Source organism: Shewanella aestuarii (genome assembly GCF_014647215.1).
Classification (GTDB): domain Bacteria; phylum Pseudomonadota; class Gammaproteobacteria; order Enterobacterales; family Shewanellaceae; genus Shewanella; species Shewanella aestuarii.
The window spans coordinates 115,343-173,013 of sequence record NZ_BMOT01000008.1; the positions used below are offsets into that span (position 1 = coordinate 115,343).

Sequence of the window (57,671 nt, forward strand, 5' to 3'; positions counted from 1 at the left end):
GCATTTGGATCGGGTTCACGCATGCGTTGCCACCAAGTTGCATCGGCAGCTATTTGCCCTTGTTCATCAATGCTAGGGTATGGAATATTTTTACGTCGACAGGCTTTGGCATAAATAGGGTGACCTTGTTCAAATAACATTTTTTGGCAATAAGCTTCATCTAACTGACGCGAGCCATACATGCCGGCTTGCTCACGTTGACGTTGAGCTTCATACATAATCAATGCCGACGCCACGGATACATTTAACGATTGCACCATTCCGAGCATTGGAATAATGATATGTTGACTGGCAATGGCAAGGCCTGCATCACTGACACCATCGCGCTCGTTACCCATGATAACTACCGTGGGCTTGGTGTAATCAATGTCTCTAAAGTCGATAGCTTTAGCGGAAAAATTGGTAGCCAGTACTTGCATACCTTGAGAATTAAACGCTTTAGCCGCTTCGCTCATGCAGTTGTATTGAATGGTTTTGACCCACTGTTGACTTCCTGATGCCGTATTACCTGAAACACGCATGTCGGCATCGGGCCAAACCGCATGAATTTGATGGATACCAACAGCATCAGCGGTACGAATTACAGCGGCAATATTTTGGGTTTTATGCACAGTATCTAAGCAGAGGGTTAGATCCGTTTGGCGGTTATCTAGCATTTGATTAATGCGGGCGTAGCGTTCTGGACTCATAATAAATGTTCATGTTGAGAAAACAAAAAGGGCGCTTAAGCGCCCTCTATTTTGGGATATGGACTCGCTTGAGTATCAAGCTTATAGTTCCATTATTCCATCCATTTCAACCAACGACCCCTTTGGCAGTTCTTTTACGCCAATGGCCGCACGTGCTGGATAAGGTTGTTGGAAGTAACGGCTCATAATGTCGTTCACTGTAGCAAAATGCGATAAGTCGGTTAAGAAGATATTTAACTTAACTATGTCACTCATGTTGCCGCCAGCCGCTGCACAAACGGCAGTTAAATTTTCAAACACCTGCACAACTTGAGCAGAAAACTCATCGCTTACCATTGTCATTGTAACTGGATCTAATGGGATTTGACCTGAAAGATAAACGGTACTGCCGACCTTAACGGCCTGTGAATATGTGCCAATCGCCTGTGGCGCTTTATCGGTCGCGATGATGATTTTTTCTGCCATGATAATGTCTCTTGTTGATTATTATGATTGTAAAAGGTTATCGGTTACGCGATGTGCGTAGAACTTCAGGAAGCACACGAATACGACGCATCACATTGGCTAAATGTACCCTGTCTTTTACCGATATACGTAAATTAATCTGGTAGACGCGGCCATCACGCTCTTCGGTGCTTAAATTATGAATATTTGAACCCGCAGAGGCAATAATTGAGGTGATTTTGGCTAATGCACCTTGATGGTTAACAATTTCAACCCGCAGGTTTGCATGGTACTCAACCCCTTCAGCATTATCCCAATGCACAGGAATATACTTGTCAGGCTCACCCTGATAACCACGAATATTGGCGCAGCTTTCCATGTGAACCACTAAGCCTTTTCCTGGGCTGACATGGGCTACTACTGCGTCTCCAGGGATAGGTCGGCAACAATTAGCATAGGTTACTAGCATGCCCTCAGCGCCACGAATTGGCATGGCGTTGCCATCTTTGGATGCAGATTCTAATTTTTGCCCCATCAAACGCTGCGCAATGACAATACTCATGGCATTACCCAAACCAATATCTGCCAATAATGAATCTAAATTTTTATGTTTAGTTTCTTTAATGACTTTATCGATCAGATCAACAGGGATCTGTTCAATTTTAGTTTCACCCAACGCATGGTTAAGTAAGCGGCGACCTAACGCAATGGCGTTATCGCCTTTTAAGCTTTTCAGTACCTGTCTAATTTTGCCGCGCGCTTTACCTGTTACCACAAAGTTGAGCCAAGCAGCATTGGGTCGAGCGCCTTTGGCGGTAATAATCTCGACCGTTTGACCAGAAATTAATGGCTGACTTAACGGATAAGCTTGGCGATTAACGCGAGCGCCAACACAGGTATTGCCTACATCTGTGTGTACTTCATAAGCGAAATCAACAGCGGTGGCATTGACGGGTAATTCTAAAATACGCCCTTCAGGGGTAAAGACATAAATCTCGTCAGGGAAAAGTTCTGTTTTGACGTTTTCGACGAATTCAAATGAGCTTGACGCACTTTGCTGTAGTTCCAGCAAACTTTGCATCCATTTTCGAGCTCTGACTTGAGTGGTACTCTGCTGTGAGGCATCGGTGTTGTTTTTATACATCCAATGTGCAGCAACCCCTTTGTCAGCCATTTGGTCCATTTCTTCAGTGCGAATTTGCACTTCAACAGGCACAGCGTGAGGGCCAAATAGTGATGTGTGTAATGATTGATAACCATTAGCTTTAGGAATTGCAATATAATCTTTAAAACGACCCGGATGAGGCTTATATAATCCGTGCATCCCCCCTAAAACGCGGTAACAGGTGTCGATCGTATCAACAATGACCCTAAAAGCGTATATATCCATTACTTCTTCAAATTGCAGCTCTTTGTTGTGCATTTTGCGGTAAATGGAGTAGAGGTTTTTTTCTCGACCTTTTACTTTTGCTGGAATACCAGCATCTTCTAGGCGAGTTTCAATAGCAGCTTCGATGCTATTGATTAATTCTTTGCGATTGCCACGAGCGGATTTTACCACTTCTTTAATCACCCGATATCGCATCGGGTAATAAGCTTGAAAGCCCAAATCTTCCAATTCAATTTTGATATTGTGAATACCAAGTCGATTGGCGATTGGTGCGTAGATTTCCAGCGTTTCGCGGGCAATACGGCGACGCTTGTCAGGGCGGAGTGCCCCCAAGGTGCGCATGTTGTGGGTACGGTCAGCCAGTTTGATAAGAATAACGCGGATATCTTGCGTCATTGCCATCATCATTTTGCGAAAGTTTTCAGCTTGTGCTTCTTTCTTATCACGAAATTTGATTTTATCTAGCTTAGAAACACCCTCGACTAATTCTGCCACATCAGCGCCAAACAACTCTGCGAGTTCTTCTTTTGTGACCGGAGTATCTTCGATGGTGTCATGAAGTAAAGCAGCCATTAACGTCTCATAATCAAGACGCATGTCTGCAAGGATGCGAGCAACCGCAACCGGATGGGTGATGTAAGGCTCGCCACTTGTGCGCATTTGCCCTTCATGGGCATCTCGCGCAACCAAATAGGCCTGCTTGAGTAATTCTACTTGCTCCGCCTCTAAATAAGCGGAAGCCGACTCCTTGAGACCTTCAAACAGATACAAGTGGCGCTACTCCTTAAATTACACGACCTTCTGCAATGGCAGCTACAGCAGCTATTTCAGCAGCTTCGCGCTCACGGACAGTTTGACGCTCATCAGCGTCTAAAGTATTAGAGGTGACTAAACCTAATTCGATTTCGCGTAAAGCGATAACCGTTGGTTTATCATTCATCTCTTCAACCATAGGGTCTTTACCCTGCACGGCGATTTGGCGTGCACGACGCGCCGCAACCAAAATCATATCAAAACGGTTGCCGATTTTATTTACAGCGTCTTCTACAGTTACGCGAGCCATGTGTTGAAACTCCAGTGTTATCTATGGGGAAAAAATGACGCAAAATTGTACACTAAGACAATTAGTTTGCCAATAGATCGACAAGCATACCATTGTGTGTATAGCTCTGACTAGCACAGGTTAATCGTTGGCTACGAATGATCGCTTGTAAATCAACTAATGCAGTATCGAAATCGTCATTCACAATGACAAAATCGTATTGGGTGTAATGAGACATTTCTGAGACCGCTTGGGCCATACGGCTATCAATGACTTCTTGACTATCTTGTCCGCGGCCAGTTAAACGGCGCGCTAATTCTGATTTTGATGGTGGTAAAATAAATATCCCAACGGCTTCAGGCATCAGTTTTTTAACTTGCTCTCCACCTTGCCAATCTATATCTAAAAAAACATCTATGCCTTTGGCTAAGGTTTGTTCGATAACAGTACGTGATGTGCCGTAATAATTACCAAATACTTCAGCCCATTCAAAAAAAGCATTAGCGGCAATTAATGCTTTGAACTCTTCAACGCTGACAAAATGATAATGTTGACCGTTAACTTCACCCGGGCGCGGTTGACGTGTGGTATGAGAGACAGAAACTTGCATATCACAGGGTTTATCTTTTAACAGTGCTGATATCAAAGAAGACTTTCCTGCGCCACTGGGGGCTGACACGATAAAAAGATTGCCACGAATACTCATAGTGCTGCTGTGCTCATAATAGGGTTAACAAAGCTTAACATTATAACTCAACAGAAACGGGCAACATAGCCATAAAATGCCCACGAACAGAGATTGTAATCAGCACTCTCTTTTTTGAGTGATTCATATTAAAATGCGTGCAGTGGCTCAAAAGAGTCGCCTGGCTCACGATTCAAGGATTTTTTAATGCAGTTAAACACGCTTTGGTGCTATCAGGGTCGCGACAATGCTTTCCGTTTTATGGCAATTACATTAGCAAGTTTTGGCATTTTGCCATTAGTCAGTCTGATTTTTCCGCAAAGTGTGCTGATTCTATTTGTCACATTGCTAAGCTGTGTTGTGATGGGGTTGTCGACGGCTCGACGTTTAATTGATGCGGCTAAACCATTGTACTGGGTTTTAGTGCCACTATTGCCTCATTTACTGTTTGGACTGAGCTGCTATTGGTTTTGGCCATTGGGCGTGATCAGTGGCATCGGTTTGCTCGGTTTGGCTTGCAGCGTATTTATTAGTTTTTTTCCTGCCAAAGATCCACAGGCTAAGTATGTTGAAGGGTATTTTGGCGTAAAATCTCAGCCACAGGCGATATTAGGCCGTGCAAGAAAACGTTATGAACCACAAGTGTTCGGCCAATCGGTACATGATAGTGCTAGATCAGCAAGTGATGCGCCTAAAAGTAGCCTTGAAAATGTACGTTCCGAGATAAAGATGCCTGTGTTTGGTGGAGCAGATGAAAATGAGCCGAATGTAAGTCGTGATCCTTTGCTGACCGACCCTAATAACACAGCTGCACCAAGGTTTGGCAAGTCGTGGCAAGCATCGCATCGTTTTGATGTCGACCATGATGCGCTAGATACAGGTTCAGTAACCGAACTGCTTAAGTCTTGGCTTAATCGAGCCAAAGAACATCATGTGCCACTACTTTGGGCGGCAAAGATTACTGCTGTGCTATTGATATCTGGGCTTATTGTTTGGGGTTTGGTAAGCCTAACCAGTGGTGGCAGTGATACCCATGATGATGTTGCAATCTCTGAGTCGCCAAAAGAGCTTCATGTTGATCGTGTCTCAGCAAAATTGCCTGATGGTTTTTGGATTGTGATGCAAAATGACATTTTTATTCTTCGCTGGTTGGGTGATACAGGCTCGGCGCAAAATATATGGCGACTTGATACCGCTAAGGGGGATAAAGCTTGTAGTGAATTAATCTTTAACGATGGCAGCCAATATCGCCCTATTACTGTAGATTTATTGAGCGATGACGCCACTGAAGCGCGTTTTTCACCTTTAGATAACAAATCTATTATTAATCACATTGCAATGCGTGGTAGTTTTAAACTTTGCGGCTATGACTTCAGCCTAAAAGGCAGTCAAGCGACCTTGATGCAGCATCAAGTATTTGCAGATTATTTACCGACTAATTAAAGCAACATCGTTAAAAAGATTTAGCGACAATATGAAATGGAGTGTGTGAGTGAGTGATTTTATTAGGCAGCAAGTGTTGCCTCATTATGGTATTGGTTTAGATAAAGTCACTATCTCAGCGCTTGGAAATGGACATATCAATCAAACATATTTAGTGCGTTGGCCTGCCGGTGAATTTGTATTGCAAAAAATCAATACAGAAGTATTTACCCAGCCTCAAGAGTTGATTCAAAATGCCCTTTATATTAGTGAGCACCTTCAGCAACAGCAAGATGCACACCGTTATACATTGCAGGTTGTTAAACCGGTAAATACTCAAGACAATCGTTACGGGGTAGATTTGAAGTCGCTTGGTTTTTGGCGAGCTATTACCTATTTACCTAATAGTCATACCATAGAGGTGGTCAATAATACTGAGCAAGCAAAAATGGCAGCGGGCGCTTTTGGGCATTTTGCCGCAGCATTGAGCTCACTCAGCCCAAATTGTATTAAAGATGTGATCAGTGACTTTTTAAATTTGCCCTTTAGGTTAAGTCAATTAAAACAAGCTGTGGCCGATGATAAATGTCAGCGAGTTGCAGGATGCCAACAATGGGTTGATTTAGTTTTTAGCCAAACCAGCTTGTTTGAAGAGCTAAAACGTATTGAGTCATTATTGCCACTTAGGGTTTGTCATAACGATACCAAAATAAACAATATGCTGTTTGATAAGCGCGACATGTCTAGTATGGCTATCATTGATTTGGATACCTGTATGAAAGGTTATTTAATGTATGATTTTGGCGATATGGTGCGCGCTTTTTGTTCTCCTGAAGAAGAAGACTCCACAGCTTTAGAGAAAGTCATTGCTAGACCGGAAATTATTGCCGCGGCCAGTGAAAGCTATATTCATGCCCTTGAAGGTATTATCACCCCAATAGAAAAACGCAGTTTATGGTTAGGCATTAAAGTGATGGCATTAATGTTGGGGAGCCGTTTTTTAGCTGATCATATCAATGGCGATGTGTATTTTACTATTCATAAACCACATCATAATCTTGATAGAGCTGCCAACCAACTGACGATTTTTAAAAGCTTGTTAGCGCAAGAATCACAATTAAAGCCACTGTTTGAATAGTGCGAGTTAAAAATCAAAATCACCTATTCTGAGTCGATAAATTAATCGACTCAACCAGCTTGAGAACAAATAATGCATATTTCCAAATACCAGTGGATTTTATTCGATGCTGATGAAACCTTGTTTCATTTTGATGCATTTGCTGGACTCAAGTTATTATTTTCAAAATATAACATTGCATTCAACCAGTCTGATTTTGACCATTATCAAAAAGTGAATAAACCTCTTTGGGTTGAGTACCAAAATGGAACGATTAATGCGCACACATTACAAACTCAAAGGTTTGTAGAGTGGGGAGGCAAGTTAGCGGTAAAGCCAGAACAACTTAACCATGATTTTTTAATGGCAATGGCGGATATTTGTGAGCCATTACCTGGGGCGAAAGTGTTAATTGACGCCTTAGTGGGGAAAGTTAATCTGGGTATTATTACCAATGGTTTTACGCAATTGCAGCAGGCTCGCTTACAAAAAACGGGTATGGATAGTGCTTTTTCTCAGGTCATTATTTCTGAGCAAGTAGGTAAAGCCAAACCTGATAAAGCCATATTTGAGCATGCATTTGAAAGAATGGGGCAGCCGAAAAAAAACCAAGTATTAATGGTAGGTGATACTCTGCAATCGGATATTTTAGGTGGTATCAATGCTGGAGTTGATACCTGCTGGTTAAATGCAAATGGCCTAGAAAATGATGGGGATATTCAACCTCATTACCAAGTGTCTTCGCTAACTGAATTACATCAGCGCTTATTTTTATAGGTTTAGCTAACATAAAAAGGCCGCCTTACGTTTTCAGTTAAGGCGGCCTTTTTAGTCAATTGACACTATATTTTATCGACATTATTGGAACAGATCTTCCGCAACATTATCAATAAATATCTCACCGGATTCCTGTGCTTCGGCGGCATATTCTTTAGGTTCAGTTCCCTCAACGAAATACTCGAAAGCAGTAGTATGGTCGGTTTTACGGGTGAGCTTACCGGTTTCGAGATCAATACGAACAGACACAATGCCCTTTGGTGGCTCAGCAGAGAGTTCCGGTGTGCCTTTTAACGCTTTATTCATAAAGTCATTCCACCCAGGCCCGGCGGTTTTCGCACCCGCCTCAGCACCTGAAATTTGATCCGGAGCACCGTTTGCCATCCAGCTCGCACGGCCAAGTTGACGACCGTGATCATCAAAACCAACCCAGAAAGTGGCAGTTAATGTTGGGTTGAAGCCACTAAACCAAGTATCGCGAGATTCGTTAGTTGTCCCCGTTTTACCAGCTATATCGTGGCGTTTTATCAATTTTGATGCGCGCCAAGCCGTACCATTCCAGCCCGTTCCTTTGCTCCAATCCCCACCACCCCAAATAACACTTTTTAGTGACTCAGTGATTAAAAATGCGGTTTGCTCGGATATGATTTGATTAGCATAACGACCATTTTCACGCTGACACACTAACTCATTATCGCTATTTTCAGCGATTAATTCATTGTTCATCGCCGCAAATGGATCGTTTTCAGCCTCATCAACGGGTTGTAGATTCAATGAGTTGACAGTGGCGCTAGGCGGTGGTGAACAGGCTAAGGTTGGTGAAGCTTGCTCAATGATATTGTCATAAGCATCCGTTACGTGATCAACGAAATAAGGCTCGACTAAATAACCACCATTGGCAAAAACGTTAAACGCAGTGGCGACTTGTAAGGGTGTCACGGAAGGTGAGCCGAGTGCTAATGATTCGTTGCGTGGTAAGTCTTTGGCATCAAAACCAAATTTTACTAACTCATCGATAGTATTTTGCAGCCCAGCATGACGCATTGCCCTTACAGACATGACGTTAATTGATTGCGCTAAACCGACACGTAAACGAGTTGGACCGCCATAAATATCAGGTGAGTTTTTTGGGCGCCAAGCCGTTCCTTGACGAGTATCCGGTTTATTAATCGGCGCATTGTTGATCAAGGTGGCCAGTGTCCAATCTTGTTCTAATGTCGTAGCGTATATAAACGGTTTGATATTTGAACCCAATTGACGTTTAGCTTGAGTCACTCGGTTAAATTGGCTTTGGCTAAAACTAAATCCACCGACGAGAGTGCGAATCGCGCCATCGAATGGGTCAAGACTAACGGTGGCACTGGATACTTCAGGTATTTGCGATAATTGCCAGAACTCACCATTATTGCGCACGTAGACTTGTTGGCCCACTTGCAAAATATCGCTAGCGTTTTTTGGTGGAACGCTTTGGCGTTTATCACTGATAAACTTACGCGCCCATTTCAGCCCTGCCCAATCGATAGCTATTTCTTGGCCATTGGCAAGTAGAACAGTTGCTTGTTTTTCTGTGATATTCATTACTGCTGCAGGCACAATACCTTGCATAGGTTCAGTTTTTTTCAGTAACTCAATAATTGTTTCATGGGCTAAAGGCGTTTCTGTCCACAACTGAGAAATCGGACCGCGATAACCATGGCGTTGATCATAAGCAAATACGTTATCACGCAAAGCGTCTTGTGCCATTAATTGCAATTCAGACGAAATGGTCGTGTATACGTTATATCCATTAGTATAAGCCGCTTCTTCTCCATACTTCTGGATCATATAGTCGCGCGCCATTTCAGAAATATACGGCGCATATAAATCAATTTCCGCACCGTGGTATTTTGCTGAAACAGGAGTATCAATCGCTTCTTGGTACTGGGCTTGGGTAATGTTATTTTTTTCCAGCATACGACTTAACACCCAATTGCGACGTGCCATTGCTCTTGCTGGATTACGAATTGGGTTGGCCGCAGAAGGTGCTTGCGGTAAGCCTGCAATCATTGCCATTTCAGGCAATGTCAGCTCGTTTAAGTTTTTACCATAGTAAACTTGTGCCGCAGCGCCAACCCCATAAGCACGGTTCCCTAAAAATGATCGGTTTAAATAAAGAGTGAGAATCTCTTGTTTGTTTAGCGCCTTTTCAATTTTTAATGCCAAAAATATTTCTTTAATTTTCCGAATATAAGTTTTTTCATTTGATAAAAAGAATCCTCGGGCAACCTGCTGGGTAATGGTACTCGCACCTTGGCTTTTTTTACCTGTTGTAATTAAAATTGTTGCGGCACGTATAATACCAATCGGATCGATACCTTTATGCTCAAAAAAACGCGCATCTTCAGTATCAAGTACAGCATTAATTAATTGTTGAGGCACATCATGATATTCAACAGGGATACGGCGTTTCTCGCCAAATTGCGAAATTAGTTTGCCATCACTACTGTATATTCGTAGTGGGGTTTGTAATTGGACAGTTTTAAGTGAGTTAACATCGGGTAAGTCGGGTAATACATAAAAATAAGCCGCAGCAATGGCACCCACACCGAGTAAAGCTAAACTAAAGAAGGCAATTAGTAATCTTTTAAACCACTTCACACATGTATTCCAAAATCTTAAATTAGGGCCAATAGTATATAAGCCACAAGCATTTTGGTGAAGTAAAAACGTGTAAACTGAAAATAGTATTTGTAAAATTTAGAAACATTTTATACAAATAAGTGTAACGAGATGATTTTGTGCTACTATCTTTTTAAAACAATAATAGAATTGATGACGGAATATGCTTTCTAAATTATGGAAGCGTCAAGCTCCGCAAATGGTGGGTGTCGATATTGGTTCCCATGAAGTCAAAGCCATATTGCTCAGTAAGACTGCTGATGGATATAAAATTCAAAATTACGCGACAGTGCCTATTAAGAAGGGCGCTGTTACTGATCATGATATTCGAGATTCTGAAGCCGTATTAGAATCCTTGAAACAACTTAAGCGTTCTTTGCCCAAAGGGGTGAAGTTTGCGGCTGTTGCTGTTTCTGGTTCCGCGGTGATGACGAAAGTCATTTACATGGACGCTTCATTAAATGAAGAAGAAATGGAAGCTCAAATCGAAATCGAAGCCGACAACCTTATTCCTTATTCCCTTGATGAAGTGAGTATTGACTTTGAGACGTTAAGTCCCAATGTGACTGACCCTTCAAAAGTGGATGTATTGTTAAGTGCCTGCCGTACTGAGAATATTGACGCCCGAGTTGATGCACTAGATGCTGTAGAGCTTGATGTTAAAGTGGTTGATGTTGAAGGCTATGCACTTGGGCGATCTGCAGATCTAATTTATGGCCAATTACCCGATGGTGCCAAAGATAAAATTATTGCCATGGTAGACATTGGTGCCAATATCACCACGTTTGCTGTTGTTGAAAAAGGTGAAACTACCTTTATTCGAGAGCAGGCATTCGGTGGTGAGTTATTTACCCAATCTATACTGTCTTTTTATGGCATGCCATACGCAGAAGCAGAATTAGCCAAGGTGACAAATAATTTACCCAGAAATTATATGTTTGAAGTCTTGTCACCATTCCAAACCCAATTGTTGCAGCAAATTAAACGAACTTTACAAATTTATTGTACCGCCAGTGGTCGTGAAAAAGTCGATTACGTTGTGCTATGTGGTGGTACGGGTAAGTTAGAAGGCATGACCAAAGTATTAACCAATGAGCTTGGTGTACATGCAATCGTTGCCGACCCGTTTCAAGGTTGTTTGCATGCAGATGAAGCAATTAAATCCCAACTACAACCGTCAATTAACAAGTTCATGGTAGCAAGTGGCTTGGCGCTGAGGAGTTACGCTCAATGGCGAACATAAACTTACTTCCGTGGCGTGAAGAGGCACGGGAAAAACAAAAGCGTGATTTTATAGGTATTCTTGCCTTAGTATTTTTGGTGACGTCACTATTGGTATACCTGTTTATCAGTTATCTTGAACTAGTGACCGATGATCAACGTCAACGTAATCGTTATTTGCAATCTGAAATCAGTCTATTAGATGCGCAAATTGCCGAAATCAAAAAAATAACTGAGCGTAAAAAAGATATTGAACGTCGTACTGAAATTATTTTAGGACTTCAGCAATCAAGGAACTTGCCGACACATGTTTTAGACGAGTTGGTAAGAATTGTTCCTCCAGGGATTTATTTATCTAATATTGAGAAAAAAGGCAGTATTCTTTGGATTGAGGGGCGCAGCGAATCAAACAATAACGTTGCCAATATGATGAGGAAAGTTAAAACTTCAATGTATTTAACAGATCCAAGTATGCAATCAATCATTTCTCAAAATGAAGATTTACGTCAGCTACAACGCTTTAAATTAAGAGTATCAATTACTGATGAATTTGGTAATACAGCCCTTGATATGCAGCAAGGAGCGAAAAAATGAATCTTGATTTAGACCAATTTAATGATATTGATTTTGAGAACATTGGCGGCTGGCCTAAATTAGTCAAGCTAGTGTTTGCTGGATTCTTATCTTTATGTGTTATCGGTGCCAGTTATTATTTATTTATTGCCGATACTATAGTTGTAATGGAATCTGAACAGAAAAAAGAAATCGAATTAAAAGCGGATTTTGAAACTAAATATCAATTAGCTGCTAATCTAAAGTTATACCGTGAACAATTAGTTATCATGGAAGCACAATTTGCAGAGTTGCTTAAAATGCTTCCCTCAGAAAATGAGATGCCTGGTTTATTAGATGATATTACCTTTGTTGCCACGGATTCAGGTTTAAGAATAAATAGCTTAGATTGGGAAGATGAAATTGAGCGCGACTTTTATATTGAATTTCCAATTCGATTAAATGTTGAAGGTGATTATCATCAAATAGGTAATATGGTCAGTGGCGTTGCAAAACTCCCACGTATTGTGAGTTTGCATGATTTTACTATCACCCACAAAGAAGGCGGTGGTTTGTCGATGGCGATATTAGCCAAGACTTATCGCTTTAAAGAAGGTGCTGAGTTACCAAAAGATATTGCTAAGGGGAAGAAATAAATGAAATTCTTACCCGCATTGATTGGTGTTAGTGTTAGTTTGATATTAACAGGCTGTATCGGCGACCATAGTGATTTAGAGCTGTTTGTTACAACAACTAAAGCACAGCATGTTGCCCGCATACCGCCGCTAAAAGAAACACCAAAATTTGAGCACTTTATTTACCAAGCTGAGTTGATGCGCAGCCCATTTATTCCGCCATCAAGAGAGTTAACTGAAGAAGTAATCGATACGTCAAAAGACTGTTTACAGCCTGATTTAAAAAGACGTAAAGGGCGCTTAGAGACTTATGCGTTAGATAATCTAAGGATGCGTGGGACATTAAGTGAAGACGATGAAATTTGGGCATTAATCGAATCAGCAGATACTAATGTTTATCGTATGGGTGTAGGTGAGTATTTAGGGCTTTATCATGGTCGCATTTCAAATGTAACGCCCCAATACATCGAAATTATAGAATTAATTCCTGACGGTTCAGGTTGTTGGGCAGAACGCCCTAGCAACTTAGAATTATCAGGCAAGTAACCATGCGAAGGATGAGGGAATAATGAAATCTTCTGCCGCGATGAGAAAATCAATGACGAATACATCAACAATTAAAACCCTTTTAGGGGTTGTATTAATAATGTGCGCGATTCCAAGCGCAGTTGCTGCCAATCGTCTATTAGATGTGAAATATCATTCTGTTGTCGATCATCAATTAGAATTAGAACTCGTGTTTGAATCTGCTGTCATGTCTCCAACTGTAGACTTATCGGCTGATCCTGCTGAAATTATTTTAAATTTTGATGAAGCAACATCTAACCTGCCGAAGGATAACGTGCCAATTGATAGTGTTGGTGTAAAATCTCTTTCAGCTCAACAACAAGATAATAATTTATCAATCGTCGTGGCCTTGAACGATGTAAAGCCTTACCAAGGCAAAATTGAAGGCAACACCTATCGTTTAACTATTAATGATGCAATATCGAGTCCTTCAAGTGCGGATAATCCATTTGTTAATGCGGTTAATAGTATCGACTTTCGTCGCAATGCTAAAGGTGGTGGTGAGTTATTATTTAATTTAAATAATCGTTCAGTAGCTGCGAATGTGGAACAGGTTGGTGCAAAATTAGAAATCAAACTTTACAACACTAATATAGGTTCTGATTTACTGTATGTTATGGATGTACAGGATTTTGCTACGCCAGTAAGTAGTTTTGAAACATTCAAAGAAGATTTAACCTCAAGAATCCTAGTGGACGTAAATGGCAATTATGAATACAACTATCAACAAGATGGTAATGTATTTAAAGTAAATATTGATAAAATTGAACGCGTGTCAGTTGCCAAAGAAGATAAAAAGTACAACGGCCGTTCTTTATCGTTAAACTTTCAAAAAATTTCAGTTCGAACCGTATTACAGATTATTGCAGATTATAATAATTTTAATTTAGTCACTAGTGACACGGTTGAAGGCGATATTACGCTACGTTTAGATGACGTGCCTTGGGACCAAGCTTTAGATTTAATTCTACAAACCAAAGGTCTTGATAAGCGTATTGAAGGTAATATTTTAATGGTTGCCCCTAGTGAAGAATTGGCAATCCGTGAAAGTAATGATCTGAAAAATAAACAAGAAGTAAAAGAGTTGGCGCCTTTATATTCTGAGTTCTTGCAAATTAATTATGCTAAGGCATTAGACATAGCAGAATTATTAAAAGGAACAGATTCAAGTTTGCTATCAAGTCGCGGTACTGTTGCTGTTGATGAGCGTACTAATACTTTATTGGTTAAAGACACGGCTGAGATATTAGAAAGCATTCATCGACTCATCGAAGTGTTAGATATTCCAATCAAGCAGGTACTGATCGAATCACGTATGGTAACAGTGAAAGACGATGTATCTGAGGATCTAGGTATCCGTTGGGGTATTACCGATCAACAGGGCACTAAAGGAACTTCAGGCTCGCTTGAAGGCGCAGGAAGTATTGCCGGCGGTATTATTCCAGGCTTAGATGACCGTTTAAATGTAAATTTACCCGCAGCGGTTTCTAATCCAACCAGCATTGCTTTTCATGTTGCAAAATTAGCTGATGGTACAGTGTTAGATCTTGAATTAAGTGCGCTTGAGCAAGAGAATAAAGGCGAAATCATCGCGAGCCCACGCATCACTACGTCAAACCAAAAAGCAGCTTATATTGAGCAGGGTGTTGAAATTCCTTATGTGGAATCGGCATCAAGCGGAGCAACTTCAGTGAGCTTTAAAAAAGCAGTCTTATCACTTCGTGTGACACCGCAAATTACGCCTGACAATCGCGTGATACTCGACCTCGAAATCACCCAAGATTCTCAAGGTAAAACGGTGCAAACACCAACTGGTGAAGCGGTATCCATTGATACTCAGCGTATAGGCACTCAAGTGTTGGTTGATAATGGTGAAACCATAGTATTGGGTGGTATCTATCAGCAAAACTTAATAAGTCGAGTCAGTAAAGTGCCAGTTTTGGGTGATATTCCTCTGGTTGGTTTCTTATTTAGAAACACGACAGACAGAAATGAGCGTCAAGAGTTACTGATTTTCGTGACACCGAAGATTATTTCTGAAAAGTTATAATCAATAATAAATTAATAAAGGCCAGCTAAATCAAGCTGGCCTTTGTTTTTGGCCTTATTTATAACACTTTTATTTAATAAAATTGTTATAAATTGCCTGCATCACTTGCCAGCAATGGCCCTAAACTGAGATAATCCTCCGTCAAGTCTCAATAGAGCAAGGTAATATTTTAAGCGGTCGGCTGTCTCTTTAGTCGATCAGGCATTCTTTTATATAAGATTCAGACGTATACGAAATGGCTGAAAAACGTAATATTTTTCTAGTAGGCCCTATGGGCGCAGGTAAAAGCACAATTGGCCGTCATTTGGCTCAAATGCTGCATTTAGAATTCCACGATTCTGATCATGAGATCGAACAAAGAACAGGCGCTGATATCGCTTGGGTGTTTGATGTTGAAGGTGAAGAAGGTTTCCGTCGTCGTGAAGCACAGGTTATTGCCGATCTTTCAGAAAGGCAGGGCATTGTACTAGCAACAGGCGGCGGTTCAGTTCAGAGCAAAGATATTCGCAACTATCTTTCTGCTCGCGGCATCGTGGTGTATTTAGAGACGACTATCGACAAGCAAGTTGCCCGTACGCAACGTGATAAACGTCGTCCATTACTGCAAGTTGATGACCCACGCGAAGTTCTTGAGAACTTAGCAGAATCGCGTAATCCTTTGTACGAAGAGATTGCCGATGTCATCGTTAAAACAGACGAACAAAGTGCGAAAATTGTCGCAAATCAAATAATTGAGCAACTCGGTTTTTAGGTAAAACAATGCAACAAATTCAGGTTGATTTAGGTGATAGAAGTTACCCCATTTATATAGGCCAGAATTTGATGCATGAAAGCGAGATATTTAATCGCTACCTTGCAAACAAGAATGTACTCATCGTTAGCAATGACACTATTGCCCCTTTGTACTTAGCGACATTGGAAAAGGCAATGGTGTCTTGTGCGTCAATTAAAAAAGTAATTCTTCCAGATGGTGAAAAATATAAAACTCTTGAATATTTAGATGTTATTTTTTCAGCGTTATTGGAACACAATTTCGCCCGAGACTCAGTGTTAGTCGCGCTGGGTGGTGGTGTTATCGGTGATATGACCGGTTTTGCTGCTGCATGTTATCAGCGTGGTGTGGATTTTGTGCAGGTTCCAACCACTTTACTCTCTCAAGTAGATTCATCTGTAGGTGGCAAAACTGCTGTAAATCACCCATTGGGTAAAAACATGATTGGGGCATTTTATCAGCCTCAAAGTGTGATTATTGATACTGAATGCCTAAAGACATTACCTGCAAATGAATTTGCAGCAGGCATGGCGGAAGTTATCAAGTACGGTATTATTTGGGATAGCGATTTTTTTGTTTGGTTAGAGCAAAATGTTGAGTCGTTAAAAGCGCTCGATACGCAAGCTTTAGCTTATACAATTGCTAAATGTTGCCAGATTAAAGCTGATGTCGTTAATCAGGATGAAACAGAGCGCGGAGTGCGTGCGTTACTCAATCTAGGTCATACATTTGGCCATGCAATTGAAGCTGAAATGGGCTATGGTACATGGCTACATGGCGATGCCGTTGCAGCAGGCACAATTCTTGCTGCACAAACAGCACATAAATTAAATTTGATCGATGAGTCAATTGTTTGTCGAATTAGAGACTTGTTTTTAGCTTTTGATTTACCTATTGAAGCACCTAGCTCAATGGATTTTGATAGTTTTATTAAGCATATGCGGCGCGACAAGAAAGTATTGGCGGGTAAGATTAGATTGATTTTACCTACCGCTTTAGGTCAGGCAGACGTGTTCAGTGATGTTAGTGAAGATTTACTTGAACAGGTGATCAGCCGCGCATAAAGGACGTGTGGTGGATCTTTGACTTCAGCATTATTACTACTTCCAACTCAAGAAGAACTTGTACAGCGTTTACAGCACACTGCCAGTTACAGTGGTCAGCTGTTGTTGTTATGTGGCAGAAAGGGGTCTGGTAAATCCACTCTAAGTTTGGCTCTTGCGAGCGAGTTAGATGACCACAACTCTGCTTTAGTTTTGTGCCCTTTACACGCAGACTCTGCCGAAATACGCCGAAAAATTTTGGTTCAATTAATTTCATCGCCAATATTTGATGATGAAATGCCGCTTATGGATACCGTTATGCGTATCCAAACCACCCTTACTAAGCCGCTACATATTATTATTGATGATGCGCATCTATTGCCGAAATCTTTATGGGCTGAATGTATCCTGTTATCTCAAATGCGCTGTGCAGGTGCCAATATTGCCGTGACTATGGCGATCGATTCAGAATACTTAACTAAAGTCATGGCTGAATTATCTCAAGATATGCAGCAAATTCTATTACCCATCACCATTGACCCTTTACCTACAGCAGAAAGAGATGGTTTATATCAAAGCTTGTTATTAAGAAGTGGTGCTACTCCTTATATCGCTCGTAATATTATCCATCAGCAACTTGAAAAACAATCTGGTACGCCCGAAGAGGTTGTTGAGCTGTTGAATCTTGCGATTACAGAACCTGAAAAGGTGGTAAGGATCAGCTCTGGGACAATCAAAGCCAGTATTGCCACACTAATCTTGTTTTTACTTGGTATTACAGTCTATGCCGTTCTCAACAGTCCTTTATTTAAAGCCAATAATGATTTGCTACTTAATCAGCAACTCACGGCAACACAACAACTACAAAGAAACCAAGCTAATGGATTCTTGATTCATTACGCTAAATTGTTAATTGAGCCTTTGCCAATAAAGCAAAAGAGTTTCTTACTGGTCGAAGAGGTTGCAGACTCGGGTGCAATAACGGATCTCGAACCACAATCACAGTTTTTACTAGACAAAACTGATGATCAAGCGCAGCAAAACCCCAAAAAAACAGCTGTTTCTATCGAGGTTAAACCGCATACTAAGACCGCATTAGCATCAAAATCAGCGACCATAATCAATAACCCTGAACCCACTGATGTCACCGGTGATGTTGTGTCAAAAGCGGCGGAGGTCATCAGGCCCCAAGGTTATACTTTACAACTGGCGAGCGTGCTCGATAAGCAATCATTAGGTTCAATTTCCGTTAAATTGGTTAATGAAAAAGATGTCTTTCTTGCCAGTCACAAAAGTCGCTACGTTATTTTATTCGGCCAGTTTGCCTCAATAGCGGAAGCTCAAGAACAAGCAAATAGACTGCAAGCTGAATTTGGTTTAAGGGAGCCTTGGCTTAGAAATTGGAATGATCTGCGTGAATACAGGATTGAGCAGGAAAATCGATGATAAACATCTGTAAACAGAGTACAATCATCAGCTTTAATTTTGATAGCAAGCAGCTCACTTTATGACAAAAAAACATAGAGCCTTTCTAAAATGGGCGGGTGGTAAATTCAAACTCGTCGAAGAATTATCTAAACATTTACCTAAAGGGCAACGACTCGTTGAACCTTTTGTAGGTGCTGGCTCAGTTTTTTTAAATACAGATTATGACGAATATTTGTTGTGCGATATTAATCAGGATTTAATCAATCTCTATCAAATAGTTCAGCAGCGACCTGATGACTATATTAAAGCTGCGAAAGCCTTGTTTGTCGGTGAAATGAATAATAAAGAAGCTTATTATCGAATAAGAGAGGATTTTAATCTAAGTCGCGATCCGTTTACACGCTCGGTGTATTTTTTATATTTAAATCGGTTTGGTTTTAATGGCTTATGCCGTTACAACCGTAAAGGGGGATTTAATGTTCCTTTTGGCTCATACAAGAAACCTTATTTTCCAGAAGCTGAAATTCGTTATTTCTCAGCAAAAGCCCAAAAAGCAATTTTTAAGTGCTTAGGGTATGAGGGAGCATTTGGTTTGGCCAAAGATGGTGATGTGATTTATTGTGACCCACCATATGCGCCATTATCGACTACCGCAAGTTTTACTACGTATGCTGGCCCTGGTTTTAGCCTAGATGACCAAGCATTATTAGCGCGGCATTCACGACATACAGCCCATAAGCGCAATATCCCTGTGCTGATCAGCAATCATGATATTCCATTGACTCGAGAATTATATCGAGGGGCGAAACTAGCTACGATAGCGGTTCAGCGAAATATCAGTCAAAAAGGTTCATCGCGAAATAAAGTCGATGAAATAATGGCATTGTACGATCACCATTATTTTGATGATGAGGTTTATTAGCGCAAGGGGCTAACTCAAAACTTGATTAACGATGGCCACAAGTGTCAGTACCATAACAATTGTTAGCAATATTCCCATTAGGATGAAAGGAACTGGCGAGGTGGTTTTAAAATCACGTTGGCGATTTTTATCTGTTTGCACTCCGAAAAATGCCGCTACTGTACTGCTAAATATTCGCCAGATAGACAAGCTTAAATTTGCTCAGGATTTTTTGAGGTCGGCATATCTGTAATAGGCTTATCTTTGTGACCATATATTAGCTCGATTAAATCGATAAAGTGAAATTGACTTGAGCGACTGTTACCTGTAATCCAATTTTTCCAACTGACATCATTTTCTTGAATGGCACAGCGGTTATTCGGGTGACTGCTAGGTAAGCTGCTATTGTAGTTGACATTTGCGTCGCAGGCACAGGCTTGAGTTGATGAGGTGTCGCCAGCCGTTGAAAACGAAAAGCTGGTTAACATAAGCAAAGATGATGTTGTCAATGTTGCCACAATCGCTTGCAATGGCTTAGTGTTAAAGTATGACAATAAACGATTTGGACGCAGTTCCATATTGGGGATCCTTTCCAGTAATAACGTCAGTAATTGAGTGAATACTTTTCGTTTTATCTTCATCAACATTTGATATACCAATATGTTAGCCATAAATACTCAGAGTAAATGTACTGATTTGACTATACACGGCGTAAAACATTTCCGATTATATCAAAATAGTATAGTTTATGAACACCCATAGCTCATTTATTTTCAAAATCAAACTTCAGCCATACCCTTGGGCATTTTTTTATTGTTTGACTAGAGCCAAGCTGTTCCACAAGGTAAACTACCGCCACACTCTTTTTGCTGCGAGACTATGATGCAACCCTATTTAATTGCTCCATCAATCTTATCTGCTGATTTTGCCCGTTTAGGTGACGATGTTAAAGCTGTACTCGATGCCGGTGCTGATGTTGTGCATTTTGACGTAATGGACAATCATTACGTGCCTAACCTGACTATTGGTCCAATGGTTTGTACGGCGCTGCGTAATTATGGGATCACTGCAGATATCGATGTGCATTTAATGGTAAAACCAGTAGATAGAATTATTCCCGATTTCGCTAAAGCTGGCGCATCGATTATCACCTTCCACCCTGAAGCTTCTGAGCATGTTGATCGTACATTACAGTTAATTAAAGAGTCTGGTTGTAAAGCTGGCTTGGTCTTTAATCCTGCTACTTCACTGCATTATTTAGATCATGTCATGGATAAATTAGATGTCATTTTATTGATGTCAGTTAACCCTGGGTTTGGTGGCCAGTCATTTATTGCTTCAACTTTGGATAAATTACGTCAGGTGCGTGAGCGCATTGATGCCAGTGGCTATGATATTCGTCTCGAAGTCGATGGTGGTGTAAAGGTTGATAATATTGCTGAAATCGCCGCAGCAGGTGCCGACATGTTTGTTGCTGGTTCAGCTATTTTTAGCCAACCTGATTATAAAACTGTGATCGACGAGATGCGCAGCGAGTTAGCAAAAGTATAACCTATAACGTCAACCTCATTAGCAGTAGATAGTGGCCAAACCCATGACAAATTTTGATCAAATACGTGCCATAGCCTTTGACTTAGATGGCACCTTAGTTGACAGTGTGCCGGATTTGGCTGCCGCGACCAATGCAACATTACTTGAGTTGGAATTGCCACAAGCAAGTGAAGAACAGGTAAGAGGCTGGGTAGGTAATGGCGCTAAGATGCTTATGCGCCGAGCACTCAGCTTTGCACTGGGAAATGAGGTTGATGAAACGCGATTAACAGAGACTATGCCTAAGTTTATGCATCACTATGGCTTGTTTCTGGAAAAACATAGCTGCTTATATCCTAATGTTTTATCGACATTAACAGCCTTAAAACAGGCTGGTTATCGTTTGGCGGTTGTCACTAATAAGCCTTATCGCTTTACCGTTCCGCTTTTAGAAGCCTTTGGTTTAACAGATTTATTTGACCATGTCCTGGGCGGTGATTCATTAGCCCAAATGAAGCCAGATCCTTTGCCGTTAAATCATCTGCTACAGCAATGGCAAATTAAACCGCAACAGTTATTGATGATAGGTGACTCTAAGAATGATATCTTAGCGGCTCAATCTGCCAATGTTGCCGTTATCGGCTTAACCTATGGTTATAACTACGGTGAGCATATTAGTTTAAGTGAACCGAATGAAGTGTGTGATGACTTTGGCCAAATAGGTCAGTTATTACTTTCTAAATAATTTTAAAATACAGTAATTGGAGCAACAAAACCCATGACTAAACCCATTGTTTTCAGCGGAGCACAGCCATCAGGCGAATTAACCATAGGTAATTATATGGGCGCGCTACGCCAGTGGGTGGCAATGCAAGACACACATGATTGTATTTACTGCGTGGTTGATTTGCATGCAATTACTGTTCGCCAAGACCCAGCAAAACTACGTGAAGCCTGTCTTGATACTTTAGCGCTGTATTTAGCCTGTGGTGTTGATCCAGATAAAAGCACGGTGTTTGTGCAATCACATGTACCGCAACATACTCAATTAAGCTGGGCGTTAAACTGTTACACCCAAATGGGTGAACTGAATCGTATGACTCAGTTTAAAGATAAATCACAAAAGCACGCGAATAATATTAACGTGGGATTATTTGGTTATCCGGTCTTAATGGCAGCTGATATTTTGTTATATCAAGCGCAATCTGTGCCAGTAGGACAAGATCAAATGCAGCACCTTGAGCTGACACGTGATATAGCAACACGTTTTAATAATGCCTACGGTGACACATTTACTGTGCCTCAAGCGTTTATCCCTGAACATGGCGCTAAAGTCATGTCGTTGCAAGACCCTTTGAAAAAGATGTCAAAGTCAGACGATAACCGTAATAACGTTATTGGTTTGCTTGAAGAGCCTAAAGCTATTCTTAAGAAAGTGAAAAAAGCCATGACCGACAGCGATGAGCCGCCAGTAGTGCGTTTTGACTTTGATAACAAGCCTGGTGTGTCTAATTTATTAAGCTTAATGTCAGGTGCGACAGGTAAATCTATAGCAAGTTTAGAGGCTGAGTTTGAAGGCAAAATGTATGGCCATTTGAAAGTTGCTACCGGCGAAGCGGTTGTGGCTATGCTTGAGCCGTTGCAGGAGCGTTTTAAGCAGTATCGTGCTGATGAGGCTTATCTTGAAAAAGTGATGAAGCAAGGGGCTGATAAAGCTAAAGCACGTGCGCAAGAAACCATTGATTTAGTCTATAAAAAGATTGGTATGATCGTTTAGCATTAAAGTGTTTTGAGCTTAAAAACCAGTATCAGCAGATACTGGTTTTTTTAATCATTTTGGTTACTCCAGTCACCCAATAAATGTGGCAATACTGGGATGTGTCTTTTTCGGCATTATTCGCCCAATCGCCCAATCGCCCAATCGCCTAATCGTCTAATCGTCTAATCGTCTTCTGAGTGCAGAATGCAATGTCAGCGATGGTGTTGCTTGGTAACCCCAAGCACTCCTAAACTCGCTCATAGTGACTGCCGAATATACAGGGCTAATTGGGTGAGACTTATTGGCATGTTTGATAAACAGCAGGATGATTTGCCCGCTGTTAACCCAGTGCACTATCACTTCTTTAGTGGCTAAAGCTCGAAAGTAATAAACAGGAATTTTTCTAAGAAACATACTCTTATAGAAATAATAAAGCCTCTTAAAAAGAGGCTTTATTAAAGTTAGTCATGCTTTAGGCGATGATCAATCTTCTTCTTTAGGCTCAACATACTCAAATACTTTAATTACCTTACGTACACCTGCAGTATTTCGGGCAATCTCCACAGCCAGCTCGGCTTGACTGCGTTCAATTAAGCCAAGTAAAAACACTTCACCATTTTCAGTAATCACTTTGACACGGGTGATGTCTAAATCCTTTTCATTTAACATCCGCCCTTTTACTTTGGTTGTGACCCAAGTGTCATTGCTGCGGGTGGTAAATGAGGTTGGATTACCAATGCGAATTTGGTTGTGAATTTTGCCACCAATATTTAACTCTTGCACTGCTTTAATCGCTTTATCGCGCAGCATAGAGTTAGGTGCTTGACCAATCATTAACACATTACTATTCATCACCACGCCAGTGATATTGGTCTGGTTGCTAATGTCTTCATGTTTTGACAGCGCACTGGTGATTTCAAAATCAGCGTTAGTATCGCTTATTTGAGTAGACATACTACGCTCATCATTGGCCATTTTGGCGCCACCTACGGCGCCAACCATTACCGCTCCAGCACAACCTTGAAGTAACGCAAGTGCTGAAATGATGGCTACAAGCTTTATCATGCCTGCTCATCCTGTGGGAATAAGGTGCGATCAATGTTGTCGCATAAGCAATGAATCACCAGTAAGTGTACTTCTTGAATACGTGCAGTTACGTTTGATGGTACGCGAATTTCAACATCACCCGCACTCATTAAGCCTGCCATAGCGCCGCCGTCTTTACCGGTTAACGCCACAATCGTCATGTCACGGCTAAGAGCCGCTTCCATTGCTTTAATCACGTTACCAGAGTTACCACTGGTTGAAATGGCTAATAAAATATCGCCAGGTTGGCCTAATGCTAAAATCTGTTTTGAGAAGATTTCGTCATAGCTATAATCATTAGCAATTGCAGTAATCGTTGACGTGTCACAGCTTAATGCAATAGCAGGAAGTGGCGGGCGCTCGATTTCATAGCGGTTTAACAGCTCAGCAGAAAAGTGTTGTGCATCGCCGGCACTGCCACCATTACCACACGAAAGAATTTTGTTACCGCCAAGTAGACATTGCACCATCATTTCAGCAGCTTTTTCGATTGACTCAGGTAATGCTTCCGCCGCATCAATCTTAGTTTGAATCGATTCAGTGAAACTGTCTTTAATACGTTCTAACATGCAACAATCCTTACGATATAGAATTTTTACTGACGACAAACAAATAGGATGTCATTACCGTCAAGTGTGTGTCGATATAATGCCATAAATCAATGCTGCGGTAACTATTGAAGCTTAAAAACATCCCTTAATCCAAGTTATTTGTGCGTTATTATTGGCAATAACGTCAAATCGGCAGGGAGGGTGAATGCCTTCTTGTTGTAAATAAGCTTCAGCACAGCGTCGGATACGGTGGATCTGTTTGGCACCTAGTGCGTTAATCGCGCCACCGAAGGCTTGCGACTGGCGATATTTCACTTCAATGAACACTAATGTACGCTGGTCTTGCATGATGAGGTCAATCTCGCCGAACTTATAACGCACATTGGCAGCAACAAAGGTTAAACCTTGCTGCTGCAAATACTCACGCGCCTGCTGTTCGGCAAGTTTGCCATCTATCATAATGGCGTTAATTGACCTTGTTGATATTTGCCCCAAGTTAACTGGCGATCAATCAACCCGTTCGGTTGGACTGATAATGCACCGCTACGGCCATTGAGCTGATATCCAGGAAACGCCTGCATTTGTGCTAAACGATTGACTAATTCAAGCGCGTCATAGCCCATCACATATAAACGTTTTTGGCTGTTATTCCAGGTACCCCATAATGATTCAACCATACGAGTTTCATTGCTATTTTGCATTAGCCAAGGAATATCACTAATCATGACCTTGTTTAACTCTTGTGCCGATTGGTTGGACTCTTTTTCTAATCGACCGCGGCTAGAGGTGTAAAGTGCCACTGGTTCAGCAAAGACACTGAAGTTTACGTCTAAAAACGCTTTCAATAGCGATAAGTCTTGCGATGCCGAGATCATATAAATGGCATCGATATCTTGGCGTGAACGAAAGTCGGCTTCCAGTTTACTGCCTAATATTTCTTTCATTCGAGCAATTCTAGCTTGGCTGTCTTTAACGCCTAAGGCTTCTTGCACTGTTAACTTCATCTGATCGCCACGGTCGAAATAATGGATCTCCGCATTATTTTCAGTCAAAGATAGCCATGTCTGGTTAAAGCTTTCTGCCATACGTTTACCAATGGCATCATTGCTGGTTAACAGTAATGGTAATTTTATGCCATCAGCAAACATTTTTCTTGCTGCATCACTGGCCTCTTGCGCGGGTGATAACGAAAAATAAAATTGGTTTTTCTTCGGTTCAAACTGCTCTAACTGATTTAAATACAGCTGTGGAATAAGTTGCTCTTTTGCCTGATTAGCACGTTGTAACTCTTCAACTTCATTTGGCAGCAAAGGCCCAATAATAAAGTCTGCACCAATATCAGTTGCTTGCTGGTAGGCAGGTTGCACGCCTATTTGGCTGTCGATAAAGTGAACCGTAACGTCATTATCAAACTCAGCCATATAACTGGCTAAAATTCCCATTTTGATTGGCTCAGCGACAGCGGCTCTAGGGCCCGTTAAAGGTAATAGTACAGCAATGTTTTGCGGTCTAAAGGGCTTAGCATTGAGCGCTTTTTCTAAGTCTGTAGGTAATTTCATTGCGCCAGGGTGATGCGGATTATTACGCTGCCATTCACCTAAATAGCGTACCAGCTGAGTGGGTTCGATAGCGTAATGCTTAGCAATATAAGCCAGCTGTAGCCAACCTGAAAACACTGGGTTTGCGGGTTCACGCATAAAGGTCTGAATGGTTTCTTCTTGTAGTGGTTGCAATACTTTCCAAATCACATCATTTACCTGAGTTGATTCAGTTTTAGGTAAATAATTACTCAGTAAGCTGAGTTGTCTAATTTGATCGATAGGTTGTTGCAACGATTTATAAAGGCGTGCCTTGTATTGATGGTAAGTCGCCATTTGCCAACGAGGCAGTTGCCAATGCGGTGGATATTGCAGCAATGATAGCGCTGCTTGTTTATTTTGTACTTTTTCGACAATACGGGCATTTAAATAAATATGCTCAGCCTGAATAGTCGGCACCTTGACCATACTTTTCTGCATTGATACCAGTATGTTGCTGGCAGAACTATAATTACCGTCATTAATGTATGCGTGCGCTGCTAGCAAAAGGTAGCGGTCACGTTTTTCTGGAAGGCTGCTTTTGCTGGCCTCAGATAAATAAGTGCTTGCCGGTTGCTCAACCGACACCAAAGACGTATTCACAATTGTGTCGGGATCAGTGGTTTTAGTCGTTGCACAACCAATCAATAATGTTGAAAGTGTCAGTGCCGATAGAAATTTAATTGAAATCAGTCTTTTTAACACAGGGCTTCACTCTGGTAAGATATTGGCTTTAGTTTAACCTGCTCTTACGCTGGGCGAAAGTCTTGCATAAAGAGATTATTGAGGTAGTTATGGATCAAGCCGCAGCACTGTATATTGTGCCCACACCCATTGGCAATTTAGCGGATATCAGTAGCCGTGCAATTGAAGTGCTAAATCAAGTCAGCTTGATTGCCTGTGAAGATACTCGCCACAGCGGCAAGTTGTTAAGCCACTTTGGCATCGAAACCCGTAAAACGGCACTTCATGACCATAACGAACGTGACAGAGCACAATGGATTATTCAAAAACTGACTAACGGCGAAGCCGTTGCGCTGATATCCGATGCGGGTACGCCGCTCATTTCAGATCCGGGTTATCATCTGGTTAAACAGGTGCGTGAAGCAGGCTTTAACGTGGTGCCATTACCTGGACCATGTGCTGCAATTACCGCGCTTAGTGCCTCAGGTTTACCTTCTGATCGATTCTCATTTGAAGGTTTTCTACCTTCAAAAGAAAAAGGCCGAATTGATAAATTATTAGCTCTAAAAGAAGACCCAAGAACCTTAATCTTCTATGAATCACCCCATCGGATAGTACATAGCTTAGAGTCCATTGTCGCGACATTAGGTGCTGACCGTGAAATAGTGATGGCCCGTGAAGTCACCAAAACCTTTGAAACGTTTTTATCTGGCCCTGCAGCAGATGTCTTACAACAGGTAAAAGATGACTTGAATCAGCAAAAAGGTGAAATCGTGTTGATGTGTCATGGTCACAGAACCGATAGCGAGTCAGACATTCCTGCGGTAGTGGTAAATACCTTAAAGCTTTTATGCCAAGAGCTACCCCTGAAAAAAGCTTCAGCCCTAGCAGGTGAAATCCACGGAATTAAAAAGAATGCACTTTATAAATATGGCCTAGAAATCGGTCTGTAGGCTTAACTTGGTAGGTTTGCGGTAAAGTCATATTTTAGATGGTTTGTTGCAGTCGCTTACGTTATAATCCGCGCCGAGTTGGCCAGACAGTTGCCGCGTACGTAAGTACGGGGAGGAAAGTCCGGGCTTCAAAGAGCAGGGTACCAGGTAACGCCTGGGCGGTGTGAACCGACGACAAGTGCAACAGAGAGAAGACCGCCAATCTTCGGATTGGTAAGGGTGAAAGGGTGCGGTAAGAGCGCACCGTGCGGCTAGCAATAGTCCGTAGCAAGGTAAACTCTACCCGAAGCAAGACCAAATAGGGTCCCGTATGGCGCTGCTCGCGTTGGGACCGGGTAGGTCGCTTGAGCCTGTGAGCGATTGCAGGCCTAGATGAATAACTGTCCACGACAGGACCCGGCTTATCGGCCAACTCAAACCTTTCTATTAAAAGGCCTCATAGCAATGTGAGGCCTTTTATGTTTCTGTCTGAAACGTCCTTTTTAGCATGATTAAGCCTTATCTGTATCATTGCATCTATCTACTTCTTACATCGAGTTTAGCGGCTGTGTAGCTTTTTACTGAGGATGTTTCTTGATTGTTACTTATTTCGGCTGGCGAAATCTTTCTGACTAGTCCAGAATCATAACTCTATGATTTTAAGAAATTAGGCGATTATGGATTTGTCTTTGGGGTTACAAAAAGCGGCAAAATTAGGCACAGTTGTGTTGGTAATTGGCTTAGCGATGAGTGCTGCGTTAGCCTGGTGGGTGAATGAAAGCAACCAGCTAGCGATTAATAAAGCATTGCAAGAGACTTCAGAACAAATCAGCCGTAATGTGCTAGAGCGTATTACGCTTTATCAATATGGTTTACGCGGCGCTCGGGGCATGATTGTGACAGCTGGCGAGGATAATGTATCGCGTGAGGGATTTGTTCACTACAGCTTAACCCGTGAAGTCGATAAAGAGTTTCCTGGAGCGCGTGGATTTGGTTTTATTCGCCGCGTGTTACCTGAACAAGAAGCTGCTTTTGTGACTAAAGCTCAGCAAGATGGCTGGCCTGTTTTCGCTATTCGTCAGCTTGCCCCCCACGATGATGAGCGATATGTCATTCAATACATTGAACCTGTTGAACGAAATTATTCTGCCGTGGGCTTGGATATCGGCTCAGAGAAACAGCGCCGTGATGCCGCCGATGCTGCGATGTTATCGGGTGAGGTCAGATTATCTGGACCTATCACCTTAGTGCAGGCAACTGGCAAACCATTACAATCTTTTTTGATTTTAATGCCAATTTATCGCAGTGGAGCGACTCCAGCTAACAATAATGAGCGTAAAGCGCAGGCATTTGGCTGGAGCTATGCCCCACTAGTGACCAATGAAATATTAACCGGTTTAGATTTAAGTCAAAAAACAACTAAATTACAGCTGAGTGATATCACTCAAGCGGATAATGTGATTCAGTTTTATGAAACCGATGCAGACAATACCCATATTCACGCTAACTATCAGTTTATTTTGAATGAAGAGATATTTGGCCGAAAATGGCAATTTAAAATCACAGCTTATCCTGAGTTTATTACCCAATTACACCTTAGCCGTCCGAGTTTAATTTTTCTTATTCTGCATTATTGAGCTTGTTATTGGCTGCACTAGCCTCTATTTGGTCACTAGGCATACAACGTAAACAGCAAATGTTGGCAGAGCAAGCAAGACGGGCGAATATGCTCGAGCATTCGCTTGATGGCATTATTAGTTATGATCTTGATGGCAAGGTGACGAGTTGGAATAAAGGGGCTGAGCGGCTATTTGGTTATAGCGAATCAGAAGCGATTGGCTCAGAAAGCGCAACACTGATTGTTCCTAAAGAAAAAGTATCCTATGAGAAAGCCTCTTTTCGTAAAGTGCTAATCGGTGAAACTGTCTTAAATCAGGTCTCAAAACATCAATGTAAAGATGGCCGGCTATTGTCTACCTCGATGACCGCATTGCCTATTGTAGATGGTGAGGGCGATATTATCGGTATCAGCCAAACACTGCGCGACATTACCGCCCAGCAAGATGCTGAATTACGCATTATTAAATCCAATGAAAGCTTGGAATTAAAAGTTACCGAGAGAACCACAGAGTTACAACAAGCGATGTCAGAGAATCGGGCGTTATTACAGTCCATTAACAATCAACTAGTTTCCACCGTAACCGATACCGATGGCGTTATTTTGGAGGTTAATGATTACTTTTGTCGAATGAGTGGTTACTCCCGTGAAGAGTTGATTGGCAAAAATCACTCTATTTTAAAATCAGGTGAGCATGATAATGATTTTTGGCAAAACATGTGGACTCAAATTAAGTCTGGAAGCTCTTGGCATGGAGAGGTTTGTAATCGTGACAAACTAGGGAATATTCATTGGTTCGATACGGTCATTGGTCCTGTAATGGATGAAAAGGGCAACATTGAACGTTTCATTGCCCTAAGTACTGATATCACAGAGCGTAAATTTACCCAAATTGAGAAAAATAAACTTAGCTCGCTGTTAACTAACGTGTTAGATGCCGCATCAGAAATGTCAATTATTGCGACCGATGAAAATGGCATTATTACGATTTTTAATCGCGGGGCTGAGTTATTACTGGGCTACGAAGCCAAGGAATTAGTCGGTATCAGCAGTCCTGCATGCTTGCATGTCCTCGAGGAAGTACAGACCAGATCTGAAGCGTTATCTGCTGAATATGGTATTAATATTGAAGGCTTTGAGACCTTTATTCACAAGGCCAAGAACGAAGGGCCTGAAACCCGTAACTGGACTTATGTGCGTAAAGATGGCTCACAGTGCCAAGTATCATTATCTGTCACCGCCATGCGCGATAACCAAGGCAATGTTTTAGGGTATCTAGGTATAGGGGTGGATATCACTCAAACGTTATTACAACAAGAGGCGCTATTAACTGCCAGTAATCATTTGAGCAAGGCGTCTGATGTCGCTAAATTGGGGATCTGGACATTTAATTTACAAGACAATAGCTTAGAGTGGAATGATCGTATGTTTGCTATCTATGATCAGCCGCTAACCTTGCGAGATGAAGGCTTGAAATACCAGCACTGGTTAATGCAGATTCATCCCGATGATATTGAAATGGCAGAGCAAAAACTACAGGATGCGGTAGCGGGTTATGGTACCTATGATCTGGTATTTAGAGTATTTAAAGCTGATGGTGGCATACGTTATGTGCAGGCCGCAGCTCAGATTGAGCGCGACAAGCATGGTAACGCGTTAAGAGTAATAGGTATTAACCTTGATGTGACTGAACAGCGAGAAATTGAAGCCACATTGCGTGAAGCCAAGCAGCAGGCAGATGAAGCCAATGCAGCAAAATCGGCGTTTTTAGCCAACATGAGCCATGAAATCCGCACACCAATGAATGCGGTCCTTGGTATGTTGCAATTGATGTTACATACCACTATGTCTGCCCAGCAGCAGGATTATATAGCTAAAACTCAAACCGCGGCTAAATCCCTATTAGGTTTGTTAAACGACATTTTGGATTTCTCTAAAATTGAAGCCGGTAAATTACTGTTAGATCCCCAGCCTTGCGAAATTGAAATGCTAATGCGAGATCTTGCCGTGGTGTTGTCGGGTACTTTAGGAAACCGAGATGTTGAAGTGATCTTTAACCTCGACCCTAACATCCCATCTTGGTTACTTATTGATAAGCTGAGACTTCAACAGGTATTAATTAATCTTGCGGGTAATGCGCTTAAATTTACCCACACTGGGCAGGTGATCGTTGGCATTGAATGTCTAGATGGAGCTGAACATAACAGAACCCTGCGTTTTTCAATTACAGATACCGGAATTGGTATTAGTGAAGAGCAAATTGGCCGTATTTTTACCGGCTTTGAGCAGGCCGAATCTTCTACTTCAAGACGTTTTGGTGGCACAGGACTAGGGCTTGCCATTAGTAAACGTTTAGTCGAACTTATGGGGGGAGATCTTCTTGTTAAGAGTGAGCTAGGGCAAGGCAGCTGTTTCTGGTTTGATGTGGTATTGCCTGCGTTACCGACCACAACAGAAGTGGAGATAGATATCCAAGGCAAACACATTTTGGTGGTGGATGATAACCGAACCACGACAGATATTTTAGCCAAAATTTTACAAGATTTTGGCAGTGAAGTGGAATGTGTCCATGATGGCGCTCAGGCGATTGCCCTATACGAGCAAGCCGCTAAAGCACAAACGCCTTTTGATGTGGTATTGATGGACTGGAATATGCCAGACCTCAACGGCATTGAAACGGCACGGCAATTACACCAGATTGCTTTGGCTGCAAACTCTACAGCACCAGCTGTGATTATGTTAACCGCCTACAGCGAAGAAGTGTTAAATCATACCGATCCCGAAGGCGTTTCACCTTTTGCCCATTTTTTAACGAAACCTGTCACCTCGCAATTATTAGCTGAGTCCATTAACCAAGTGTTGACGGGCAAGATCACATTGGCACCGGTGCAAATGTTGTCACAAAAGCGTTTGCAAGGGTTAACCATTCTCGTGGTTGAAGATAATCAGCTAAATAGGCAGGTTGTTGACGAGTTATTGACCCTTGAAGGGGCCAAGGTCGTATTGGCTAAAGGAGGCATTGAGGGGGTCGCATTGGTCACTCAAAGCCAACAAACATTTGATATCGTGATTATGGATGTGCAGATGCCCGATATGGATGGTCTTGAAGCAACGCGACTTATTCGATCTGATAACCGTTTTGAATTAATACCTATTCTCGCCATGACAGCTAACGCATCTCAATCAGATAGGCTTGATTGTATTGCTGCGGGTATGAATGATCATATTGGTAAGCCAATTGATATGCCAAAGCTTATCCCAAGTATACTGGCGCTGGTGGGGCGCGAGTTTAATCATTTCGAGCACGATAATACCGTGGTCGAAATAAACCGCTCGGCTTTAACAGAATCCTCTAGCAATGCACCATTATTTGATAGCCTAGAACAAACCCTCAGTCGCTTTGGGGGCAATGAAGCCTTCTTCAAAAAGATGGCGCATGAATTTGAGACTGAATTAAATAAACAATTGCTGCAGTTAAGCGATGCCGTTATCAAAGAAAATAACGCTCAGATAGCAGCAATAAGCCATGGGCTTAAAGGGTTTTCAAGTAACTTTGGCGCTAAAGCCTTAGCCAACTTTGCCGCCTATCTAGAAGCCCAATGCAAGCAAGGTGAGCCAAACGCGCAGCAATTGAGAGAGTGGGCTGAGAGATTAAGTGATTTAGCCCAAGAAAGCGTGCTGCACCTTAACGATTACCTTGCTGAATCGTCATCTAATGAGGCGAATTTAATACTTCAAAAACACTCTAACAGTTCAATTGACGGGGTAGAGCATGACACTATCATGTTATTAAAGCAGGCGTTGCAGCAGAGTAATCTTGAGGCAATGACATTAATCGAAGATGCTACCAATGTCCTGTCCCATCATCCTAGGTGGACTGAATTATACTCACTTGTTCAAACGCTAGAGTTTGACAAAGCGTTAGCGGTACTCACAATGATTGAAACGGAGCTGAGTTAATGTTGCAAGCTCAATTATTAGATTTAGACGATGGTGTAAAAGGTAAAATCTTATTGGTTGATGATCAACCAACCACGATTAAAATTTTACATCAATTGTTCAATAAAGAATTCGACATGTATATGGCAACAACAGGCGCACAGGCGCTTGATGTATGCCAAAAGGTTAAGCCAGATTTAGTGTTATTGGATATTGAAATGCCAGGCATGAATGGCTTTGAGGTATGTGAAACATTAAAGTCGGATCCGTTAACCGCTAATACTGCGATTATTTTTATCACTGCCCATTTTGATGAAGCGCAAGAAGTAAAAGGATTTCAATTAGGCGCGGTTGATTTTATTCATAAACCCATCAATAGCATCATTACCACCGCAAGAGTGAAAAACCAGTTTTTGTTAAAGCGACACTCAGATTTACTGCGTGCCATAGCGTTACAAGATAGTTTGACTGGCGTTGCGAATCGACGTCAGTTTGAACGATCATTACCCGACTCTTGGCGTCATTGTATTCGCCATCATCAGCCTATGTCTTTAGTGATGTTAGATGTCGACTTTTTTAAGCGCTATAACGATAAATATGGCCATCAGCAAGGTGACGATTGTTTGCGTTTAGTTGCTCAAGCAATCCGCAGCGTTGCAGGCCGTCCATACGATTTGGTGGCGCGCTACGGCGGTGAAGAATTTGTCTGTATTTTACCAGACACTAACCTAGATGGTGCGTTATCCATTTCCCAGAAAATGATTGATGCCGTTCAAGACTTAGCGATTGAACATACTGATTCAACTATCTCAAATACCGTGACAATCAGTGCTGGCGTAGCGACAATTTATCCCAAACTTGATTCGTCATGGGAACATGTCCTCAATGAAGCCGATAAACAACTTTATTTGGCTAAAAAGGCAGGTAGAAATCAAGTGCGAGGTGTTTCGCTGTAATCGATTAATATGTTTTACCGCGGTTTGGAGCAACCTTGTAATCATTGTTTATCTCAGGCAGCGGTTTGATCATTTTGATGAGAGCAATGGGAAGGGATGTTACAGCGGAATACAAAGCCAAAATTGGGCTAGATTAAGGTGAAAAATGTGAACTCAAATCACCTGCATTAGACCTTAGTATAAGGCTGTCTACCTTGACCTAACAGAGCAAGTCGTTGACACTGCACAGTACTATAACAGCCTACCTAAATGGATAATCACTATGTTGATCTTTTTCATATGTATTGCACTACTCGTGCTTGCATATAAGTTCTATAGCCCTTTTGTTGAACGTCAAGCGGGCATAGACCCAACAGCCAAAACACCGCAAACGCGTTTTAGTGATGGTGTTGACTATGTTGAAGTCCATCCTGTTAAAGCCTATTTAATTCAATTTTTAAACGTGGCTGGTGTTGGTCCAATTTTCGGTCCAATTTTAGGTGCCTTATATGGTCCAATCGCGCTAGTGTGGATTGTTATTGGTAACATCTTAGGTGGTGCGGTTCATGACTACTTCTCAGGCGTATTAAGTATAAAAGAAGACGGTAAAAGTTTGCCTGAAATTGCAGGGCATTACTTTAACGTGTTCTTTAAAGGTGTAATGCTGGTATTTACTGCAATGTTGCTGTTTTTTGTCGGCGTTGTATTCATTATGAGTCCAGCCGGTTTATTAAGTAATTTAAGTTATTTTGAAGGCACCTTCTTAAGCGGCAATACTTTTTGGGTATTGGTGATTTTAGGATATTACTTTCTCGCTACCCTGTTACCGATTGATAAAATCATTACAAAATTATACCCAGTATTTGGCTTGTTAATGATTGTGATGACACTGTCATTAGCCGTGGCATTATTAATGAATGCACCACATTTACCAATGGCTGAAGACTTTTTAGCGTATTTTGATCACAGCCATTACAACAATGATTTACTCGAGCCAAACCCGAATGGCTTGCCTGTATGGCCTTTACTGTTTGTTACCATTACCTGTGGCGCAATCAGTGGTTTCCATTCGACTCAAGCACCGATTATGGCGCGTTGTTTAACCAACGAGAAATATGTTCGCCCTGTTTACTTTGGTGCAATGATGTCTGAAGGTATTGTTGCCTGTGTGTGGGCTACAGCAGGTATTGCGGCGTTTCCAGGTGGTTATGTCGAGCTTAAACAGATCCTTGACCAAGGTGGCCCAGGATTAGTGGTAAACCAGGTTGCAACCAGTTACTTAGGTGTCATGGGTGGCATTATGGCGATTATTGCCGTGGCGATTTTCCCAATTACCTCGGGTGATACGGCATTTCGTTCATTACGTTTAACGATCATTGATGCCTTTAACATTCCACAAAGTATGCGTAACCGTCTATTGTTAGCCGTGCCTATTTTAGCCATTGCGTATTTCATGACTAAAATTGATTTCACCTTAATCTGGCGTTATTTCGCATTCTCAAACATGTTGTTATCTACCAGTGTGTTGTGGTTAGCGACTAAGTACCTATTTGATCGTGGTACCTTCCATTGGATTGTGAGTATTCCAGCGATTATTGGTACCAGTATTACCGTGTCTTATATTATGACCGCCGGTATCGGCTTAGGATTGCCTATGGAGCTAAGCCAGCCTGTGGGTATTGCAGTAGGTGTTGCCTCATTGATTGCTTTGATTATTGCACACCAAAAGCGTAAGCCTGTGACAGCTTAAACGTGTTCAGCTAAAAAAAGACCTTGCTTATGCAAGGTCTTTTTTATTGGCGCAATCTTCCTGTAATGCGAGTGCACCATCTTAATAACACTTGCCGCGGCAAGTTAATCACTGAGGAACTCAAGAGCTGATTAAGATTCGATTATCTGTGATTTGCTGAGCAAGCATATATAGCAGTGCATGAAGCGGTGTTTTTACATTCAAGTAAAATGCAGCATCACATCAGATACTGCAAAGGCAAGAATTAGAAGTGGTCTTTAATCTGGAATCTAAATTCCCAGTTATTAACATCTTGGCCAGAGGTGAAGGGTTTGGCGATATCAATATGAGCGATATTGCCGTAGCTAGATTTAGATGAGTAAATGCGCGCACCAATGCCTATGCTACCTATAGGGTTGTTGGTTTCATTAAACTCATCTGTGCCACCAAATGCTTGGCCGACATCGGAAAAAAGTGCCCAGCCTAAATCAGCTAATTGATATAAATTGATATTAGGGTAGTTTCTCAGCTCTGCAGTAAAGACCCATTGATGATCACCATGTTGATAGTCATTAGGGTAACCTCGAATACCTGTTTCATCACCTAATGCGAATGTTCGGTCGAGGTAATTATTATTTGAAGTGGCTATGCTGGCTTTGGCAAAAGCGGTCCATTTATCTGTGATGTTATAAAAGTATTCAGAGGCTAATGAGACATTATAAAAGTCAGCTTGGCTGGTAGCGATATCCGCCTCACCCGTTAGCTTAAGTAAAAAAAGATGCGCATCGGACTGCCATCCACGGCTACTTAACACATTAAGGTGATAACCTAGGTTTGAACCATCAGCAATATCGTTAGTTTCTAAGCCTAGTTTGATGGTGTGATGCCAACCTAAATTAAAGTCTTCATTATTACCGATTAAGTGAATGTTATTCAAAACGGTAAAATCATCTTGTAAATATTCAAATCCAGCCCAAGGATAGACAAAATCGCGGTCAAAAGGTAAGTCGCTTTGCGGGAAAGCGTCAATATTGTCAAATTGATGCTTATCTTGGGTGATACCAAAGGTAAAGCGTGTTAACTCATCGGCTTCTTTACTCAATAACCAACCATATCCAACATCGATGTAATTTAAGTTATGTTCAAACTCGTTAATATTAATACCATTCTGCCTCGTAGTATCAATACGTTTATCTTGAGACCAAGCTGCGCCATACATATTTGGGGTATTGAGGGCATAAAAGGGTTTATAAAAAGCGAGTGAGGTAGCCTGACCATCACTATTGTCATAAAAGTCCGCCGCAACGTAAGCATGTTTGATGACTTTTAAGGGCGCGCTAAAGGCAAACTTATAACCAGTACGGTTCTGATCTGATTGATATTTTATACGGGTGTTAATGCCTAAACCTAGCAAGTTATCTTCTTTCACACCAAACGAGTATTTGGTGTTACCGCCACTTGAGCTTAGGCTGACGGTGGGTAAAAGAGACCAATTGTCCCATGTTTTTACCAATATGGTTTGATCTGTATCGGCATCTGCATCAGGCGCTTTTTGGGCGACAGTGATTTTCGCATCGCGGATATAAGATTCTGAACGCAATAAACGCTGGGCTTCTTCTAAATCCCTTTGAGTCACCTCTTCACCGACATGAAAACTTAAATTATCTATGATGGTTTCGTCTGTAGTATTGATATGCAGGTAGTTTGCCCAGCGGTGAATAAAAAATGATTCTGGGTCTGATTCATCAAAAATAGGGTTGCTTTGAATAACAATTTTACTGACTTTTACCCTTGATGGCGTTTCATCATTTGCGGTACTGGCATTTTTTTCGATTTTGGCTGAATCGGCAGTATTTACAGCAGTTGCGGATGCGGCTAATGGAGTAAACAATAAGGCGACACTGAGTGCTGTACAACAAGCTTGGGTCATAAATATTCCTTATTATTTTAATGAGTCGAGCATAATTGAACTAACAAAGTGTGTAACATTTCTGTTAATTCGCAAGGTTAATAACACACCTGAATCATTTTATAGTCAAGTGTTTAAGTTGCTTTGTCTGAATTGATTTTTGTTGTATGACTGTTGAAGAGCGTTAACTGATTTTATCTGGCGGTAAATGATTAAGGCAGCATTATCTGCTGCCTTAAAAATGAATATTTTAGCGATAAACTATAAAGAACGTCGAGGCGGAACCACTACGTTTGCAAAAATTAATCCAGCAATTAATGACATAAATATCAAAAATATTTGCGAACCAAGATGTGCTTGATTCAACATGGTTTCACCTGATATCAAAGCATTGAGACCGATATATGTTTTGCTGCCGGGCACTAAAATCACAATGCCCTGAAGCAAAGCAATAGAGACAGGAGCTTTCATCCAACGGGCATATAAATTGGAATAAATGCCGACGGCTAATGCGCCTACAAAAATACCAATAGACTCACCTAAATAAATCCCCCCTAACATCGCGGAGAAAAATGCCACAATACCGGCAAATACGCCCCATGGAGAATCTTTTAGGCGTGCTTTAAAGATGATCACTAACGACATGGACAACATGGGTACCGCTGACCAAATCGCCCATCTAGGAAGTGGCTCAGGATCAATATAAATCGCTTCACCAAAAATGGCTTTACCTATGGTCATGCCAAGTACCGCACCAAAATACAGTTTAAATAACTGCATTACCGCATCCATAATTCTGGCGGTACCTGATATTAAATCTCGTGCTGCTAATTCAGCCAAGCCTAGGGTTAAAGCAAGGCCGGGAATAAAGATAATAATCCCTGATAAAATGGTGACAGGCAGATTGATGCTGGCATCAAATTGAGCAATGGCGCAAGCTAAAATAGCCACAACGACAGCGGCCAAGGGCTCTAGCATTTCTGCTACTCGTTTTGAGTGTTCTGCCCAAAACACCAATCCATAAACAATTAAGCCTAACATGGCCGACCAAAAAACATCATGCCAACCAGTGCCCATTAGCATTGCGAAAGCACCCGCACTGGTTCCAAAAGCCAATAAAGTTAATTTATGGCCGTAAGGATTAGGTTTGTTGGCAATTTCTTCTAACCTATCGAGCGCTTCTTGCAGGGTACGCTGGCCTGAGCTGAGTTCTTCGACCAGCTCAAATGTTCGCGCTAATGAGCCTAAATCTAAATCGCCGGGCTTAACCCTGGCTACATGGTTATATTCTTGCTCGGTGTCATGTTGTAAAACAAACGTCATCGAGGTGGGTGAGATCAGAAAGTAACCCTCAATACCTAAAGTATGCGACACAGTTTGTAAGTGCGATTCAAGGCGATAAGCTGGGGTACCGAACTTATGTAAAGCTTTACCTAATTTTATGATAAACCTACGTTTTTCGATAAAGTCTTGATTATCCACTGGCCGTTAGTCACTCTTAATTTATATAGGGTTAATAATGCAGCGAATAGTAACTGATCCTTAACGATTAATCGATAAAGGATTTACCTTTCACAGGCTTGTGGCGCATTAAAGCTGACTGTCATTTTTAGTTTAAATACACAGCAAACATCAACCTAAGCCTTACTTGCTGATAATCAAGTTGCGTCGTTCAATCTGTGATAAAAGGGGGGAACATGACTGTAACCAGTCTAGACTAGATTGAAGATTATTCTATTAGGATTGTTCCGCTATTTATCGTTATTATGATGTGACAATAATATGAAGGATCACATATGACATTATTAATCACAGGTTTATACGCCAGTTTAACTGCGCTGCTGGTCATTGCACTGGCATACAGGGTCGTTAAATTTCGCCGCTCAAATGCCGTTGGTATCGGTAATGGGGATAATAAAGAGCTGGCTTTAGCGGTAAGGGTTCATGGTAATTTAGTCGAAAATGCGCCGATAGTGTTGATACTGCTGGCAGTGGCAGAAAGTCATCAAATGCCAGATTATCTGCTGCATTGTTTTGGTTCTATTTGGGTATTTGCGCGATTAATTCATGCTATTGGATTAACTCAAGGAAAAGGCGGATACCACTGGGGACGTTTTTGGGGGGTGTTATTAACCTGGATTATTCTCTTAAGCCTTGCGGTAAGTAATATCGGTTTCTTTTTAGGCTTTTAGCCACAGACTTGGTTTGTAATCATTTGCTGCAGCGTTATTGCTTATTCATGTTAAATAACGGCATGTTACAAGCTTTTTTTACAGCAAATGGTCACAAACTGCTTTAAAATTCACCCCAAAAGTGAGATTGCCCCTAACTATATAAAATGAGTGGTATTTTACTATTTCCACTTATTTTATAAGGGTTTTGTCTATACTGAAACCACAAAAATATTTCACATCTGCTGCTTTTTTAGTCACACTTACCCCTTGCCAACTGATATACTCCGCGTCCGCTTATATTGGCGTATTTTTCAATTTTTTAGGTCATACACATGCAAGTTGAGTCGACATTATTTAGTTATCCCAAGTTTTGGGCCGAAAGCTTTGGCACTGCGCCATTTCTGCCTATGTCTCGCAAAGAAATGAATAAGCTGGGATGGGATAGTTGCGACATCATTATTGTCACGGGGGATGCTTATGTGGATCACCCCAGTTTTGGTATGGCCGTTATTGGGCGCATGTTAGAAGCCCAGGGCTATCGTGTTGGGATTATTTCTCAACCAGATTGGTCAAACAAAGAAGACTTTATGCAGTTGGGGCGGCCCAATCTCTTTTTTGGTGTGACCGCCGGCAATATGGATTCGATGATCAACCGTTACACCGCTGACCGTAAGTTGCGTCATGATGATGCTTACACAGCGGGTGATATAGGCGGTAAGCGCCCAGATAGAGCGGTAACGGTTTATACACAACGTTGTAAAGAAGCTTTCAAAGATGTGCCGGTAGTTATTGGTGGCATTGAAGCCAGTTTACGCCGTATTGCCCACTATGATTATTGGTCAGATAAAGTCCGTCGCAGTGTTATTTTTGATGCCAAAGCCGATATTTTGGTTTATGGCAATGCTGAACGTCCGTTAATGGAGGTTGCTCGTCGTATCGCCAGTGGTGAATCTATTGGTGACATTGATGATGTTCGCGGCACCGCCGTGATGCGTAAAGAAGCCATGCCAGGTTGGCGTGGTATGGACTCACGTAAAATTGACCAATTGCATAAGATTGATCCTATTCCGAATCCCTATGGCGCTGATGATGTTGGCTGTGAAAAATTATCAGGCCCAAGCGACAAGAAAATTTTTGATAATGATGCGCCAAAAGCAATCAGCATTCAGCCTCCGCGCCCTAAGCCGTGGGAAAAAACCTACGTTTTATTACCTGCCTACGATAAAGTCGCGGGTGATAAATACCTCTACGCCCATGCTTCACGTATTTTGCATCAAGAACAAAACCCAGGTTGTGCCAGAGCGCTTTTTCAACCCCATGACGCTAACCGTGGTGTCTGGGTTAATCCGCCGGCATGGCCATTAAATACTGACGAAATGGACGCGGTATTTGATCTGCCGTATCAGCGAGTACCGCATCCTGTGTATGGCAAAGAAAAAATCCCTGCTTATGACATGATCAAAACCTCGATTAACATTATGCGAGGCTGTTTCGGTGGATGTTCATTCTGTTCGATTACAGAGCATGAAGGACGGATTATTCAAAGTCGTTCTCAAGAATCGATTATTAAAGAAATTAAAGACATTCAAGAAAAAGTACCTGGCTTTACAGGGGTCATTTCTGATCTGGGTGGCCCAACGGCCAACATGTACCGATTAGGCTGTACCAGTGTTAAAGCTGAAACAACGTGTCGTCGTCTATCCTGTGTGTATCCTTCAATTTGTGGTCATTTGGGTACAGATCATAAACACACAATTGATTTATACCGCGCTGCGCGTGATGTGCCGGGGATTAAAAAAGTGCTTATCGCGTCTGGCGTGCGCTATGACTTAGCGATTGAAGACCCAGACTACATCAGGGAATTGGCCAAGCATCATGTGGGGGGCTATTTAAAAATTGCACCCGAACACACTGAAGAAGGTCCGTTAAGCAAAATGATGAAGCCGGGAATGGGTACTTACGACAAGTTTAAAGAATTGTTTGATAAGTTCTCAAAAGAAGCGGGTAAAGAGCAATTTTTAATTCCGTATTTTATCTCGGCGCATCCTGGAACCACCGATGAAGATATGGTGAATTTGGCATTATGGCTTAAAGGTCAAAAATTCAAATTAGATCAGGTGCAAAACTTTTATCCATCACCCATGGCAAACGCGACCACGATTTATCACACTGAGCTGAATTCACTCAAAAACGTGAAGCACACCAGTGAGCAAGTCAGCGTGCCTAAAAAAGGTCGCCAGCGTAAATTGCATAAATTCTTGTTACGTTATCACGATCCTGCAGGTTGGCCGATGATCCGTGAGGCGTTAATTGCTATGGGTAAAGAATCGCTTATTGGTAATAGTCCACATTGTTTAGTGCCGCCAGAAACCCGTAATGAGCAAAACCGTCCTAAGTGGGGGCAAAAGCCAAAGCCTGCGAGCAAGCAAACATCGCAAAAAGCGATGACACGTTTCTCATCAAATCAATTTGATGACCGAAAAGGCAGCGATAGTGACTCAGCGGGTAAAACGAAATCCAAGCCTAAGGCTAAACCGGATGCTAAGGTTAATGCGAGTAAAGAACAGATCAAGCCGTCTCGAAAACCCGCGAGTAAAAAGAGTGGTTCTGGTAATGCAAAAGGCTGGGCTACGCCATCAAAGCACAAGCGTTAAGCTTATTGATTAAGTAACCGCGAGTCGTTTATGACGCATAAAAGCCGTGCCGCTAATCGCACGGCTTTTTATTAACTCGACTCTGGCTGGATCCCAAGGCTGTAAACGGCTTTGTTTGGTTTACTTTGACTTGACTAAAAGGATGAGTAAAGATTTTTAAGTATTTATATTCAATAGTTTACATTGGAATTTAATCTTTGTACTGATAACGAAACTGATTTACGCGTCCATAGCGGGTCTACTATAAGTCAATTCAACGCAGTTAGCGGTGCAAGAAGCTGCTTGATCTGCATTTATTATCCTTAACTGAGGTTGATTACTTTTATTCAGGTTCAATTCAAAAAAAACTGCTAAGGTTGCCATTCTTCCCCATATTAATAGGCATAATAATGACAAGAACTCCTATCAAAATCGCCCTATCTATATCGTTAATGACCAGCTCTTTTTTGTCAGTTTCAAGCTTTGCGGCAGAGGATATCCACAACCAGTATTTCGATGCTTTAGCTGCCCATTGTGGCAACGCTTATGAGGGAGTGGTTACCGCAGGCAATAGTGCCGATGATGGTTTTAGCGGCAAAAAACTCATCATGCACGTGCGTGAATGTAGCGACAGAGAGTTAAAAGTGCCGTTTCATGTGGGTGATGATCACTCGCGCACTTGGGTGATCAGCAAAACCGATAATGGTTTACGTTTAAAGCATGATCATCGTCATCAAGATGGCACAGAAGATAAAGTGACTATGTACGGTGGTGATACAGTTGATTTAGGTACTGTTACCCAACAGTCATTTCCTGTGGATGCTGAGTCGATTGCTAATTTTAAAGAAAACGGCCTAGATCAGTCAGTGACCAATGTATGGCACATGTACATTGAGCCAAGCACCTTTAGTTATCGTCTTACTCGTGAAAATCGTGATTTTAAAGTCGACTTTGATTTAACCAAACCTGTTGCCTTGCCGCCAACGCCCTGGGGGCATAAGTAATGTCGCTGAACCCATACATTGTCATAATGCACCCATAGTGTGACAAAATTAACCCATATAATGACATAAAAATGCATTTTGTAATTATATTACAGAATGCATTTCTTTTAATATCATCACCTTGAACTATTAATAACCCATGTATTGACAAATTTTTGCATCTTAGTACACTAAATATACTTTATTCGTGCGAATTTAGCTCATGTATATAAGAAGCTTACGCAAACCATCACCGAACAAAAACGTATTTAAATTCGCTAGCGCAAAAGTTAGCGAAACGATAATGTGTGAGAGTTCATTGGAGTTTGATGCGTGTTTTCATCACGAATACAATGATTTTATAGAGGTGTTTGGCAGTCAGCCTGAAGGGTTTTATTACGATTTTGAGGGCAAAAGATTGCCCTATACACCTGATGCGATAGTTCACTTTATTGATGGGACTGTAAAGTTCCATGAATACAAACCTTACAGCAAAACATTCGATCCAATCTTTAGATCTAAATTTGTAGCCAAGAAAGCGGCTGCTCAGTCTTTAGGAGCAGATCTTATATTGGTAACAGAACGACAAATCCGCGTAAATCCTATTCTAAACAACCTTAAAATTTTGCATCGCTATTCAGGTATCCATGGCTTGAATGAAATGCAAATTGAATTGCTTAAGCTGATTAAAGAAACGGGTAAAGTTAGTGTTAATGATGTGGCAGTAAAACAATCATTAACATTAGGTGAAACTCGCTCACATCTGTATTCCCTTATACATCAAGGGTTAATTAAGGCTAACTTAAGCCAAGATGATCTCGATTTCAACCCAACGGTATGGTTCGTAGAATGATGCAATTTAAAGATGAGTTCAGTGAATTTGAATCAGCTAAGAAGCCTGATACCTCTACTCAATATCTGAAGCTAGAAGATACAGTATTAGTCAAAAGAGACTTAGATACCTTTCCTAACCTTTTAAAAAAGAAAGCACTCGATAAATATCAACTCATTGCCTTCATAGAAAAAAAATTAATTGGTGGATGGACTCAAAAAAATCTAGATCCAATTCTTGATACACTTTTTGCTACTGCTATGGAAAAACGTCCTAACTGGCGAACGTTAGTCCGTTGGCGGAAAAGCTACATTGACAGTAATGGAGATCTCGCGTCATTAGTCGCTAAGCGCCATAAAATGGGCAACCGAAAGAAACGAGTTGAAGGTGATGAGGTGTTTTTTGAGCGAGCGTTGTCTCGTTTTTTAGATGCAAAACGACCGAAAGTCACAACAGCCTACCAGTACTATAAAGATGCCATCACTATTGAGAATCAAAGCATTGTGGATGGACAAATTCCTATCATTTCTTACAAAAGCTTTAACCAAAGAATAAAGTCACTACCTCCTTATCCTGTTGCAGTGGCACGGCATGGTAAATTTATAGCAGATCAATGGTTTTCTTATTGCTCATCGCATATTCCCCCAACGCGAATATTAGAGCGGGTAGAAATTGATCACACACCACTTGATCTTATTTTACTTGATGATGAGTTACTTATCCCACTAGGCAGGCCATATTTAACCCTAATCGTCGACGTCTTTAGCGGTTGTGTTTTAGGGTTTCACTTAAGTTATCGATCGCCTTCATATGTTTCAGCGGCCAAGGCAATAGTACATGCAATAAAACCAAAATCATTTGAAGGTCTAAATATCGACCTTCAAAATGAGTGGCCTTGCTTTGGTAAATTTGAAAATCTTGTGGTGGATAATGGTGCTGAGTTTTGGTCAAAAAGTTTGGAGCATGCCTGTCAAGAAGCCGGTATAAACATTCAATACAACCCCGTTCGTAAACCTTGGTTGAAGCCTTTTGTAGAACGTTTTTTCGGGATGATTAACGAGTGCTTTTTAACTGAAATACCAGGTAAAACCTTCTCGAATATTCTAGAAAAAGAAGACTATAAACCTGAAAAAGACGCCATTATGCGTTTCTCTGTCTTTGTTGAAGAATTTCATCGTTGGATAGTGGATATATATCATCAAGATTCAAACTCACGTCAAACCCGTATCCCCATAAAACAGTGGCAACATGGTTTTGATATATACCCACCGTTACAGATGAAAGTGGAAGATGAAGAACGTTTCAATGTTCTGATGGGGATCACAGACGAAAGAACGTTAACTCGAAATGGTTTTAAATATGAAGAGTTGATGTATGACTGTACTGCTTTGGCCGATTACAGAAAACATTACCCACAAACCAAAGAAACCATCAAAAAAATCATAAAAGTAGACCCTGATGATCTATCAAGTATCCATGTTTATCTTGAGGAATTAGGTGGTTATCTTAAAGTCCCCTGTACTGACAATAGTGGTTACACCAATGGTTTGAGCCTCCATGAGCATAAGGTGATTAAGCAAATTAATCGTGAGGTTATTCGGGAAGGCAAAGATAATTTGGGGCTAGCTAAAGCCCGTATGGCAATTCATGCTCGAGTTGAGCAAGAGCAAGAGGCATTTATTGCGTCTAAAACAAAAGCTAAAATTACCTCAGTAAAAAAACAGGCTCAACTGGCTGATATTAGTTCAACAGGTAAATCTACAATTGTTCTCCCAAAGAATGAACAGCAGAAGAATGTAAGCTCTTACCAAGTAGATGCAGATACAGAAGACGATTGGAATATGGATTTGGAAGGGTATTGATGACTAAATTGACGCCTGAACAGCAAATTGCTCTTAAAGAGTTTGGTACTTGTTTTCTTGAACTGCCAATTGTGATTGAAATTTTTGAAGATTTTGATGACTTGAGGTTCAATAGAGGTTATCAATCTGATCCTCAATGTATGATTCTTACTGGTGAGGCAGGATCTGGTAAATCATTTTTAATTCAAGAATATAGGCGAAGAGTGAACTTTTCAAGTAGCTCAAGGCGTTCTGAAGTACCAGTGCTCATTACAAAGGTTTCGAGTAATAAGGGACTAGACAATACTTTAGTACAAATATTGTCAGATTTAGACACTTTTGGGTGCCACCAAATAAAAGGGCGTATAAAAGTCGATTTGACTAAAAAAGTTGTTCAAGAATTAGTAAAATCTAAGGTCGAGTTACTTATAATTAACGAATTTCATGATTTGGTTAAGTTTAAAAATTACCAAGAGCGTCAGGTGATTATGAGTGCACTAAAGTTTATTAGTGAGGAAGCAAATATTCCAATTGTATTAGTTGGAATGCCTTGGATGGAATATATAATTAATGATTCTGAATGGGATTCAAGACTTCGTCGTAAGAAGCACTTGAGTTATTTTAGTTATAAAGCTAAAAAAGACCGTGATCATTTTAGAGAACTTCTAGTTGGCTTTTCGAAAAGAATGTCATTTGATTCTCGTCAAATTTTGCACAGTAAAGAGTTAACTCGAGCACTCTTTGCAGTTTGTCGAGGAGAGTTAAGGCAGCTAAAGAGCTTTTTATATGAAGCTTATAAAATGGCATTACAGAATCACGAGTCTACTCTAAACAAAAAAGCACTTGCTAAAACTTTTGATAAACTAGGTTGCAAACATCTAGAACGAAACCCATTTGAAATCGAGTTTGATGAAATTCCTATTCCAGTGTTTTTGTTCCCTTCAAAATACAATCCGGACGCTTTAGAAGAAAAAGATGAAATTGTTCCAGTGAAATTTGAGTACATTCTTTAATGAACATCAAACATCCTTACTATTTGCTCTTTGTATCGTCCTAATAAGGCTAGATTGTACAGATTTTCTTCTTCAATATCTGAGAGCTGACTAGTTATACCGGCATCAGCAGAAAGCGATAAATTAAAGATACATAAATCAGTCATGTCTTGGTTATCTTTTACCTTGTCGGCGAGATGAGGGATTTTTAAGTCTAATTCTTGTGTCTCGCTTTTTTGAAATATCACTGATTTATATGGCAAATCTTGGTCTATTCGATAAGCAAATTCCGTTAGGTTAGCCTCAGCCAAAGTGAATAACCAAGCTTGTTGAATCTCATTAGAAGTGACACGCAAAATTCGTCCTAATACTTGACGGTAATGCATTTCAGTTTTTATGTGGCTTAAATGACAGCAAACTTGCAATCTTGGTACATCAGTACCCTCTGATATCATGCCAACACTCACAATCCATTGTGTTTGATTGTGCCGGAAGGTATTGATAATGCTAGATGGTTGCTTTAAATGTGAAGTCACAATGCTGGCGGTTTGGTGTAAATCCGTCACCAGTGTTTTATAGATCTGTTTTGCATGTTTGATTGACGATGCAACAACTAAACCTCCAGCAGTAGGGTTGGTTCTACGTAATTCAGCAAGTTTTTCAACACTTTGCCTCAATACATAATTAATGACTTGCTGATTAGCTATTAATTCTTGAAAGCTGAATTTAGAATCTACTAATAATTCAGATAATGAAGAAAAAACTTTAGTTTCATCATCATTAGATAGTGAAATTTGTTCATTATCTATTAGCACGATATTCGGCTCTCGGCACACTCCATCAGCAATAGCCTCTTTTAGGCCGTAGATAAAATCACAGTGAATTGTATTATCTGGCTCAGTGAATTTGGATAATACAATTGGAGCCGCATCTGATCGCCAAGGTGTTCCAGACAGTGCTAAAGTAAATGAGGCTTGATTTTGAATGTTGATAAGTACTTCTTCTCCCCAAGCATTCGCGTTGGCTAATTCGTTACCCTTTAGATGATGCACTTCATCCATAATAACCAGCACCTTATGATTCTTAAGTAATTGCCAAAAACCTTTTGGAATCGAAGTCATTGATTGATAAGTATAAACACCGCCAATAGCGCCCATTAAACCATCAAAACGTCGATTCAACCTTGTTGAAAACGTCCTTTTAATACTTTCATTTACTTCTGTTGACGGTGAAAAACACAAAACAAAATCTACAGCCCCTAGTTGAATTAATGTTGCTGCTAACTCTACTGCCATTATTGTTTTCCCAGCTCCTGGCGTTGCTAAGCACATAAAATGATTTTGTGTTTTATAAAGATTTAAGGCCTTTTCAACACAATCATGTTGCCATTTTCTAAGTTTCACAAAGTTACCCTTCCAGAGCACTAATACATGTTTCAACAGCTTTTATCTTGCCAAGCATTGATGAGCTTTCATTTCTTGCGGCCATATAGCGATCATAAAGGGCCTTTTTAGCTTCTGGGTAGGCTTTGAAGAGACGATTAAATTCTTCGGCTTCACCTATATGACTTAGAAGATCAATTTGATATTGGTTTAGAGTTGCTTTCAGATGTCTTAACACATCGATATTATTACTTTTTTGAAGCTCAATACTGTTATCTTGGTGGCGTGGTTTACTTGCTGTCAGCCTATTAATATCAAATGAGGATGTTTTTAAGAAAACGATTATATTTTTATCTTTACTGCGGCTAAAAAATCCAATGGTCAACATTTTTTTTAATGTTCGGTGTGCTATTTGACTCGCCTGTTTGCTAGTCATTTCCGGATGATGTTTAAAAAGCAGTTCTTTTAACCCTAAAGTAGAAAACTTTATTTGGTTTGCCTCTTTGAAAATATTAAAAAGAGTCTCATTGATTCGGATTTTTGATTCAGTCACAACACTTTACCAATTGTTATATATTTCAATAGTTAACCTGCTATTCCATGGTTTAGTAAATTATTCACTCCTTCTTTTTCTCGCATCGCTAAATGAGATTTTCGTTTAAATGAGTTAAAACTTGACAACGAACACCAAAAAGCTAAGGATTACTTAGTATACCTCAAAGGCAAAAACTAAGACAATCTAAGTTATCTAGGATCAGATGATGATGAATACGTGTCACAAAAACAGATTAATCCGCTGCCGCTTAGACTTAAGCAGGCAAGAAAAGCGATGGGTATTAGCCAAAAGCAACTTGGTATTCAATTAGGCATGGAACCAGGTACGGCTAGCGCAAGAATGAACCATTATGAGAAGGGTAAACATACCCCTGACTACACGACATTAAAGGCTATAGCCGATGAGTTAGGTGTGCCTGTAGCTTACTTTTTTTGTGAGTCAGAAACCACAGCACAGTTGCTGTGCTTGCTTGAAAAGATGAGTGAGGAAGAAAAAATAGCTCTGGTTGATATTATAACTAAACGTTAGTTTTCACGTCTTAGAGTAATATAACCAGCAGTGCTGTTATCTCGTTGCCAAGCTCTATTGGTCCAATAAGTACCCACAAGACTTATTTTGTTTGCTTCAAAGCAAACAGATAATTTTGCAGCACCATCGAATTTACTATCGTCCGTCGACAAAGGTTTTGGAACTATTGATTCAAATATGTATGAAACATAAAAGTTACCATCTCTTGGATCTTTATATATTTCACTCTGAACCACTGTACTTCGTTGGTAATTATCAAGTGATTTCAATCTAATATCAAAGCCAATAAAGTCGGCTTTGATCTCCATTTCAACCTGTTTCTCTATTGGATTTCCTTGTTCATCTTTAAAGCTAGAAACAACATGCCCAGACCATTTCCCATTTAAATTTGGGCACACGTTCTTATCTAATAAATCGCCCAATTTAGGGATGTGCCAAATTGCTTTCCAACCCCACTTAGCAAGTAACCAAATTATACCAAGAAAAATTATTGATGCTGCCCCTGAGTATGCGGACACCTCAATTAAGTTATTTATACTTAGCGTTACAACAAAATCTGTATCACCCAACAAGATAATTACAGTAGATAACAATAAAATGGAGAATACAAACGCTAGGGCTTTAAATAGCCCAAATTTTGGGAGAACTTTCCACATAGTATTATCTCCCTGGTCCATAGATTTTACGAGGAGGATTTCTTGAAGGCCTTGTAATAGCACTAACGATTACTTTTATAAATTTAGCGCCTAAAATTTGGCTATTAGCTTCAATTAAACATTCCATATAATGAGTACCTCTATACCCACAATGTTCTTCACAAATATCATTAAGCTTAAAAGCTCTTAAGTGGCCTAAATCATTGGCGAGTGATGCTTCTTTTTCTTTGTTTCTAACCATCCACTTCACCGTTGAATTTGCTGGGTAACTTGCGAAGTTAGTGATAGAAAAAGCCAAATTCTCACCTAGAAAACCGTAAATAATTTCCGCAGATGAGTCTTCTAAAAAACGATTATCTCGATCTGTTTTTCGGATATTTATAGATGGGACAGTCGTAAGTGCGGGGAAATTTGTAACAGGCACTAATTCTTCAATTTCAGCAAAAGGAGGGTATATATGCTCAAAAACTGATGACCAAAAAGGATGTGCTTCAGTGGCTGATCTACTGTTATTTGCACCTTTAAGGCTATTGAGCAATAGTGTTAGTTGCTCGCTTAGTTTGGTTTTATCTTCATTAGTACCATCGATTAAGTCATCGCCATTAATTGGACTAAGAATTTTATTATTAGCTTTCAAGTAGTGGAGTAGATTAGCTGCATTTTGAACAAAGACATCATCATCTTGTTCGAAGTCAGCGAATGTATTGGCAATGAAAACCGTTATAGCAATCGATGGAAGCTTAACGGTTTTGAGTGCAACCCAAGTTTTAATGTTTTTAATGCATCTTCTTAATCGTGCTTTTTTTTCTGTTGGATATGTACTTATTTTATTGTCGAACCAGTCTTGTAAAGATTTAGGATCGCTATCAATCCAGCCTGATTTCTCTGTTGCTAAGCGGCAGATCTCCGTCTCTTTAACAAAATAATAAAGTGGAAGATCAATATGAAAGCTGCCAGGAAAGCAAACTCTCTCACAGTTAGGCTTTGATTCAGCTAAATTGGCATCATCATTAGCGGCACAATAGCGCAACAATACAGAGCGAAGAATAGATTTAGCATCATTTGCTTGAATCCCTTGTGACTTGGCATCAAACATTAAATAAACGCCAGCATCAATGTCAAATTCCTCGTTTATTCTGACTGGTCGAATAAGAGTGTGGTTTTTATATGAGCCTTGAAGACAATACCCTACTGGTGCTCCCAGCTTATTAGATAATTCACTCTTTAAATAAGCGAGCAAATGATTTTTTTTAGAACGCGCGTAATCCATTTGCTCTGCTAATAGCGTAACGCGTTTATTTAATGTTTCTTTATCCTCATTTGAGGACATAAACATGTTTGCACTTTTTCCCATGAAATCCTTTTCCTTTATTATTCGGTTTGAACAAGTTTGTTATTTTTATTAATCAAGCCGTCATAGGCTTTTCTTCCACAACCACCGCATTGGCATTCACTTTACGTATCACACCAAACAGCTCTACCACTTTACCTTCATCAAAAAAGCCGTAGGCGCTTTCGCCGTGGTAATCGGTAAATGGCGGTTCAAATATTTGTGCCATATCGAGTACGCCATTGTGAACAAGGTAATCGATAACTTGGTCAACAAAGTTGATTTGCTCGGCGTTGTATATACCGTCGTCTAAAAAGCTGCTGAAGGCTTCTTTGGCTGCATTTAAGTCTAGGCCTACCAATTGGCGAATAAATGCGCCTAAGGGCTTCTCCTGCAATATTTGATGGCGATAAGCCTCTACGTCACTCATGCCGCTAGCATCCAGCAGTAACCCATCAAGTACGTCTAAGTCGGCTTGGGTGATTGGCTTATTACGTTTTAGTTTTTGAATGGTTAACTGATCTTGATGGTCTTTAATATACAGCTCTATTTTTTTACGATATTGCGCCAAATCCATCGTCGGATTTTGAAAAACATCAGTAACGTTATGTACGCCTTGTACGTCATCTTCAAAGTTGGTGTACACCATCTCTTTTTTGTCTTTGTCTAAAGCGAACATTAAGTTGCGTAAACGTTTACGCATATCCTCTAATGTCACGACATGAATATCTTGCCAAAACTCATTGGTTTGAATGTCTTGGATTAACTGCAATTGAGCCTGTACAGCAGGAATAGATGTTTTTGCCTCCAGTTGCTGAGCAAACTCCATCACTCTTAATCGGCTTGGTTCTGGCACCATGCCTTTTTCTAGCAAGGCCAATTGCATGGTTAAGATGATATTGTCAAAACGGTTCGATAAGTTATTGGGCTGTTCATCTTGGTTAAAGGCTTCTGCCTCTGTGGGCAGCACAGATACATGGCTTTCTAGTTCAGTAAACTTGGCATCATCAATATTATCCCAATAAGTACGATCTAAAAATGGCTCAACGGATTGGCGTTTTGGCCTAACAATAAAGTTATCTAGGTTCATACCTGTGACTTGGTGATGCAACATATCAAGTTGGTAATTATTTAAGCTCCGCAGTAACTCACAGTCCTCAGGGTGCTTGTCTTGATAGCTTTCATCTTGCAGGCGATCATTTAATAAGGTGCTTAATTGCACTCGTTTTTCAAACACCTGCTGCATAACTGGCTTTGCTATCCCAACAGGTAAACCTTCTGGGTTAGCATCAAAGTATTCAAAGTTTTGGCAGTAATCGAATACTTTAAAGGTGGTTTTATGATTGCTAGGACCAAACAGGTCTTTGCATAAACGAGTACCACGGCCGATCATTTGGGTGAATTTTACCTTAGAGCGGATAACCTTAAAGAACACCAAATTAACTACTTCGGGTACATCAATACCGGTATCGAGCATGTCTACTGAAATCGCAATCCGGCAGGTTGGGTTTTTCGGGTCAAAGTCTTTACGATTGTTTTCATCACCGCTAAATTCATCAATTAAGCTTTGGGCGTAGGTTTCTTTGTAAGTTATGACTCGCGCTAATTTTCCAGTCCATTTAGGGTAGTTTTTATTGAATATTTCTTGCAAAAATAATGCATGTGGTTCATTTGCGGCAAAAATGATGGTTTTACCAATCACATCGCCACCTTCAACATGAATGCCGCCGAGTTCGTCCTTACTCATTAATTGAGCAAACATCTTATCAGCAGTGTCTTCGTTGAATAAAAATGTGTTTAATTCTGATGGCAGCACTTCTTCGCGATCCGTCAGTTCAGCTTTGTCTTCCCACTCTTGTTTTTCTTCATCCGATAATTCTTGGTACTTAACCCCATCACGTAAAAACTTAGTCGCAACTGATATTTTGGTCGGCGGGACTAAGTATTTTTGGGCGTAGGCTTTTTCATCTTCATAGGCGTAGGTTGGCATGCCTTTTTGTAAGTCAAAAATGCTGTAGGTATCTTTTTCAACTTCATCTTTTGGGGTGGCGGTTAAGCCCACTAACAAGCCGTCAAAATACTCAAAAATTTGCCGATACTTTGAATACACCGAACGGTGGGCCTCATCGACAATGATTAAATCAAAATGGCCCACGCCAAATGGGCGCTCATCTGCACCTCGGTCGAGTAGGTTTTTCATGGTGGGGTAAGTGGCAAAATACAAACGGCTTTCAATGCTGTCCTTGCTTTGGCCAGAGCTTAAAATAGAACAACTCACACGCGGCAGCAGTTTAACGAAGTTCTTTTTCGCTTGGGTGAGTAAAGCATTGCGGTCGGCTAAAAATAAGATGTTTTTAATCCAATCGTTTTTAACCAGCAAATCGACCAGGCTTATCACGGTACGGGTTTTACCTGTACCTGTAGCCATAACGAGCAGTGCTTTGCGCTGATGTTCCAGCTCAAAGTGTTGCAAAATATGGGTGATGGCCGCTTTTTGATAATGGCGGTTGGTGATGTCGTTATTGATCTCAAGGTTATCCGTTTCAACCAGCGGGGTGTCATTGCCGGTTATAAAAAACGCTTTGCGATTGTTGCGGCGCTTTATCATTAACTCAAGTTCAGCCTTGGTATAAAAACCTTGTACCTTACGTGGCGGATAAAAATAGTCATCCCACAAACGGGTTTCATAGCCATTGCTGTAAAATATCACCGGGCGCACGCCACACTGCTTTTGTAAGCAATCGGCATACAGTTTGGCTTGCTGTTGGCCATCTTCTGGGCGGCGACTGGTTCGTTTGGCTTCTACCACCGCCAGGGCGGTGCCATCATCACCCCACAGCACATAATCCACAAAGCCATTCCCATTGGGGTTAGCGGTCGATATTGGCATGCTGTTAACCGGATATTCGCGGTCGCGCGCTTGGTTTAAAGGCCAGCCCGCCTCATTAAGCAGGGCATCGATTAAGTAATGGCGGGTTTCGGCTTCGTTATAATCGTGGGTATCAAGTTGTGTTTCTGCGCTTTGTTTGGCTTTGGCGATTTGCTCAAGCAAGGCTTGGTTTTCGGCCTTTAACGCGGCGTTTTCACTCAGCTGTTGCTGATACTCATCACGCTTAACACTGTCACTTTCTGCCAGCTGTTTTTCTAGCTCTTGCACCCGCTTAATGCTGCTCATCGCCTTAGTCACAAGGCCTGCATCAATGGCAAGCTTGTGGGGGATTAATGCTTCATCAAACGGCGCAACGGTAAATTGCTTTCTGTCTAACGCTTTGTTGCCAAAGTCTGGCGTATAGGTGCGAACAAACCAATACAGCACATGGTGCAGCTCTTTTACCGATTGTAAGGCATCACGTTGTGGCAAAGCGCTTTTGCCGTGTACGGCCTCATTACCAATTTTGATGATCAGTTTAAGCTTAGGGAACAAGTTACTGCTTAAGTTTTGCTTAAAGCCTTGCTCATGGATAAGCGACATTAAGGTTGCATCATGGCGTGGCCGTGTTAGCCAGTTGTCTATGTCAAATACGGTTTCAACCATTAGCTCCAAGGCGTTACGGGCATAAAAACCGGCAATACGCGGATCGGTTTTTATGTTGGCTTCAGCGTTTTTGGCACGCAGCTGTATTTCAGCACAGCGCATAGAATACAGATCATTGCCTGTTCCGCTTGCAATCGCCACGTCCATAAAGTCAAAATTGCTCATGCCAAAAGCGCCTTGAGCGGCTGTGGATTCTGGAGGTTGGATCGTATCTGACATGTAAGTTCCTTTTACATCTTATTGGGTATTAGCGTTATCGAGATTAAGTTCGCCATTGAAGGCTTTTTGCATTAGGGCGTTGAAGTTATTTTCATATAGAGTAGCTTCTGCTTGTTGAGTGGCCGTCATATTCCTCATTGTGATAACAGCTTTAATAAATTGATCTTGTTGTTGAATGCTTGGCACAATAATTTTTAAACCCAATAAGTCGGCCATATCTATGCGCTTTGTTCCATGAGCTGCCGTTGAAATTATACTCAACAAATGAGAATGCATGCTTGATAGTACTGCTAATAAAAATTCACTCTTAATCGAATTACATTTTACGGTTAAAGCTTTAATATCTTGATTAATAGAGAGGTTTTTACGCGTTATGGCTAAGGGGACTGTGTGCACTAAAATCATACCGCGCACAACTATTAGTATTGAATTTAAAGGGATTTTTTTGAGGTTTGTTTCGGTAAACACTATTTCATTGACATGATCAATTGAGTCGTATAATTCTGGAACCTTCATATCTTTTGGAGAGACCCACGGTACATTTCCAACCCAAAAGTTATCATTAGATTTAGATGGCGTTGCCCCACTCAATACTGAAACAAGTTCTCTTAGTGGCTTAGAATCAAAACCTCTAGGATTAGTCACTGGATCACCAAACATCTCAATAAACACGGATTGTGCGAGGCTGTTTAGCTCTTGCTCCATTAACTGGCAGTCTTTACGCAGTTGGTCGGCTTTTTCTAACACCGCCGCAATTTGCTTTTGGGTTTCGAGTGGTGGGAGTGGGATTTTGAACTCAGCTAGTTCAGAAGCCCTAATATTCTTAATATTCGCTCCATCTGAAGCTCCAGACCAGTTTCTAAAAGTTGGTGTACATAAGAAATAATAGAGATAGCTAGGAACACATTTAGTAATATCTGGCCTTACTCCTGAACAGAAAGCTCCAAAAGATCCAATCCAATCCTCACTTGCTTTTGCACATTTCCCAACCAAACTAGAACTTCCAGAGGACATACACATTATGATGTCATTCTTTTTGATAATCTGATTTTCTTTAATTTTTTCCTTTGGAACCCAAATTTGACCTTCATCTACTAATAGTTCACTTTGAATACTACCAGCACGAATAACAGGTAAACGGTCTTTCTCTGGTGTTGATGAACCATCAGCTTTAGAGAAAGTAATTCCCCTTACAATTTCAGCTATTGCATCCAAAGCAATAAGTTTCATCACAACAATTTCTCCAACTCTTGCACACCCTTCGCCATCTTCTCTTGCAGGGTTTTAATTCGCGCTAAAATCTCTTTTGGTGAGTCGTACTGCACTTCTTCGTACACTACTTCTTTGTAGCGGTTGAGGCTTAAATCACAGTCATTAGCGATAATGTCAGCCACGGGCACCATAAAGCTTTGTTCGGTGGTTTTACGGCTGTGCTCTGGGCTGGCAAGGTTGGGCGTGCCATCGGGATTAGTTAGGCTAGCGTAACGAGCAATGATATCGGCGATATTACTTTGCTCGTGAGTTGGTTCAACTCCATCTTTAAACAGTGGTGTACGTTTGTCGTCAAGCGAGAAACCATCAGCTTGCATGTCGTAAAACCACACCTTGTCGGTGCCGCCTGAGTTGGTTTTAGTGAAGATTAAAATGGCGGTGCTGACACCGGCATAAGGCTTAAATACCCCTGATGGCAATGAAATCACCGCTTCGAGCTTTTGCTCGTTAACGATTTTTTCGCGAATGCTTTTGTGGGATTTAGTTGAGCCGAATAACACCCCGTCTGGTACGATAACCGCTGCGCGGCCACCGACTTTGAGCATGCGTAAAATTAATGCTAAAAACAGTAACTCAGACTTTTCGGTTGGGCCCTTGGTTTTAACTTCAACTTGGGTTTCTACACCGTTTTCGTCAATTTCAGTTTTGTACTTTACGGCGGCTTTTTTGGCGGCAGGGTTTTTGCCTAAGGCGCGCAGTAAGTCAGGCGCAACGATGTCGAAATCGACCGAGCCTTTAAACGGCGGGTTAGCCAAAATTAAGTTGTAAGCCTCACTGATATTGGCATCGCCTTGGTCTTGTAAGCTGTCGCGATACAGTACGCTTGGGTTTTCAATACCGTGCAGTAGCATGTTCATGGCGCCTATACGCAACATGCTTTTGTCAAAGTCGAAACCAGTGAACATGGCATTGTTCACATGTTTGCGGTTTTCAGGCTTGTTGACCTCTTGCTTGTAGTTGTTTTCAACGTATTCAAGCGCCGCCATTAAAAAGCCGCAGGTGCCCGATGATGGGTCACAAATGGTGTCGCCTAATTTAGGCTGCATTAACTCAACCATCATTTGAATGATGTTGCGCGGGGTGCGGAACTGGCCGT

General features: G+C 41.1%; 49 protein-coding genes and 1 other RNA gene (2 of these 50 running past the window's edge). 28 read left to right on the top strand and 22 right to left on the bottom strand.

Annotation, left to right across the window (positions count from 1 at the left end; genetic code table 11):
• The 5 genes from trmH to gmk all read right to left on the bottom strand — a co-directional run.
• A protein-coding gene (gene trmH / locus IEY03_RS12750; protein WP_188842272.1) for a tRNA (guanosine(18)-2'-O)-methyltransferase TrmH crosses the window boundary here: on the bottom strand, positions 1-689 show its 5' portion. Its footprint begins 13 nt before the window's first position; only the first 689 of its 702 coding nucleotides appear in the window; its start codon is at positions 687-689; the stop codon falls past the left edge of the window.
• An 81-nt stretch (positions 690-770) separates the two neighbouring features.
• The gene (ridA, locus tag IEY03_RS12755; RefSeq protein WP_188842274.1) at positions 771-1,154 is read right to left on the bottom strand and encodes a deaminase RidA; all 384 of its coding nucleotides are present in this window, start codon (positions 1,152-1,154) and stop codon (positions 771-773) included.
• A 37-nt stretch (positions 1,155-1,191) separates the two neighbouring features.
• Positions 1,192-3,294, bottom strand: a complete 2,103-nt coding sequence (spoT, locus tag IEY03_RS12760) for a bifunctional GTP diphosphokinase/guanosine-3',5'-bis pyrophosphate 3'-pyrophosphohydrolase (protein ID WP_188842276.1) — start codon at positions 3,292-3,294, stop codon at positions 1,192-1,194.
• A 13-nt stretch (positions 3,295-3,307) separates the two neighbouring features.
• The gene (rpoZ, locus tag IEY03_RS12765) at positions 3,308-3,586 is read right to left on the bottom strand and encodes a DNA-directed RNA polymerase subunit omega (protein ID WP_188735731.1); all 279 of its coding nucleotides are present in this window, start codon (positions 3,584-3,586) and stop codon (positions 3,308-3,310) included.
• 61 nt (positions 3,587-3,647) lie between these two features.
• Positions 3,648-4,271 (bottom strand): guanylate kinase, encoded by a 624-nt coding sequence (gene gmk, locus IEY03_RS12770; protein WP_188842278.1) that lies wholly within the window; start codon positions 4,269-4,271, stop codon positions 3,648-3,650.
• Positions 4,272-4,457: 186 nt separating this feature from the next.
• Here gmk and IEY03_RS12775 point away from each other — a divergent pair, with 186 nt between their 5' ends.
• The 3 genes from IEY03_RS12775 (at position 4,458) to yjjG (ending at position 7,566) form a co-directional block, all read left to right on the top strand.
• Positions 4,458-5,693, top strand: a complete 1,236-nt coding sequence (locus IEY03_RS12775; protein ID WP_188842280.1) for a hypothetical protein — start codon at positions 4,458-4,460, stop codon at positions 5,691-5,693.
• 49 nt (positions 5,694-5,742) lie between these two features.
• Positions 5,743-6,810 (top strand): aminoglycoside phosphotransferase family protein, encoded by a 1,068-nt coding sequence (locus tag IEY03_RS12780; protein WP_188842282.1) that lies wholly within the window; start codon positions 5,743-5,745, stop codon positions 6,808-6,810.
• Positions 6,811-6,882: 72 nt separating this feature from the next.
• The gene (gene yjjG / locus IEY03_RS12785; protein ID WP_188842284.1) at positions 6,883-7,566 is read left to right on the top strand and encodes a pyrimidine 5'-nucleotidase; all 684 of its coding nucleotides are present in this window, start codon (positions 6,883-6,885) and stop codon (positions 7,564-7,566) included.
• An 81-nt stretch (positions 7,567-7,647) separates the two neighbouring features.
• Here the strand turns inward: yjjG and IEY03_RS12790 are convergent, their stop codons facing one another.
• Positions 7,648-10,203 (bottom strand): penicillin-binding protein 1A, encoded by a 2,556-nt coding sequence (locus IEY03_RS12790; protein ID WP_188842286.1) that lies wholly within the window; start codon positions 10,201-10,203, stop codon positions 7,648-7,650.
• Positions 10,204-10,387: 184 nt separating this feature from the next.
• On the opposite strand from IEY03_RS12790, the gene IEY03_RS12795 reads away from it, so the two are divergent.
• The 9 genes from IEY03_RS12795 to IEY03_RS12835 all read left to right on the top strand — a co-directional run bounded on the left by IEY03_RS12795 (position 10,388) and on the right by IEY03_RS12835 (position 19,414).
• Positions 10,388-11,467 (top strand): pilus assembly protein PilM, encoded by a 1,080-nt coding sequence (locus IEY03_RS12795; protein ID WP_188842288.1) that lies wholly within the window; start codon positions 10,388-10,390, stop codon positions 11,465-11,467.
• Positions 11,455-12,039, top strand: coding sequence for a PilN domain-containing protein (locus tag IEY03_RS12800; RefSeq protein WP_188842290.1), 585 nt, complete (start codon positions 11,455-11,457; stop codon positions 12,037-12,039). The genes IEY03_RS12795 and IEY03_RS12800 overlap by 13 nt, the downstream gene beginning before the upstream one ends.
• The gene (locus tag IEY03_RS12805) at positions 12,036-12,653 is read left to right on the top strand and encodes a type IV pilus inner membrane component PilO (RefSeq protein WP_188842292.1); all 618 of its coding nucleotides are present in this window, start codon (positions 12,036-12,038) and stop codon (positions 12,651-12,653) included. The genes IEY03_RS12800 and IEY03_RS12805 overlap by 4 nt, the downstream gene beginning before the upstream one ends.
• Positions 12,654-13,178 (top strand): pilus assembly protein PilP, encoded by a 525-nt coding sequence (locus tag IEY03_RS12810; RefSeq protein ID WP_188842294.1) that lies wholly within the window; start codon positions 12,654-12,656, stop codon positions 13,176-13,178.
• A 22-nt stretch (positions 13,179-13,200) separates the two neighbouring features.
• The gene (locus IEY03_RS12815; protein WP_188842296.1) at positions 13,201-15,249 is read left to right on the top strand and encodes a type IV pilus secretin PilQ; all 2,049 of its coding nucleotides are present in this window, start codon (positions 13,201-13,203) and stop codon (positions 15,247-15,249) included.
• A gap of 235 nt (positions 15,250-15,484) precedes the next feature.
• Entirely contained in the window at positions 15,485-16,000 is a 516-nt protein-coding gene (aroK, locus tag IEY03_RS12820) for a shikimate kinase AroK (RefSeq protein WP_188842299.1), read from the top strand.
• A gap of 8 nt (positions 16,001-16,008) precedes the next feature.
• Positions 16,009-17,085, top strand: coding sequence for a 3-dehydroquinate synthase (aroB, locus tag IEY03_RS12825; RefSeq protein ID WP_188842300.1), 1,077 nt, complete (start codon positions 16,009-16,011; stop codon positions 17,083-17,085).
• A gap of 18 nt (positions 17,086-17,103) precedes the next feature.
• Positions 17,104-18,510, top strand: coding sequence for an AAA family ATPase (locus tag IEY03_RS12830; protein WP_188842302.1), 1,407 nt, complete (start codon positions 17,104-17,106; stop codon positions 18,508-18,510).
• 61 nt (positions 18,511-18,571) lie between these two features.
• Entirely contained in the window at positions 18,572-19,414 is an 843-nt protein-coding gene (locus tag IEY03_RS12835; RefSeq protein ID WP_188842304.1) for a Dam family site-specific DNA-(adenine-N6)-methyltransferase, read from the top strand.
• Positions 19,415-19,423: 9 nt separating this feature from the next.
• Here IEY03_RS12835 and IEY03_RS12840 read toward each other — a convergent pair whose 3' ends face one another.
• Both IEY03_RS12840 and IEY03_RS12845 read right to left on the bottom strand, forming a co-directional pair.
• Positions 19,424-19,603, bottom strand: coding sequence for a DUF2970 domain-containing protein (locus IEY03_RS12840; protein WP_188842306.1), 180 nt, complete (start codon positions 19,601-19,603; stop codon positions 19,424-19,426).
• A 2-nt stretch (positions 19,604-19,605) separates the two neighbouring features.
• Positions 19,606-20,064, bottom strand: coding sequence for a hypothetical protein (locus IEY03_RS12845; protein ID WP_308424620.1), 459 nt, complete (start codon positions 20,062-20,064; stop codon positions 19,606-19,608).
• 211 nt (positions 20,065-20,275) lie between these two features.
• On the opposite strand from IEY03_RS12845, the gene rpe reads away from it, so the two are divergent.
• Genes rpe through trpS form a run of 3 tightly spaced genes read left to right on the top strand, consistent with a single transcriptional unit; the run spans position 20,276 to position 22,700 of the window.
• The gene (rpe, locus tag IEY03_RS12850) at positions 20,276-20,944 is read left to right on the top strand and encodes a ribulose-phosphate 3-epimerase (RefSeq protein WP_188842431.1); all 669 of its coding nucleotides are present in this window, start codon (positions 20,276-20,278) and stop codon (positions 20,942-20,944) included.
• A gap of 43 nt (positions 20,945-20,987) precedes the next feature.
• A complete protein-coding gene (locus IEY03_RS12855; RefSeq protein WP_188842308.1) occupies positions 20,988-21,668 on the top strand; it encodes a phosphoglycolate phosphatase in 681 nt (226 codons plus the stop codon).
• A gap of 33 nt (positions 21,669-21,701) precedes the next feature.
• Positions 21,702-22,700 carry a tryptophan--tRNA ligase gene (trpS, locus tag IEY03_RS12860; protein WP_188842310.1) on the top strand — a complete coding sequence of 333 codons (999 nt, stop codon included), beginning with the start codon at positions 21,702-21,704 and terminating at the stop codon, positions 22,698-22,700.
• 156 nt (positions 22,701-22,856) lie between these two features.
• On the opposite strand, the gene IEY03_RS12865 is transcribed toward trpS, so the two are convergent.
• The 5 genes from IEY03_RS12865 to IEY03_RS12885 form a co-directional block, all read right to left on the bottom strand.
• Positions 22,857-23,096, bottom strand: a complete 240-nt coding sequence (locus IEY03_RS12865; RefSeq protein WP_188842312.1) for a hypothetical protein — start codon at positions 23,094-23,096, stop codon at positions 22,857-22,859.
• Positions 23,097-23,165: 69 nt separating this feature from the next.
• Positions 23,166-23,747 (bottom strand): BON domain-containing protein, encoded by a 582-nt coding sequence (locus tag IEY03_RS12870; protein ID WP_188842314.1) that lies wholly within the window; start codon positions 23,745-23,747, stop codon positions 23,166-23,168.
• Positions 23,744-24,337, bottom strand: coding sequence for a phosphoheptose isomerase (locus tag IEY03_RS12875; RefSeq protein ID WP_188842316.1), 594 nt, complete (start codon positions 24,335-24,337; stop codon positions 23,744-23,746). Before IEY03_RS12875 ends, IEY03_RS12870 begins: the two co-directional genes overlap by 4 nt.
• 114 nt (positions 24,338-24,451) lie before the next feature.
• Complete coding sequence (locus IEY03_RS12880; protein ID WP_188842318.1) at positions 24,452-24,778, bottom strand: YraN family protein; 327 nt, start codon at positions 24,776-24,778, stop codon at positions 24,452-24,454.
• Positions 24,775-26,601: a penicillin-binding protein activator gene (locus IEY03_RS12885; protein ID WP_188842320.1), complete on the bottom strand. Its 1,827-nt coding sequence runs from the start codon at positions 26,599-26,601 to the stop codon at positions 24,775-24,777. The genes IEY03_RS12880 and IEY03_RS12885 overlap by 4 nt, the downstream gene beginning before the upstream one ends.
• A gap of 89 nt (positions 26,602-26,690) precedes the next feature.
• Here IEY03_RS12885 and rsmI point away from each other — a divergent pair, with 89 nt between their 5' ends.
• From rsmI to IEY03_RS12910, 6 genes are all read left to right on the top strand, one after another.
• Positions 26,691-27,533, top strand: a complete 843-nt coding sequence (gene rsmI / locus IEY03_RS12890) for a 16S rRNA (cytidine(1402)-2'-O)-methyltransferase (protein WP_188842322.1) — start codon at positions 26,691-26,693, stop codon at positions 27,531-27,533.
• Between the two features lie 74 nt (positions 27,534-27,607).
• An RNA gene (gene rnpB / locus IEY03_RS12895) (RNase P RNA component class A) lies at positions 27,608-27,953 on the top strand.
• A gap of 236 nt (positions 27,954-28,189) precedes the next feature.
• Entirely contained in the window at positions 28,190-29,149 is a 960-nt protein-coding gene (locus tag IEY03_RS17095) for a CHASE domain-containing protein (RefSeq protein ID WP_229778320.1), read from the top strand.
• An 8-nt stretch (positions 29,150-29,157) separates the two neighbouring features.
• Positions 29,158-33,090: a PAS domain-containing hybrid sensor histidine kinase/response regulator gene (locus tag IEY03_RS12900; RefSeq protein WP_229778321.1), complete on the top strand. Its 3,933-nt coding sequence runs from the start codon at positions 29,158-29,160 to the stop codon at positions 33,088-33,090.
• A complete protein-coding gene (locus IEY03_RS12905) occupies positions 33,090-34,025 on the top strand; it encodes a diguanylate cyclase domain-containing protein (protein WP_188842330.1) in 936 nt (311 codons plus the stop codon). Before IEY03_RS12900 ends, IEY03_RS12905 begins: the two co-directional genes overlap by 1 nt.
• A 262-nt stretch (positions 34,026-34,287) precedes the next feature.
• Entirely contained in the window at positions 34,288-35,754 is a 1,467-nt protein-coding gene (locus tag IEY03_RS12910; protein ID WP_188842333.1) for a carbon starvation CstA family protein, read from the top strand.
• 244 nt (positions 35,755-35,998) lie between these two features.
• On the opposite strand, the gene IEY03_RS12915 is transcribed toward IEY03_RS12910, so the two are convergent.
• Complete coding sequence (locus tag IEY03_RS12915) at positions 35,999-37,663, bottom strand: BamA/TamA family outer membrane protein (RefSeq protein ID WP_188842335.1); 1,665 nt, start codon at positions 37,661-37,663, stop codon at positions 35,999-36,001.
• 240 nt (positions 37,664-37,903) lie between these two features.
• Complete coding sequence (locus IEY03_RS12920) at positions 37,904-39,124, bottom strand: threonine/serine exporter family protein (RefSeq protein ID WP_188842336.1); 1,221 nt, start codon at positions 39,122-39,124, stop codon at positions 37,904-37,906.
• 314 nt (positions 39,125-39,438) lie between these two features.
• Between IEY03_RS12920 and IEY03_RS12925 the strand changes: the two genes are divergently transcribed.
• The 6 genes from IEY03_RS12925 (at position 39,439) to IEY03_RS12950 (ending at position 47,118) form a co-directional block, all read left to right on the top strand.
• Positions 39,439-39,834, top strand: a complete 396-nt coding sequence (locus IEY03_RS12925; RefSeq protein ID WP_188842338.1) for an MAPEG family protein — start codon at positions 39,439-39,441, stop codon at positions 39,832-39,834.
• Between the two features lie 314 nt (positions 39,835-40,148).
• A complete protein-coding gene (locus tag IEY03_RS12930; protein ID WP_188842340.1) occupies positions 40,149-42,470 on the top strand; it encodes a YgiQ family radical SAM protein in 2,322 nt (773 codons plus the stop codon).
• A 431-nt stretch (positions 42,471-42,901) separates the two neighbouring features.
• Complete coding sequence (locus tag IEY03_RS12935) at positions 42,902-43,453, top strand: hypothetical protein (protein ID WP_373290868.1); 552 nt, start codon at positions 42,902-42,904, stop codon at positions 43,451-43,453.
• A 283-nt stretch (positions 43,454-43,736) separates the two neighbouring features.
• Complete coding sequence (locus IEY03_RS12940; RefSeq protein WP_229778322.1) at positions 43,737-44,285, top strand: TnsA endonuclease N-terminal domain-containing protein; 549 nt, start codon at positions 43,737-43,739, stop codon at positions 44,283-44,285.
• On the top strand, positions 44,282-46,126 hold the full coding sequence (locus IEY03_RS12945) for a TnsB C-terminal domain-containing protein (RefSeq protein WP_229778323.1): 1,845 nt from the start codon (positions 44,282-44,284) through the stop codon (positions 46,124-46,126). Before IEY03_RS12940 ends, IEY03_RS12945 begins: the two co-directional genes overlap by 4 nt.
• Positions 46,126-47,118, top strand: coding sequence for a TniB family NTP-binding protein (locus IEY03_RS12950; RefSeq protein ID WP_188842346.1), 993 nt, complete (start codon positions 46,126-46,128; stop codon positions 47,116-47,118). The genes IEY03_RS12945 and IEY03_RS12950 overlap by 1 nt, the downstream gene beginning before the upstream one ends.
• Here IEY03_RS12950 and IEY03_RS12955 read toward each other — a convergent pair.
• Both IEY03_RS12955 and IEY03_RS12960 read right to left on the bottom strand, forming a co-directional pair.
• A complete protein-coding gene (locus IEY03_RS12955) occupies positions 47,115-48,500 on the bottom strand; it encodes a DEAD/DEAH box helicase (RefSeq protein ID WP_188842349.1) in 1,386 nt (461 codons plus the stop codon). The genes IEY03_RS12950 and IEY03_RS12955 overlap by 4 nt on opposite strands.
• A gap of 4 nt (positions 48,501-48,504) precedes the next feature.
• On the bottom strand, positions 48,505-49,032 hold the full coding sequence (locus IEY03_RS12960) for a VspR family transcription factor (protein ID WP_188842351.1): 528 nt from the start codon (positions 49,030-49,032) through the stop codon (positions 48,505-48,507).
• Positions 49,033-49,251: 219 nt separating this feature from the next.
• On the opposite strand from IEY03_RS12960, the gene IEY03_RS12965 reads away from it, so the two are divergent.
• Positions 49,252-49,563, top strand: coding sequence for a helix-turn-helix domain-containing protein (locus IEY03_RS12965; protein ID WP_188842354.1), 312 nt, complete (start codon positions 49,252-49,254; stop codon positions 49,561-49,563).
• Here IEY03_RS12965 and IEY03_RS12970 read toward each other — a convergent pair.
• The 5 genes in view from IEY03_RS12970 to IEY03_RS12990 are tightly spaced (at most 52 nt apart) and all read right to left on the bottom strand, a layout consistent with a single transcriptional unit that may run on beyond the window.
• A complete protein-coding gene (locus IEY03_RS12970; RefSeq protein ID WP_188842356.1) occupies positions 49,560-50,219 on the bottom strand; it encodes a Cap15 family cyclic dinucleotide receptor domain-containing protein in 660 nt (219 codons plus the stop codon). The genes IEY03_RS12965 and IEY03_RS12970 overlap by 4 nt on opposite strands.
• 4 nt (positions 50,220-50,223) lie before the next feature.
• Entirely contained in the window at positions 50,224-51,573 is a 1,350-nt protein-coding gene (locus IEY03_RS12975; protein ID WP_188842358.1) for a CBASS cGAMP synthase, read from the bottom strand.
• A 52-nt stretch (positions 51,574-51,625) separates the two neighbouring features.
• Positions 51,626-55,303, bottom strand: a complete 3,678-nt coding sequence (locus IEY03_RS12980; RefSeq protein ID WP_188842360.1) for a DEAD/DEAH box helicase family protein — start codon at positions 55,301-55,303, stop codon at positions 51,626-51,628.
• Positions 55,304-55,321: 18 nt separating this feature from the next.
• Entirely contained in the window at positions 55,322-56,533 is a 1,212-nt protein-coding gene (locus IEY03_RS12985) for a restriction endonuclease subunit S (protein ID WP_188842362.1), read from the bottom strand.
• Positions 56,533-57,671 carry the 3' portion of a type I restriction-modification system subunit M gene (locus tag IEY03_RS12990; RefSeq protein ID WP_188842364.1) on the bottom strand. The gene runs 469 nt beyond the window's last position, so only the last 1,139 of its 1,608 coding nucleotides appear in the window; its start codon lies beyond the right edge, outside the window — the gene reads right to left on this strand; it ends in the stop codon at positions 56,533-56,535. The genes IEY03_RS12985 and IEY03_RS12990 overlap by 1 nt, the downstream gene beginning before the upstream one ends.

Coding starts and splice junctions, on each gene's coding strand:
- trpS (WP_188842310.1), top strand. CDS start 21,702: ATGACTAAACCCATTGTTTTCAGCGGAGCACAGCCATCAGGCGAATTA.
- IEY03_RS12945 (WP_229778323.1), top strand. CDS start 44,282: ATGATGCAATTTAAAGATGAGTTCAGTGAATTTGAATCAGCTAAGAAG.
- IEY03_RS12910 (WP_188842333.1), top strand. CDS start 34,288: ATGTTGATCTTTTTCATATGTATTGCACTACTCGTGCTTGCATATAAG.
- IEY03_RS12930 (WP_188842340.1), top strand. CDS start 40,149: ATGCAAGTTGAGTCGACATTATTTAGTTATCCCAAGTTTTGGGCCGAA.
- IEY03_RS12915 (WP_188842335.1), bottom strand. CDS start 37,663: ATGACCCAAGCTTGTTGTACAGCACTCAGTGTCGCCTTATTGTTTACT.
- IEY03_RS12870 (WP_188842314.1), bottom strand. CDS start 23,747: ATGATAAAGCTTGTAGCCATCATTTCAGCACTTGCGTTACTTCAAGGT.
- IEY03_RS12905 (WP_188842330.1), top strand. CDS start 33,090: ATGTTGCAAGCTCAATTATTAGATTTAGACGATGGTGTAAAAGGTAAA.
- IEY03_RS12940 (WP_229778322.1), top strand. CDS start 43,737: ATGTGTGAGAGTTCATTGGAGTTTGATGCGTGTTTTCATCACGAATAC.
- IEY03_RS12805 (WP_188842292.1), top strand. CDS start 12,036: ATGAATCTTGATTTAGACCAATTTAATGATATTGATTTTGAGAACATT.
- IEY03_RS12835 (WP_188842304.1), top strand. CDS start 18,572: ATGACAAAAAAACATAGAGCCTTTCTAAAATGGGCGGGTGGTAAATTC.
- IEY03_RS12925 (WP_188842338.1), top strand. CDS start 39,439: ATGACATTATTAATCACAGGTTTATACGCCAGTTTAACTGCGCTGCTG.
- IEY03_RS12865 (WP_188842312.1), bottom strand. CDS start 23,096: ATGTTTCTTAGAAAAATTCCTGTTTATTACTTTCGAGCTTTAGCCACT.
- IEY03_RS12975 (WP_188842358.1), bottom strand. CDS start 51,573: ATGGGAAAAAGTGCAAACATGTTTATGTCCTCAAATGAGGATAAAGAA.
- aroK (WP_188842299.1), top strand. CDS start 15,485: ATGGCTGAAAAACGTAATATTTTTCTAGTAGGCCCTATGGGCGCAGGT.
- IEY03_RS12795 (WP_188842288.1), top strand. CDS start 10,388: ATGCTTTCTAAATTATGGAAGCGTCAAGCTCCGCAAATGGTGGGTGTC.
- rpe (WP_188842431.1), top strand. CDS start 20,276: ATGCAACCCTATTTAATTGCTCCATCAATCTTATCTGCTGATTTTGCC.
- IEY03_RS12950 (WP_188842346.1), top strand. CDS start 46,126: ATGACTAAATTGACGCCTGAACAGCAAATTGCTCTTAAAGAGTTTGGT.
- IEY03_RS12775 (WP_188842280.1), top strand. CDS start 4,458: ATGCAGTTAAACACGCTTTGGTGCTATCAGGGTCGCGACAATGCTTTC.
- IEY03_RS12855 (WP_188842308.1), top strand. CDS start 20,988: ATGACAAATTTTGATCAAATACGTGCCATAGCCTTTGACTTAGATGGC.
- yjjG (WP_188842284.1), top strand. CDS start 6,883: ATGCATATTTCCAAATACCAGTGGATTTTATTCGATGCTGATGAAACC.
- aroB (WP_188842300.1), top strand. CDS start 16,009: ATGCAACAAATTCAGGTTGATTTAGGTGATAGAAGTTACCCCATTTAT.
- IEY03_RS12800 (WP_188842290.1), top strand. CDS start 11,455: ATGGCGAACATAAACTTACTTCCGTGGCGTGAAGAGGCACGGGAAAAA.
- gmk (WP_188842278.1), bottom strand. CDS start 4,271: ATGAGTATTCGTGGCAATCTTTTTATCGTGTCAGCCCCCAGTGGCGCA.
- rsmI (WP_188842322.1), top strand. CDS start 26,691: ATGGATCAAGCCGCAGCACTGTATATTGTGCCCACACCCATTGGCAAT.
- IEY03_RS12880 (WP_188842318.1), bottom strand. CDS start 24,778: ATGATAGATGGCAAACTTGCCGAACAGCAGGCGCGTGAGTATTTGCAG.
- IEY03_RS12845 (WP_308424620.1), bottom strand. CDS start 20,064: ATGGCTAACATATTGGTATATCAAATGTTGATGAAGATAAAACGAAAA.
- IEY03_RS17095 (WP_229778320.1), top strand. CDS start 28,190: ATGGATTTGTCTTTGGGGTTACAAAAAGCGGCAAAATTAGGCACAGTT.
- rpoZ (WP_188735731.1), bottom strand. CDS start 3,586: ATGGCTCGCGTAACTGTAGAAGACGCTGTAAATAAAATCGGCAACCGT.
- IEY03_RS12985 (WP_188842362.1), bottom strand. CDS start 56,533: ATGAAACTTATTGCTTTGGATGCAATAGCTGAAATTGTAAGGGGAATT.
- ridA (WP_188842274.1), bottom strand. CDS start 1,154: ATGGCAGAAAAAATCATCATCGCGACCGATAAAGCGCCACAGGCGATT.
- IEY03_RS12980 (WP_188842360.1), bottom strand. CDS start 55,303: ATGTCAGATACGATCCAACCTCCAGAATCCACAGCCGCTCAAGGCGCT.
- IEY03_RS12935 (WP_373290868.1), top strand. CDS start 42,902: ATGACCAGCTCTTTTTTGTCAGTTTCAAGCTTTGCGGCAGAGGATATC.
- IEY03_RS12875 (WP_188842316.1), bottom strand. CDS start 24,337: ATGTTAGAACGTATTAAAGACAGTTTCACTGAATCGATTCAAACTAAG.
- IEY03_RS12970 (WP_188842356.1), bottom strand. CDS start 50,219: ATGTGGAAAGTTCTCCCAAAATTTGGGCTATTTAAAGCCCTAGCGTTT.
- IEY03_RS12810 (WP_188842294.1), top strand. CDS start 12,654: ATGAAATTCTTACCCGCATTGATTGGTGTTAGTGTTAGTTTGATATTA.
- IEY03_RS12815 (WP_188842296.1), top strand. CDS start 13,201: ATGAAATCTTCTGCCGCGATGAGAAAATCAATGACGAATACATCAACA.